The organism is Streptomyces sp. NPDC054765 (assembly GCF_053612065.1).
This window is the reverse complement of the sequence record NZ_JBSHBP010000019.1, coordinates 45,718-102,574: the sequence shown is the minus strand read 5'-3', so window position 1 is coordinate 102,574 and position 56,857 is coordinate 45,718. Positions and strand designations below refer to the sequence as shown.

Annotated in this window: 48 protein-coding genes, 2 pseudogenes and 1 riboswitch; of the genes and pseudogenes, 17 read left to right on the top strand and 33 right to left on the bottom strand. The window is 71.4% G+C overall.

Annotated elements, in window-relative coordinates:
* The first annotated feature begins 245 nt into the window (after positions 1-245).
* Entirely contained in the window at positions 246-455 is a 210-nt protein-coding gene (locus ACWGJY_RS15220) for a DUF5988 family protein (RefSeq protein WP_167538033.1), read from the top strand.
* 54 nt (positions 456-509) lie between these two features.
* Here the strand turns inward: ACWGJY_RS15220 and ACWGJY_RS15215 are convergent, their stop codons facing one another.
* From ACWGJY_RS15215 to ACWGJY_RS15195, 5 genes and pseudogenes are all read right to left on the bottom strand, one after another.
* Complete coding sequence (locus tag ACWGJY_RS15215; protein WP_453261254.1) at positions 510-1,418, bottom strand: hypothetical protein; 909 nt, start codon at positions 1,416-1,418, stop codon at positions 510-512.
* 2 nt (positions 1,419-1,420) lie between these two features.
* The gene (locus tag ACWGJY_RS15210) at positions 1,421-1,795 is read right to left on the bottom strand and encodes a hypothetical protein (protein ID WP_453261253.1); all 375 of its coding nucleotides are present in this window, start codon (positions 1,793-1,795) and stop codon (positions 1,421-1,423) included.
* Between the two features lie 16 nt (positions 1,796-1,811).
* Positions 1,812-3,626: a hypothetical protein gene (locus ACWGJY_RS15205; RefSeq protein WP_453261276.1), complete on the bottom strand. Its 1,815-nt coding sequence runs from the start codon at positions 3,624-3,626 to the stop codon at positions 1,812-1,814.
* A gap of 173 nt (positions 3,627-3,799) precedes the next feature.
* Positions 3,800-4,075 carry a DUF397 domain-containing protein gene (locus tag ACWGJY_RS15200; RefSeq protein WP_453261252.1) on the bottom strand — a complete coding sequence of 92 codons (276 nt, stop codon included), beginning with the start codon at positions 4,073-4,075 and terminating at the stop codon, positions 3,800-3,802.
* 40 nt (positions 4,076-4,115) lie between these two features.
* Positions 4,116-4,844: pseudogene (locus tag ACWGJY_RS15195) on the bottom strand (helix-turn-helix domain-containing protein); the annotation flags it as partial.
* A gap of 217 nt (positions 4,845-5,061) precedes the next feature.
* On the opposite strand from ACWGJY_RS15195, the gene ACWGJY_RS15190 reads away from it, so the two are divergent.
* Together ACWGJY_RS15190 and murG are read left to right on the top strand one after the other, a co-directional pair.
* On the top strand, positions 5,062-5,421 hold the full coding sequence (locus ACWGJY_RS15190; protein WP_453261251.1) for a hypothetical protein: 360 nt from the start codon (positions 5,062-5,064) through the stop codon (positions 5,419-5,421).
* Between the two features lie 101 nt (positions 5,422-5,522).
* On the top strand, positions 5,523-6,692 hold the full coding sequence (gene murG, locus ACWGJY_RS15185) for an undecaprenyldiphospho-muramoylpentapeptide beta-N-acetylglucosaminyltransferase (RefSeq protein WP_453261250.1): 1,170 nt from the start codon (positions 5,523-5,525) through the stop codon (positions 6,690-6,692).
* A 16-nt stretch (positions 6,693-6,708) separates the two neighbouring features.
* On the opposite strand, the gene ACWGJY_RS15180 is transcribed toward murG, so the two are convergent.
* The 3 genes from ACWGJY_RS15180 to ACWGJY_RS15170 form a co-directional block, all read right to left on the bottom strand.
* On the bottom strand, positions 6,709-6,957 hold the full coding sequence (locus tag ACWGJY_RS15180) for a hypothetical protein (protein ID WP_453261249.1): 249 nt from the start codon (positions 6,955-6,957) through the stop codon (positions 6,709-6,711).
* A gap of 152 nt (positions 6,958-7,109) precedes the next feature.
* Positions 7,110-8,102, bottom strand: coding sequence for a malate dehydrogenase (locus ACWGJY_RS15175; protein WP_453261248.1), 993 nt, complete (start codon positions 8,100-8,102; stop codon positions 7,110-7,112).
* A gap of 606 nt (positions 8,103-8,708) precedes the next feature.
* Positions 8,709-9,260 carry a TetR/AcrR family transcriptional regulator gene (locus ACWGJY_RS15170; protein WP_453261247.1) on the bottom strand — a complete coding sequence of 184 codons (552 nt, stop codon included), beginning with the start codon at positions 9,258-9,260 and terminating at the stop codon, positions 8,709-8,711.
* A 117-nt stretch (positions 9,261-9,377) separates the two neighbouring features.
* Here ACWGJY_RS15170 and ACWGJY_RS15165 point away from each other — a divergent pair, with 117 nt between their 5' ends.
* Positions 9,378-9,836 carry a nuclear transport factor 2 family protein gene (locus tag ACWGJY_RS15165; protein ID WP_453261246.1) on the top strand — a complete coding sequence of 153 codons (459 nt, stop codon included), beginning with the start codon at positions 9,378-9,380 and terminating at the stop codon, positions 9,834-9,836.
* Between the two features lie 55 nt (positions 9,837-9,891).
* Here ACWGJY_RS15165 and ACWGJY_RS15160 read toward each other — a convergent pair whose 3' ends face one another.
* Entirely contained in the window at positions 9,892-12,033 is a 2,142-nt protein-coding gene (locus ACWGJY_RS15160) for a tetratricopeptide repeat protein (RefSeq protein WP_453261245.1), read from the bottom strand.
* 8 nt (positions 12,034-12,041) lie between these two features.
* The gene (locus ACWGJY_RS15155) at positions 12,042-12,455 is read right to left on the bottom strand and encodes a hypothetical protein (protein ID WP_453261244.1); all 414 of its coding nucleotides are present in this window, start codon (positions 12,453-12,455) and stop codon (positions 12,042-12,044) included.
* Between the two features lie 265 nt (positions 12,456-12,720).
* Here ACWGJY_RS15155 and ACWGJY_RS15150 point away from each other — a divergent pair, with 265 nt between their 5' ends.
* Both ACWGJY_RS15150 and ACWGJY_RS15145 read left to right on the top strand, forming a co-directional pair.
* A complete protein-coding gene (locus tag ACWGJY_RS15150; RefSeq protein WP_078953297.1) occupies positions 12,721-12,990 on the top strand; it encodes a hypothetical protein in 270 nt (89 codons plus the stop codon).
* Positions 12,983-13,594: a DUF6879 family protein gene (locus ACWGJY_RS15145; RefSeq protein ID WP_453261243.1), complete on the top strand. Its 612-nt coding sequence runs from the start codon at positions 12,983-12,985 to the stop codon at positions 13,592-13,594. The genes ACWGJY_RS15150 and ACWGJY_RS15145 overlap by 8 nt, the downstream gene beginning before the upstream one ends.
* A 256-nt stretch (positions 13,595-13,850) precedes the next feature.
* Here ACWGJY_RS15145 and ACWGJY_RS15140 read toward each other — a convergent pair whose 3' ends face one another.
* From ACWGJY_RS15140 to ACWGJY_RS15120, 5 genes are all read right to left on the bottom strand, one after another.
* Positions 13,851-14,993, bottom strand: coding sequence for a helix-turn-helix domain-containing protein (locus ACWGJY_RS15140; RefSeq protein WP_453261242.1), 1,143 nt, complete (start codon positions 14,991-14,993; stop codon positions 13,851-13,853).
* Positions 14,994-15,234: 241 nt separating this feature from the next.
* Positions 15,235-16,224, bottom strand: a complete 990-nt coding sequence (locus tag ACWGJY_RS15135) for a DUF2690 domain-containing protein (protein WP_453261275.1) — start codon at positions 16,222-16,224, stop codon at positions 15,235-15,237.
* Positions 16,225-16,280: 56 nt separating this feature from the next.
* Positions 16,281-17,183, bottom strand: coding sequence for a peptidoglycan-binding protein (locus tag ACWGJY_RS15130; RefSeq protein WP_453261241.1), 903 nt, complete (start codon positions 17,181-17,183; stop codon positions 16,281-16,283).
* A 507-nt stretch (positions 17,184-17,690) separates the two neighbouring features.
* A complete protein-coding gene (locus tag ACWGJY_RS15125; protein ID WP_453261240.1) occupies positions 17,691-18,119 on the bottom strand; it encodes a DUF3017 domain-containing protein in 429 nt (142 codons plus the stop codon).
* A gap of 127 nt (positions 18,120-18,246) precedes the next feature.
* Entirely contained in the window at positions 18,247-19,101 is an 855-nt protein-coding gene (locus ACWGJY_RS15120; RefSeq protein ID WP_350253237.1) for a bifunctional methylenetetrahydrofolate dehydrogenase/methenyltetrahydrofolate cyclohydrolase, read from the bottom strand.
* 243 nt (positions 19,102-19,344) lie between these two features.
* Here ACWGJY_RS15120 and ACWGJY_RS15115 point away from each other — a divergent pair, with 243 nt between their 5' ends.
* A complete protein-coding gene (locus ACWGJY_RS15115) occupies positions 19,345-20,124 on the top strand; it encodes an RDD family protein (protein WP_453261239.1) in 780 nt (259 codons plus the stop codon).
* 196 nt (positions 20,125-20,320) lie between these two features.
* On the top strand, positions 20,321-20,896 hold the full coding sequence (locus ACWGJY_RS15110) for a hypothetical protein (RefSeq protein ID WP_453261238.1): 576 nt from the start codon (positions 20,321-20,323) through the stop codon (positions 20,894-20,896).
* A gap of 124 nt (positions 20,897-21,020) precedes the next feature.
* Here the strand turns inward: ACWGJY_RS15110 and purH are convergent, their stop codons facing one another.
* Positions 21,021-22,592 (bottom strand): bifunctional phosphoribosylaminoimidazolecarboxamide formyltransferase/IMP cyclohydrolase, encoded by a 1,572-nt coding sequence (gene purH, locus ACWGJY_RS15105; RefSeq protein ID WP_453261237.1) that lies wholly within the window; start codon positions 22,590-22,592, stop codon positions 21,021-21,023.
* On the bottom strand, positions 22,589-23,191 hold the full coding sequence (purN, locus tag ACWGJY_RS15100; protein ID WP_453261274.1) for a phosphoribosylglycinamide formyltransferase: 603 nt from the start codon (positions 23,189-23,191) through the stop codon (positions 22,589-22,591). The genes purH and purN overlap by 4 nt, the downstream gene beginning before the upstream one ends.
* Positions 23,192-23,567: 376 nt before the next feature.
* Here purN and ACWGJY_RS15095 point away from each other — a divergent pair, with 376 nt between their 5' ends.
* Positions 23,568-24,473 carry a hypothetical protein gene (locus ACWGJY_RS15095; protein WP_453261236.1) on the top strand — a complete coding sequence of 302 codons (906 nt, stop codon included), beginning with the start codon at positions 23,568-23,570 and terminating at the stop codon, positions 24,471-24,473.
* 108 nt (positions 24,474-24,581) lie between these two features.
* Here ACWGJY_RS15095 and ACWGJY_RS15090 read toward each other — a convergent pair whose 3' ends face one another.
* Positions 24,582-26,333, bottom strand: a complete 1,752-nt coding sequence (locus ACWGJY_RS15090; protein WP_453261235.1) for a cell division protein PerM — start codon at positions 26,331-26,333, stop codon at positions 24,582-24,584.
* 100 nt (positions 26,334-26,433) lie between these two features.
* Between ACWGJY_RS15090 and ACWGJY_RS15085 the strand changes: the two genes are divergently transcribed.
* Positions 26,434-27,321 carry an RNA polymerase sigma factor gene (locus ACWGJY_RS15085; protein WP_453261234.1) on the top strand — a complete coding sequence of 296 codons (888 nt, stop codon included), beginning with the start codon at positions 26,434-26,436 and terminating at the stop codon, positions 27,319-27,321.
* Between the two features lie 244 nt (positions 27,322-27,565).
* On the opposite strand, the gene sucD is transcribed toward ACWGJY_RS15085, so the two are convergent.
* A complete protein-coding gene (gene sucD, locus ACWGJY_RS15080; protein WP_453261233.1) occupies positions 27,566-28,450 on the bottom strand; it encodes a succinate--CoA ligase subunit alpha in 885 nt (294 codons plus the stop codon).
* Positions 28,451-28,470: 20 nt separating this feature from the next.
* Complete coding sequence (gene sucC / locus ACWGJY_RS15075) at positions 28,471-29,646, bottom strand: ADP-forming succinate--CoA ligase subunit beta (protein WP_453261232.1); 1,176 nt, start codon at positions 29,644-29,646, stop codon at positions 28,471-28,473.
* Positions 29,647-30,384: 738 nt separating this feature from the next.
* Between sucC and ACWGJY_RS15070 the strand changes: the two genes are divergently transcribed.
* A complete protein-coding gene (locus tag ACWGJY_RS15070; protein ID WP_453261231.1) occupies positions 30,385-30,510 on the top strand; it encodes a hypothetical protein in 126 nt (41 codons plus the stop codon).
* 125 nt (positions 30,511-30,635) lie between these two features.
* Here ACWGJY_RS15070 and ACWGJY_RS15065 read toward each other — a convergent pair whose 3' ends face one another.
* The 5 genes from ACWGJY_RS15065 to ACWGJY_RS15045 form a co-directional block, all read right to left on the bottom strand.
* Positions 30,636-32,099 (bottom strand): hypothetical protein, encoded by a 1,464-nt coding sequence (locus tag ACWGJY_RS15065; RefSeq protein WP_453261230.1) that lies wholly within the window; start codon positions 32,097-32,099, stop codon positions 30,636-30,638.
* A gap of 93 nt (positions 32,100-32,192) precedes the next feature.
* Positions 32,193-33,083 carry a hypothetical protein gene (locus ACWGJY_RS15060; RefSeq protein ID WP_453261229.1) on the bottom strand — a complete coding sequence of 297 codons (891 nt, stop codon included), beginning with the start codon at positions 33,081-33,083 and terminating at the stop codon, positions 32,193-32,195.
* A gap of 133 nt (positions 33,084-33,216) precedes the next feature.
* Positions 33,217-34,542 carry a VWA domain-containing protein gene (locus ACWGJY_RS15055; protein ID WP_453261228.1) on the bottom strand — a complete coding sequence of 442 codons (1,326 nt, stop codon included), beginning with the start codon at positions 34,540-34,542 and terminating at the stop codon, positions 33,217-33,219.
* A 20-nt stretch (positions 34,543-34,562) separates the two neighbouring features.
* Positions 34,563-37,181: a DUF5682 family protein gene (locus ACWGJY_RS15050; protein ID WP_453261227.1), complete on the bottom strand. Its 2,619-nt coding sequence runs from the start codon at positions 37,179-37,181 to the stop codon at positions 34,563-34,565.
* Positions 37,178-38,311: an ATP-binding protein gene (locus ACWGJY_RS15045; RefSeq protein WP_453261273.1), complete on the bottom strand. Its 1,134-nt coding sequence runs from the start codon at positions 38,309-38,311 to the stop codon at positions 37,178-37,180. The genes ACWGJY_RS15050 and ACWGJY_RS15045 overlap by 4 nt, the downstream gene beginning before the upstream one ends.
* 188 nt (positions 38,312-38,499) lie before the next feature.
* On the opposite strand from ACWGJY_RS15045, the gene ACWGJY_RS15040 reads away from it, so the two are divergent.
* Entirely contained in the window at positions 38,500-39,885 is a 1,386-nt protein-coding gene (locus ACWGJY_RS15040) for an SWIM zinc finger family protein (protein ID WP_453261226.1), read from the top strand.
* 92 nt (positions 39,886-39,977) lie between these two features.
* Here ACWGJY_RS15040 and ACWGJY_RS15035 read toward each other — a convergent pair whose 3' ends face one another.
* Positions 39,978-40,112 carry a hypothetical protein gene (locus ACWGJY_RS15035; RefSeq protein ID WP_453261225.1) on the bottom strand — a complete coding sequence of 45 codons (135 nt, stop codon included), beginning with the start codon at positions 40,110-40,112 and terminating at the stop codon, positions 39,978-39,980.
* 53 nt (positions 40,113-40,165) lie between these two features.
* Between ACWGJY_RS15035 and ACWGJY_RS15030 the strand changes: the two genes are divergently transcribed.
* Positions 40,166-42,010 carry a DUF5691 domain-containing protein gene (locus ACWGJY_RS15030; protein WP_453261224.1) on the top strand — a complete coding sequence of 615 codons (1,845 nt, stop codon included), beginning with the start codon at positions 40,166-40,168 and terminating at the stop codon, positions 42,008-42,010.
* Positions 42,011-42,093: 83 nt separating this feature from the next.
* On the opposite strand, the gene ACWGJY_RS15025 is transcribed toward ACWGJY_RS15030, so the two are convergent.
* Positions 42,094-42,552 carry a cobalamin B12-binding domain-containing protein gene (locus ACWGJY_RS15025; protein WP_453261223.1) on the bottom strand — a complete coding sequence of 153 codons (459 nt, stop codon included), beginning with the start codon at positions 42,550-42,552 and terminating at the stop codon, positions 42,094-42,096.
* 375 nt (positions 42,553-42,927) lie between these two features.
* Between ACWGJY_RS15025 and ACWGJY_RS15020 the strand changes: the two genes are divergently transcribed.
* Both ACWGJY_RS15020 and ACWGJY_RS15015 read left to right on the top strand, forming a co-directional pair.
* Positions 42,928-43,872, top strand: coding sequence for an esterase/lipase family protein (locus ACWGJY_RS15020; RefSeq protein WP_453261222.1), 945 nt, complete (start codon positions 42,928-42,930; stop codon positions 43,870-43,872).
* A gap of 250 nt (positions 43,873-44,122) precedes the next feature.
* Complete coding sequence (locus ACWGJY_RS15015; protein WP_453261221.1) at positions 44,123-46,138, top strand: peptidoglycan DD-metalloendopeptidase family protein; 2,016 nt, start codon at positions 44,123-44,125, stop codon at positions 46,136-46,138.
* A gap of 93 nt (positions 46,139-46,231) precedes the next feature.
* Here the strand turns inward: ACWGJY_RS15015 and pcrA are convergent, their stop codons facing one another.
* The gene (gene pcrA / locus ACWGJY_RS15010) at positions 46,232-48,742 is read right to left on the bottom strand and encodes a DNA helicase PcrA (RefSeq protein WP_453261220.1); all 2,511 of its coding nucleotides are present in this window, start codon (positions 48,740-48,742) and stop codon (positions 46,232-46,234) included.
* A gap of 289 nt (positions 48,743-49,031) precedes the next feature.
* A riboswitch (cyclic di-AMP (ydaO/yuaA leader) is annotated at positions 49,032-49,215 on the top strand.
* An 8-nt stretch (positions 49,216-49,223) separates the two neighbouring features.
* On the opposite strand from pcrA, the gene ACWGJY_RS15005 reads away from it, so the two are divergent.
* Positions 49,224-50,354 carry an NlpC/P60 family protein gene (locus tag ACWGJY_RS15005; protein ID WP_453261219.1) on the top strand — a complete coding sequence of 377 codons (1,131 nt, stop codon included), beginning with the start codon at positions 49,224-49,226 and terminating at the stop codon, positions 50,352-50,354.
* Between the two features lie 233 nt (positions 50,355-50,587).
* Here ACWGJY_RS15005 and ACWGJY_RS15000 read toward each other — a convergent pair whose 3' ends face one another.
* Entirely contained in the window at positions 50,588-50,941 is a 354-nt protein-coding gene (locus ACWGJY_RS15000) for a hypothetical protein (RefSeq protein ID WP_453261218.1), read from the bottom strand.
* Between the two features lie 336 nt (positions 50,942-51,277).
* Here ACWGJY_RS15000 and ACWGJY_RS14995 point away from each other — a divergent pair, with 336 nt between their 5' ends.
* Positions 51,278-52,456: an NlpC/P60 family protein gene (locus ACWGJY_RS14995; protein ID WP_453261217.1), complete on the top strand. Its 1,179-nt coding sequence runs from the start codon at positions 51,278-51,280 to the stop codon at positions 52,454-52,456.
* A 30-nt stretch (positions 52,457-52,486) separates the two neighbouring features.
* Here the strand turns inward: ACWGJY_RS14995 and ACWGJY_RS14990 are convergent, their stop codons facing one another.
* The 4 genes and pseudogenes from ACWGJY_RS14990 to ACWGJY_RS14975 all read right to left on the bottom strand — a co-directional run.
* Complete coding sequence (locus ACWGJY_RS14990) at positions 52,487-53,611, bottom strand: alpha/beta hydrolase (protein ID WP_453261216.1); 1,125 nt, start codon at positions 53,609-53,611, stop codon at positions 52,487-52,489.
* Between the two features lie 184 nt (positions 53,612-53,795).
* Complete coding sequence (locus tag ACWGJY_RS14985) at positions 53,796-54,506, bottom strand: LuxR C-terminal-related transcriptional regulator (RefSeq protein ID WP_453261272.1); 711 nt, start codon at positions 54,504-54,506, stop codon at positions 53,796-53,798.
* Positions 54,507-54,595: 89 nt separating this feature from the next.
* Entirely contained in the window at positions 54,596-55,894 is a 1,299-nt protein-coding gene (locus ACWGJY_RS14980) for a PspC domain-containing protein (RefSeq protein ID WP_453261215.1), read from the bottom strand.
* A gap of 178 nt (positions 55,895-56,072) precedes the next feature.
* A pseudogene (locus tag ACWGJY_RS14975) lies at positions 56,073-56,857 on the bottom strand (serine/threonine protein kinase); the annotation flags it as partial.

Below are 56,857 nucleotides of genomic sequence, written 5' to 3'. Positions count from 1 at the left end.
CTCGGACACTTGACAACCCATCACTCGGACGTCCGCCAATTCAAGGGCTCAAGTTCCCTTGTTACATGGGCATTACACGCAATGCGTGGTGATTTCCTGAGGGAGCCCGGTGACCGGCGCTCACTGGTTGCCGCTCCTGGCGTCATGCACGGTCACGCCGCCCCGTCGTGCGTGGCCCCGGCAGCCGTCACCCGCGCTGCCGAACCGGAGAGGCCGTGGGTGGCGGGCCGGACGACAATGCAGGCATGGCTGACACAGCGGCGAAAGCGGTGCTCGAAGGCGGCCCCGAGGAACTCCCCGAGCGGATCGTGCCGGTCGATCCGCCCGGGGCCGAGCTGAAGATCCCGTTCCGGAACGGCTACGAACACTTCCGGGCCACCAGCCGACAACAGCACACCGCCGAGGGGGCCCTGCCCGTCTACGAGTGGTGGGAGCGCACGGAGCTGCCCGGGTAGTACGCCCCACGGGCCCTGCGCAGAGGTCAGCGCACAGCGGTCAGCGCACAGCACTCAGCTGCCGGGAACGAAAGTCCGCAGGATGTTCTGCTGGGTCCATTCCTGATCCGGCCAGTCGGCCTCGGGGCCCAGGACGAGTACGGCGAACTGGCGGCCGTCGGCGACGGTGAAGGCACAGTCCACGACCTTGACCCGCACACCGAGGCGCTCGCTGTCATAGGCGTAGACCAGTTGGGTGGCGTCGGTGCCAGGTCCCGGGTACCCCAGTGCTTCGAGGCTTATTTCCTTGTAGCCGGGGTTGCCCGACAGCCCCCGCGACGCCGTCGCCAACGCCTCGTACGGGGTGGTGTCCGGTTCACTGATCTCGAAGACCTGGAGCAGCCAGTGGTCGTCCGGGGCGGTGTAGAACACCCCGGTTTTGCGTTCGCTGCGCTTCCAGGTGCCGGGCACCGCGAGGGTGAAGCCCTTCTTGTCGTGGACGAGGCGGTAGCCGTCGGGAAGGCCGGTGGAGACGGGAGTGGGGGTCCTGGTGCCGGCCGTGGCGCTGGTGGGTGCGGCAGTGGCCATGCTTTCCGGGGCGGATGCCTCGGTGCGGGCCGCCGGGCGGGCGGCGGCCGGGGCGTCGCCGGGGTGGCCCCAGAGCAGATAGCCGCCGCCGATGGCCGCTGCGATCACTGCCACCGCCGCACCGGCGACCAGGGCCGCGGTGCGGTGCCGGACACCGGGCGCAGGGGCCAGGAACGGGTCGGTGTCAGGGCTGGGGGCAAAGAACGGCTCGGCAGATGTGGGGGCAAAGAGCGGGTCGGTGGCAGGGCGAGGGACCGCACCCGAAGGAGTCCCGCCCGCCGACGGCGCGAAGGACGGCCGGGGCGGCATCGGGCCCGTATAGGGCGCGGGCGGCGGGGTGCCGTCCTCCCAGCGCTGCGTCTCGTTGTTCCAGCGGGCCTGGCCGCCGCGCTTCATCGTCAGCCTCCCACCAGGGCCGCGACCGCCTGGACGACCGCCGCGCCGGAGGCCAGCAGGCCCACCACGCCCCCGGCGTCGGCCAGTGCCGTACGCAGCCGCGCCACCCGCCCGGGACCGGCCGCACCGGTGTCCGCGATCTCCGTCTCGGTCTCGGCGAGTTCGCCGCTCAGCGCCGTGACCTGCGGGCTGGGCACCGCCCGGGTCAGGTCGTCGCGCAGCGCCCGCACCGCGCGCAGCAGTTCCTCCTGCGCCGGGTCCACCGCGGGGGCGGAGCCGCCCTCGTGATGGGTCACGGTGTTGTGGTTCCCGATGGCCAAGGCACCCCGGACGCTCCCGATGTGGATGCCGTTGCCGCGCTCATCAGCCGTTGCCACGGTGGGTACTTCCCTTCTAATCGGAGCTGCGATGGGGCGTGTTGTGGGTGATCGTGTTGTGGTCGCCGACGCCGACGGCGCCCTGTGCGGACTCGATGTAGACGCCGCCCTCGGCGACATGCACCACCCGCTGCTCGAACTCGGCGGTCTGATAGCCCGCCTCGCGCAGCGCCGTGGTCACCCCGGCCACCACCCGCTGCTGAACGGTCCCCAGATAGCGGGCGACGTCCATGTCCTGGAAGAGCGACGACTCACCGAACGAACCTAGCTCGCGTACGGAGGCACCGGGGCCTTCGGGGAGTGCCGCGCCATGTCCCGCGGTGCCCAGCTGCCAGCTCGGCAGCAGGCCGCGCAGCAGCGTGAGGGGGGCATTTCCAGCGGAGCGCGGGGTGTGGGACAGCGCCCACACCGCCTTGCCGAAGCGGTCGTGGTGCCGGTACTGGTGGGCGAGCCGGTCGGCGTCCTGGAAGAGCTGCCGCAGCGGCAACAGCACATGCGGTGCCACCTCCAGCATCAGCATCCCGCCCTGCGTGTGCACCCGTACGAAGAGCGTGGTGACGATGCCTTCGTCCCAGCCGCCGATCCGGATGCGCAGGAAGTGCCGGCGGGTCTCCCCGCCCTCCTCCACCGCCGCCGCGCGGTGTCCCTCGAACTCCGCCGGTTCGTACGGCGCCGCAGCGCGGGTCGGCAGCCCCTCGGCCGGCAGGAAGACGCACTCGTCGATCTCCAGCGCGCGCAGCCGGTCGCGCACCGCTGCCGCCCCCGGCGAACCGTGCGGTGACGGCACCCGCAGCGCCGCCACCAGCGGGATGATCCGGGCCAGGATGGCGCCGTTGTCCAACGGTTCGGGATCGCAGTCCGCCCTGGGGTTCAGCTCCACCGCCAGTGACCAGGTCTTGTACGGGTATCCGGCGCCGCAGAACGGGTGGGCGGCCCGGTACATCACCAGCGGCCCGTGCTGCTCGACCCGCACCCGCTCCCGCAGCCGCCGGGAGCGGTGACTCTGGGACCGTTCGGCAGGGTCGGACATGACATCGGGGAAGCGCTCCCTGGACAGTTCGCGCGCCAGCGCGCGGGCAAACTGGCCGCGTTGCAGCGCGACCACGACGGCCAGCGCCAGCGGCAGCAGCAGCGCGATCCACACCGGCAGCAGGGTGTTGACCCCAATGCCGCCCCCCAGCGCGGAGACACCCATTCCCTGGCTGAGGGCGCCCTCCGACGACGGGTTGCCGTACGGGTCGTAGCTGTCCGGGGCGCCGCTCGTCAGGGGGTTGAGGGCGTCCGGGAGGGGCAAGAACATCCAGTCCACGCGCACGTTGGCCCCGCCGCACGCCACCACCAGCAGCGACAAGCAGTAGAGCGTCAGCGACAGCCGTCCGTACCAGCGCAGCACGAAGGCGCACAGCACGGCCAGCCAGCGCGGGATCGGTGCCCGGTGGACGGCGCGGCCGAGTGCCATCAGGACGATGGGGAACAGGTAGAGCACCACGAGGCCCGCGGACAACGGGATGGCCGCGATCCATAACAGCACGATCGCTGCCGCCCAGCTCAGTTCCAGCCGCCGGGCACGCAACGCATGGGCCAGGACCCGGGCGGCGTCGATGCCCAGGGAGGGCGCGGCGAACCGCTCCTCGTGGACGTACAGCTCGTCGATGACGGCGTCGCGGAAGGTGTCGTCCAGGTAGGTGCCGGCGCACAGCAGCCGAGTGGCTTCGCTGGCGCCCGGCGGGGTCGGGGGGAGCGGTGGGGGCCCGGCGCCCTCCGGTGTCCGGCCCGACCGCCGGGGGCCGTCGGGCTCTCCTTGCTGCTGAGGCACATCCGTACGAGCCATCATCCTCCCCCGCAACACCAACTGGCCGCCCCGGCAGCCTGGTTGGCGGGCGAGCTGCCGGTGGCCGGGCGCGGGGCAGTGTGGAAGCCGCAGCATAAGGGAGCGGAGCACTCCGTGTCAGCGCGATGACGCAAGGTTGTCGCGCGGCCTGCGGGGCACCTTCCCTGCGCGGGTCAGACGCCCGCGGGGAACTCCCCGTTCTTGAGGGCGCCGACGAACGACGACCAGCCGCCCGTCGGGAAGACCAGCACGGGGCCGTGCGGGTCCTTGCTGTCACGGACGGGGACGGCGTCGGGGATACCGGGGGCTACTTCGATGCAGTCGCCGCCGTTGTTGTCGCTGTAGCTGCTCTTCATCCAGGTGAGCGCCACTTCGATGCAGTTGCCGCCATCGCGGTCGCTGTAGCTGCTCTTGATCCATATCGCTGTGCTCAGCTGGTGCTTGTCCATGGTCCCCGTACCTTTCCATGAAGTCGCCGATCAGAGCGGCGGATTCGGGGGCTGACAGAGCATCCGCCCGGAGCACATCATAGGTTTGACTGTGATGGGAGAAGATGGCTGGGTCGTCGTTGAAATGCCCACGGTCCAGCGACTCCGAGTAGACCCACTGCTCCCCCTTCGGCAGGGTGATCAGCGTCATCGAGGTTTTGGGCCGGATGAGTCCAGGACGATGGGCCGGGGCGACCTGGATACGGATGTTGGGACGTCGGCCCACGGCCAACAGGTGTGCGCACTGACCGCGCATGACGGCCGCGCTTCCCACCACGTTGCGTAGGCAGCTTTCGTCCAGAACCGCGACATACAAGGGTCCGCCTTCATCAAGGAAGCGCCCCTGTCGGCTGAGTCGAGCCCTGACGCGCTCTTCCGCCCTCTCACTGCTCGCGAGGTCGGAGAACAGTCCCCACGCATACTCTTCCGACTGCAACAGCCCTGGCATCACTTGGGCTTGGTACTCCCGCAGCGCCACCGCCACCGCGTCCATCTCCGCCCGACGCTCGAACCAGTCCGGATGCTGCACCTCCGGATACCAGTCGATCCGCCCCCACAACCGCAGCAGCACTCCACCCGTACCGAGCAAGTCGTCGCACTGCTTGGCGAACGTGTCCTGCGGTACGCGCGTGCCCGCCTCCACGCGGGCCACCTGCGAGCGGTCGCACGGGATCTTGTTCGAGAGCTCCTCCTGGGTGAACCCCGCCGCCTCCCGGAAGTGCCGCAACACCTCCCCGAACACGGCGGCATTGGTGGCTGCCGGTCCACTCTCTGCATTGCGTCGTCGTCGGCTCACCGCATCCCCCTTGGTGCCAGATGGCGAGTGTCACGCGTCGGACGTTGCGGTCCCGAACTACGGGGCGCAACGCTGAACACACCCAACGTAACGGGTCATTCGGCCGACTGTGCCGCGTTCTTGCGCAACCAACTTCTGGGAGTCATCGAGCATGAGTTACGACCGGGATGCCGCCCCCGTGTGGCCAGGGCTGCGCCTGCTGCCGTGGGAGGGCGAAGGCGGGAGGCCGTGCTTCTTGTCGGCGGACGGCGCCGGGGGCGTGCTGTCCCGGCTGGCCGATGAGATCGAGGCGGAACAGCTCTGCGATGGTGCCGATGTCCTCAGGGGCGCGGTGGCCGTACTGGACGACGGCAAGGCGGGGGAACACGCGCTGCGGCTTGCGCTGCGGGCAACTACACAGGCCTTCGGCAACGTGCTGCGCGTCGCCGACAGCCGGGGCGCGCGCCTGCCCGTGGCGGCGGACGGTGGCCACGAGGCCGGTGGCAGGGAGCTGCGGCCCAGGCTCGCATGACCGAGCCCGCACGGCTGTTGGGGCCGTACGGGCTCGTCGGTGCTGCGGTGCCGCCCGGGTGGGGCGGCCGCGGCGGCGGGCTGCCGGTAGCGTGCCGTGGCGTGACTACTGACGCTCCTCGCACCTTTCGCCTGATCGTCACTGGCGGAGGCACTGGCGGCCACACCTATCCCGCCCTGACGGCGATCCGCACTCTGCAAGCCCGACTGGCGACCAGCGGCGGCACTCTCGACGTTCTCTGGATCGGCACCCCGGATGGTCTTGAGGCTCGTATCGCTCCAGCTGAGGGCATCCACTTCACCACGGTCGCTACCGGCAAGATCCGGCGCTCCAACAACCCTCTGAAAATGGCCAGCCCGGCGAACATCAGGGACATGGCACGCGTGCCGCTGGGAGTCGCCCAGGCACGCAAGATCGTGGCCGGCTTCCGGCCGGACGTCGTCCTCGCGACAGGTGGGTATGTTGCAGTCCCGGCCGGGATCGCCGCGCGCATGTGCAAGCGACCGCTGGTGCTGCACGAGCAGACCGTGCGGCTCGGGTTGGCGAATCGCAAGCTCGCCGGATCCGCTACGCGTATCGCGGTGTCGTCGGAGTCGACGCTGCGGCTGCTGCCGGAGGCGGTGCGCGGTGCCGCGGTCGTGACGGGGAACCCGGTGCGCCCCGAGGTGCTGACCGGGCATGGCGACAAGGCGGTGACGGCGCTGGGGCTCGGCGGGTTCGACCGGCAGCTCCCGACCCTCTATGTCACGGGCGGCGCCCAAGGCGCCCAGCAGATCAACCAGGTCGTGGCGGGCGCGCTGTCGTGGCTGCTGGAGCGTGCCAACATCATTCACCAGTGCGGGCCGGCGAACCTTGATGCTCTGCGGCAACATGCGGCGGGCCTGCCCGCTGAACTCGCGGCCCGGTACTACCTCACGGGGTTCGTGGACGCGGAGCTGCCTGACGTCTTGGCTCTCGCTGACGTCGTGGTCTCTCGCAGCGGAGCCGGCACCCTCGCGGAGCTCACCGCCCTCGGAAAGCCAGCCGTGTTCATCCCGCTGGCCTCGTCGGCGGGGAATGAGCAGGCGCACAACGCACGGCACTTGGAGGAGGCCGGCGCCGCCGTTGCTCTGCTCGATGACGTCACTGCCGGTGCGCTGAGGGATACGGTCGGGTCGCTCCTCACGGATCCCGCGCGGCGCGAGGCGATGGCGGAGGCGGCTCGGGCGCATGGGCGGCCCGACGCGGCGGACAGGCTGGTGGATGTGCTCCTGTCCGCCGCCTCCGGTTGAGCGGCGCACCGGTGCGTTACGGGAGGTGCCGGACGGTGCCTTCCTCGACGAGGGCGACGACGGCGGCGAAGTCCTCCGGCGCTTTGCCCCAGGGATCGGGGACGTCCCGGTCCCCGAGGTAGAGGGCGAGCTTCGGCGCCGTCGCCTCGTCGGCGAGGGCGGAGCGCGGTGAGGTTACCGGTGCGGCGTGCTCACCGCGCTCGGCACTCCGGACGAGGGGGTGGAGTTCGCGGCCCGCACAGGGGCGTTGACCGCCTGAAGCCAAAGAGACACAGCTTGGCAACGCGGCGGTGACCCGCTGCCGGCGGGCACGGCCTTCCCGATATGACCGAGCCCGCACGGCCGTTGCGGACCGTGCGGGCTCGTCGGTGCTGCAGTGCTGCGGTGCCGCCCGGGTGGGGCGGCTGCGGCGGTGGGTCAGCCGAGGAGGCCGAGACCGCGAACCGCCTCGCGCTCCTCCGCCAGCTCCTTCACCGACGCGTCGATGCGCTCGCGGGAGAAGTCGTTGATCTCCAGGCCCTGGACGATCTCGTACTTGCCGTCCTTGGTGGTGACGGGGAAGGAGGAGATCAGGCCCTCCGGGACGCCGTAGGAGCCGTCCGAGGGGATACCCATCGAGGTCCAGTCGCCGGCGGCGGTGCCGTTGACCCAGGTGTGGACGTGGTCGATGGCGGCGTTGGCGGCGGAGGCGGCGGAGGACGCGCCACGGGCCTCGATGATCGCCGCACCGCGCTTGGCGACGGTCGGGATGAAGTCGTCGGCCAGCCACTTCTGGTCGGCCACGGCCTCGGCGGCGTTCTTGCCGGCGACCTCGGCGTGGAAGATGTCCGGGTACTGGGTGGCGGAGTGGTTGCCCCAGATCGTCAGCTTGCGGATCTCGGAGACCGGGGTGCCGGTCTTCTTCGAGAGCTGCGACAGCGCGCGGTTGTGGTCCAGGCGGGTCATCGCGGTGAAGCGCTCGCGCGGTACGTCCGGCGCGGCGGCCTGGGCGATCAGGGCGTTGGTGTTGGCGGGGTTGCCGACGACCAGGACCTTGATGTCGTCCGCGGCGTGGTCGTTGATGGCCTTGCCCTGCGGCTTGAAGATGCCGCCGTTGGCCTCCAGGAGGTCGCCGCGCTCCATGCCCTTCGTACGGGGGCGGGCGCCGACGAGCAGCGCGACGTTCGCGCCGTCGAAGGCCACGTTCGGGTCGTCCGAGATGTCGATGCCCTGCAGCAGCGGGAAGGCGCAGTCGTCCAGCTCCATGGCGGTGCCCTCGGCGGCCTTCAGACCCTGCGGGATCTCCAGGAGGCGCAGCTTGACCGGCACGTCCGCGCCGAGCAGATGTCCGGAAGCGATGCGGAAGAGGAGTGCGTAACCGATCTGGCCGGCGGCGCCGGTGACGGTGACATTGACGGGAGTGCGGGTCATGGCGATCTCCTGCGCGGTGTTTTTCCGGGGGCAAGCCCCTGGACCACCATGGGTGGCGGTGGGTGTCCCTGCCCAGCTAGCGAGGTCTCTTGGTATCGAGAGACCCGGCCGTCAGGCTATCGGACCCCCGCCCACCGCAGGCGCCGGGCCGGTGTGGAACACCTCACCGGGTGCCTCGGGTCGCGGGTCCGTACGGGGGGCCGTACGGGGGTCCGTAGGCGGGCGGCAGTCCGTAGGCGGGCCGCGGTCCGTACGGCGGCGGTCCGTACGGGCTTCCCGGGTCCGGCACGCGCGCCGCGCGGGACCTCGTGAGCAGAGGGGGCGGCCACCCGCTCAAGGAGGGGGGAGCGCGGGTGGCCGCCGAGTTGTGCCACACCCGTGGGGGGATATCTTTCGCATGCCCGGGATCCCGACGTGCATGCCCCCTGAATTTCGGCCAACCTCCGGGAGGGGCCCCGGGCGGGCAGCGGGCCCGGCGCCCGGCCGGTCGGCGCCCCGCGCCAGCGATTGACGCCCGTCGCCGTTCGACGCCCTCTCCGCCGGCTACGGCCTCGCCCAACCGGACCGGCCGCAGGGCCAGGAAGGTGCGCAGACTGCGCGGGTTGGCTACTCGGAACGCCGCGGGGACAGGCCGTCCAGCACTATGTCGACCGCTCTGTCCACGACGGTCCCGTCGCCCCGGGCGTTGGCCAGCACTCTGATCAGCATGTAGACCTCGTCTACTGTTGCGTCCGCGCGCACCTCACCGGCTTGCTGGCCGCGGGACAGCAACTCCTCGACGGCTCCGCGCACCATGGTGGCCGCAGCCTCCACGTCATCAGCGGAGCCTGTCGAGGCGGCGGACTCCTCCAGCAACGCGACGAGCGCGAGCTTCGCCGGAGCGCCCGAGACCATCTCCCGGAACGTCTCCCGGAACGCCGCCCCGGCCTCGCCGCCCTCGCCCCGCGCCCGCGCTGTTTCCGCGAGCAGGGTGAGGTGTCGAACGATCGTGGCCTTGATCAGCACCCGCTTGGTCGGGAAGTGCCGGAAGACGGTGCCGATTCCGACACCGGCCCGGCGCGCGACCTCCTCGGTCGAGCCGGCGTTGCCGGACTCGCCGAAGACCTCTTCGGCCGCGGCCAGCACCCGGTCCCGATTCACTTGCGCGTCGCTCCGCATCCCACCATCTTCCCTCCCCGGCAACTTTGCTCCCGCAGGCCCCGGTGACCAACTCTTGCTATTCGGAGTGCAGACTCCGTATGATCCGGAGTGAAGACTCCGGTTAGAAGGGCAACCATGATGCGAACCCCCGAAGAGACGTTCCGTGCCATGCTCGACGGCGCCTGCCGGCTGCAGAACGGTGATCGCGACCAGGTCGACAAGCTGGCCGAGTTCTACGCCGAAGAAACCGACGTGCGACACCCGATGGCCCCGCTCGGCGACACCCCGCTGCTCAGCCGCGAAGCACTCCGACAGCACTTCGCCACGGCCTTCGCCGCGGCGGGGCCGGCTGGCCTGGCAGGCTTTCGCGTTGAGGATGTACGCGTCCATCACACTGCCGACCCCGAGGTGGTCATCGGCGAGTTCACTTACCGCGGCGACGCCGGCTGGGCCACGCCGGGCATCATCGTCTTCCGGATCCGCGACGGGCTGATCGTCGAGTCGCGGGACTACATCGACCATCTCGGGCTCGCTCGTGCCACAAACACACTCGACGCCCTCTGCGCCCAGCTGACAAGCGCCCAGCCCGCATAGAAGACCGCGCCGGCGGGCGCTTCGACCTCAAACCTCGCCGACAGCACCCACCGAATCAGGGTGCAGTTCGCCGATTCTCCTTGAGCTCAGCCAGCACCTTCCTGCTGGCAGCTGTAAAAGGATGGTCAGCTCCGAGGCTGTTGGTCCGTCTTTCCACGACGTCATTCATAAGGCCTACCGCTGCCTCGAAGTGTCCGAGGCCATCTTGAATTCGAGCGTATAGCTGTTGCGCCGAAAGTGCGATGGGGTAATCGGACCCAAATCGACGTTCATACGTGTCCGCGACCAGCCGAATCTCCTCATTGGCCTCGTCAAAGTGCCCGAGTACGTATAGCGCCCAGGCATGGTTGTGTCTTGCTCCCAGCGTGACGGTGTGCTCCGGGCCGAGATGCCGCTCACATTCCGAGGGCAAGGAAAGCAATGCAGAGTTGTCTGCCCTTTCGAGTTCGGCCGTCGACAGCATCGTCAGCAGGCTGGCCTGGGAACGCAGCGTCAATGGATGTGCAGGCCCGAGTGACGACTGTCGGCCTGCGATCGTGGCGCGGAGCAGGGACAGAGCTTCCGCCTTCTTGCCACGGTTTCCCAGCACTAGTTGAAGTCCGTGGCTACTGTCCAGAGTGTCCGGGTCGCAGGCTCCGAACAGCCGCTCCTGATCGCTTCGGACCTGGCGCAGCAGCGGCTCCGCCTCCGCATACTTTCCCAGCCGGAACAGCGCTCGGCCAGACCTGGAACGCGCGGCCAAAACCAAGCGGTGCTCCGAACCGAGGATGTGCTCCGAAAGCGATACCGCATTATGGGCAGTCTCCCAGGCGGACAGGTAGTCCCCGGTACGGTGCAGGGCAGCGGCCAAGCGAGTTGCGATACCCACCAAATCAGCCATTGCTGCGGAAGTCGCAGCACGCTGCAACAAGGCGAGGGCGTGGGGGCTGAGTAGCCGCAGATGCGGGTCTTCCGGGCCGGCATCGGGGAGTTGGGGAATCGCGGCGTCCAGCAGCCGGCAAGCTGTCGAGTGGAGAGGGGTAAGAGAGTCCGATGGTGTGGCGGAAGCGACGCTGTCGAGCAGTACACCGTGGCTTTGAACACACCGCACGCCAACGTTGACCAGTTCAGTAAGCGATTGGTCGAGCAACGCTCGCAGTGCCGTTTCGGTGCGAGCCCGAGGGAGGACACCGCTGATTTCAGGGCGATTCAGCAGGGTCAGTGGCAGTGGCTCCGAAGCGAAACGGGCAAGCAGGCGAAGCAGTGTCACTGCCTCGGGTAGACCGCGAGCTTCGAATGCGTCGAGCGTGAGTTGCCAAGTACGCCCTACCAGGTGACGTGGATCTACATCCGACAAGAGGTCCGCTCCTTGGTCGATGAGGTCGACACGCTCTCCTTCCTCGTCGAGGTGTCGGCCATAGGCGTCCATCGTCCAGGGGTCGAGGACTTGGTGGGACAGAAAGCCCCCGGCCAGCGTCAGCGCGAGCGGCAGTCGACCGAGTCTGTCCGCGATTGCCGAAGCCTGCTGCAACGTGCCGCTCTGCGGCGCCAGGTCGCACAGCACCCGTGCAGCGTCTTCCCGCGGAAGTACCCCAATATGCTGCAACTCCGCTCCTGGCCACCAGCGAGCAGCCGCACGCCGTGTCGTGACCACCACGATGCCGCCAGGGCTGGTACGCAGCCAGCTTCCATCCGCCAAAATCTCAGGATCATCTGCGTTGTCCAGTACCAGCAGCCACGGCTCAGCGGACCGGTCGAGGTGTTCCCACACGAGGTCGGCTCCAGGCCGCAGGCCGTTGCGAGCAGCCAATAGCTCGCCGTCTGTGGCACCACGGTCAGCGGCAACGGCGAGCATGCCGGAGCGCAGGCTCGCACGGTCGGAGGCGTTCACCCACAGACCGACACGACCGCCGGCCTCCGTAGCGAATTGAAAGAAGGCGTGCGCGACAGCGGTCTTGCCGCAGCCTCCCATGCCGTGAAGAACGAAGGCCTGACCGCCATTTCCTTCCGCTTCTGCTTCCGCGACACTCGCCCGTAAGCGATCGAGCACTTCGGCGCGGTCGCGCAGAACCACGGGTGCTCGGCCCACTGCCGGGCGTCGAACCGAGTCCGGGCCGGTCAAGCCAGGGTCATCGCTGCCGTGATAGTGGTACTCGCTGATGTGTTGGTCACGCGATGATTGGTAGACGCGACCGGCATCTTCGGCATGGCCGTCCATCGGACCTCTCATCGTTCATTGATGTGGACGTCTCGACCGGCTTGATAGACCCGTGCTCGCCCGGATGCAGTTCCGTGCTGAGTGATCCGTGAAGCGTGCGTAGCGGCTTCCGAACCGACCTCGTCAAACAACCTGCGAAGCTCCTCGACGGCCTCTGGCTGGGCGAGCAACAGCCGGCGGAGATACCCCTGCCATTGCAAGCACAATTCACTCAGCATCTCTTGGTCAGCTGCCGAGTGGGCGCGCAGCACTTCTTCGCGACTTGCGTCCAATTCATCGGAAACGATGTGCGCCCTGTCAGGCTGCAGACGCTGCCACAGGCGAGTTAATCCGTCGCGGGTGTGTTGCCAGGCCTCAGTTGCCATCAGAGTGACCAAGGTGGTTCCAGCGGTCTGTGTGAACGATGTGAGTTCTGGATCCATAGCTCCCCCAGTTGAATAACTACTGCTCTAGATTTCTGCTATAAGTTCACAGATCGGACCATCAAGGCCGTGCGGACCATGCGGCAACTCAAGGTCAGCATCGTTGCACCACCAAACTGAACAGACAAGCGACCCTCGATGGGATTTTCCCATGGCATATGCCATGGTCCATTTTCCCTGCGTAGCCCAGTGTTTGCTCTGGCTACATCGAGCTTCAGACGTTAAGCTCAAAACGCTCTGGAACGTCCGAAGGAGAGGGGTGGTTGTGGCCAGGCCTTGGGAAGCTGACCCTACAACGCGGTTCAAAAGGCGGCTGGGGAAATCCCCGCAGGAGTTAGGGCATACGACAGATAATCCCGACTGCCCCGATATCTGGGAGCTGGAAAATGGTGATGTCGCCATCATCGGCAGAGATCTGACAGGCTCGCTCGGGAAGAATCTTCCGGCAGGTGTATCGGTAGGCGACGACGAACGACTCGTGGTCATCCCGAGGAGCATGATGGTCGCGGCGAAGCCGGATATCCCAAGTGTTTGAGTCGTTCCAGCGCGCTACCTCAGAGCATTTGGATCGGCCAAGCTACCACAAGGACTTTCGTCGCCATCATGAGAGCGGCATCCGCTTCTTGAAAAAGCTTGAGCGTGGGCAGAACTTCAAGGAGCGAGGTTTTCCTAGCTGGGAAGCCTTCGCCGTCGGCGAGTGGAATAAAGCGCTCTCCTTGATTGAGGAGAAGCGTGAAGTCTACGCTGCTCAGTTCCAGAAGGCTGCTGAGCTCGGGATTCTGGAGCGCCGGCTTCGCGTAGTGCAGTTCCCTGTCACTCCGTACGTACAGTGGGAACTGTTCGTACTTCGCCTACGGGTGGAACTGGGCGATAATATCCGAGTGATGGATGCCCGCAAAATCTCAGATATCGAAGTCGATCACCTTGTGCCAGAAGTCGTGATCCTTGGCGACGAGGTCATGTACGAGGTGGTTTACGACGACGATGGGAACGCGGCGGGAGCCAACCGGATCGCGGATCAGGTGGCGATTGAAGAAACTTCCGCCGGCTTCGATGCGCTTTACGGTCGAGGGGAAGATTTCACAGAGTTCTTCAATCGGGAAATTGCGTCACTCGATCCTCCGATGGTCGTTCATTGAGTGATTCCTCCGAGGCGGAGATCCGCTTGCGCGAGGACGCTCGCCCAGTTGGGGAAGCCGAACGCCTCCCGCCGCATGAGCGCCGCCGCTTGCTACGCAGCGGCGGCCACGCGCCGCGTCGGCAGTCCCACGGCGACGAAGGAGACGGGCCGGGCGCCCCGCAGAGTGTGCGGGGCGCCCGGCCGGTTTTGGTGGGTCGGCTACGTGGTGTCGTCCCCGGCGGACTTGGCGAGCCGGAACGTGCGCAGCAGGTCGCTCACCTGCGCGGCGATTCCCTGGCCGAGCCGGCGGGCGTGGCCGGAACCGGACGGGCGCAGCTCTTCACACCCGCCACGGTCGTCTCACAGGCCGCGATGTTCGCCGGGTCCCCGGAGACCTCGACCATCGGGGTGTAGGCGTCGCCGTCCCGCTCGGCCCGAGCCGTGGCGCTGTGGCCGCCGGCGCTGATGGTGGCCTGGTCGCCCTGTGCCGCATGGCTGATCCGCGCCCAGGCGGTATGGCAGACCGCGCTGTAGCGGACCTCGATCAGCGCGCGGCCCGCCAGGCCGCGGGACGGGGTGATGGCATGCTGCCCACCGCAGCCCATCTTCTCCGGGTCCTTGCCCACGCAGTCAGCTCCGGTGCAGTGCACCCCGGCCGGAAGTACCGGCTTCGCGCTCGGTACGGCCGTGGGCGCGGCCGCCGCCTGCGGGGCCTTCTCGTCGGCCGGCTGCAACAGCAGGACGGCAGCGACGGCCACCAGCACCGCGCCGGCCGCACCGGCGAGGAACATGACCGTCCGGCCCCGTCGGCCGCTCCGGTCCCCGGCCGCGGCGGCGGGTGCCGCGGCCGGGGCCCCCTGCACTGCCGCCGCGAATTCGGGAAAGTCCGCGCTCGACGGGACCTCGGTGCCCCGCTGTTGCGGCAGCTGCGCCGTCCGCGGCGGCTCCGCGACCTGCAACGGATTTGCGTCCTTGGTGACTTTCGCGGCTTTCACGGCATTCACAGGTTTCGCGGGTTTCACGGGTTTCGCGGCCTTGGCTGCCTTTGCCGACGGCCCGGCCTCCGCCGGCTCCGTGCCCAACTCCCCCAGCGCGGCCCGTGCCTGCGCCACCCGTATCGCTTCCATGGTGACGTCCTGGCGCATCTCGGCCCGGCTCCAGGCCCGCTCGGCCAGCTCCCACAGCGTGGTCAGATGCGCGGGATGCGCGTCGGTCACCTCGGCGAGCGCGACCACCGCGCGCAGTGGCGGCAGCAGCCGTCCGTTGAGGTAGCGCTCCCAGGACGTCTTGCTGTAGCCCGTACGGTCCGCGACGGTGGCCACACTCAGCCCACTGCGGTCCACGAGCCTGCGCAGCTGACCGGTGAACTCCGCGACCTGCGGGTCGAGTTCCTCCGGCAGCGCCTTCCAGCGAGGCATTGCCTCCCCCTATCCCCCCGCCGACGTGCGAGAGCGCGGTTCCCCGGCGCGCTCTCCTTGCTTCCCGCAGGGATGCCCCCGGTCAGGACGGCAATTCCCCGTTCACGGGCGCACGGGAGCATGCGGGCACACTTCACCCACCCGTGCGCCCCGCGCCCCTGCAGTGTGGCATTTCGACCGCACTCTTTACGACTTCTGCACGTTTCCTGACAACAACCGGCCGCGTACCGCCCTCAGGGGCCTACTGTGAGAAGCACTCCCCTGCCCCGCCGCCCGCCTGATAGAGACACAGCCGGATGCCCTCGGATCCACGCGCCGGCGCCATCGGCGTGACGAGATACCCCTCGGCGTCGAAGCGGTCTCTCACCCGTACCGACCGCTGCCCCGCTCCCGGCACCGACACTTCGAGGCGGTCCCCGATCCGGCCGTTGCGAAGCCGCCCCCAGGCCGCGCCGCACGCCGTGCCGTAGCGGATCTGAACATGCTCCCCGCGGGCGGCAGTTCGCTCCACGGGGGTCTGCACCAGGTCCGGCAGCTCGCAGTACATCGCCTCCGGGTCCTTGCCGTCGCACGCCCGCGCCCGGCAGCCGGTCGCCTCGGAGGGCCGGGGCACGGCGCCTTCCGCCGGGCCGCCGCCGATGGCTCCCGTCCCCGGCCGGAAGGCCGGCACCGCCACGACCGCCACGACACCGGCACAGACCCCGGTGGCAACAGCGGCAAGGGCAGCAACAGCGGCGAACCACCGAAGCCGCCGCGGTGCCCGCCGCAGCGGCCGGGCCGGGGCCGCACGGTCACCGCCGTCCACCCGGGACGACGACACCCCCTCAACCACCGTCGTGTCCGGGGCACTTACCTCCTGCGGCGCACCGGCTGTGGCACGGTCCGCACGCCGGGCCTGCGCCCCGTTGTGGCCCTGCGCCCCGTCCCCGTCCCGCGCCCCGTCCCCGTCCCGCGCCGCGCTCCCGTCCCGCGCCGCCTCCCCGCTGTGGGTCCCGCCCCCGCTCCGGCCGCCGCCCGACCGGGCCCGTCCGCTCCAGGCCGCGTCCGCCAGCTCCCACAGCGCCAAGAGCCGGCCGGACGGCTCCCCCGCCAGCAGGCACAGCGCCTCGACCGCGCCCCGCGGCGGCAGCTTCTTCGCGTTGAGATAGCGCTCCCAGGAGGACTTGCTGTACGGCGTCCGCTCGGCGAGCGCGGCCAGGGTCAGCCCCGTGCGCCCCCTCAACTCCCGCATTCTTTCCGCCAGCCGGGAGTTCTCGACCCCGTTCCGCGGCTCGCTGCCGGGCCCGCTCACCGGCGCAGCACCTTCCAGGTGTCGGGGCCCATGATCCCATCCGTGGGCAGCCCGGACCTGGCTTGCAGACGCTTGACGGCGCGCATGGTCCGCCCGCCGACGATGCCGTCCACGATTCCCGGGTCATAGCCCCGGCGGTACAGCAGGCACTGTGCCTCGACGACGTCCCAGCCCGTCGCGCCACTGCCCAGGATCGCCGTATCCGTGCGGCTGTGCCCGGCGTACAGGGCGCCTCCCCGGCGCTGGACCCGGCAGTCGAAGGCCTCCCCCGGCCGGTGGGTGAACGTCGGTACGGCACTGGGGGCGCCGACGGCCATCGCGTCGCCCGCACCGCGCCCGATGCCGTTGGCGTCCTGCCACAGCCGCAGCACCAGCAGCGCCGCACCGGCCACGACGACGAGCACGGCCAGCGCGCCCACGACGAGCGGCCCCAGCGCCACTTGGCGCCCGGCCGTGGAGGCCGTATCCGCCGGGGCGGGTAGGGCCTTCTCGTCCCGCCCGGCCGACTCGCCCCGCTCGTCCTGGGCATCCCGCCCGTCCCGCTCAGCCCGCTCGGCCTGCCCTTCCCGGGCGTCCCGCTGCCCGGCCGGCCGCTGCGTCCGCGGCAGGGCCGCCGCCGGTCCCGGCCGTTCCGCGTTCCAGGCCTGCGCGGCGACCTCGTGCAGCGCCAGCAGCCGGGTCGTATCGCCCTCGCAGACCCGCGCCAGCGCCGCCACGGCATCGCGCGGCGGCAGCTTCTTGCCGTTGAGATAGCGTTCCCAGGACGATTTGCTGTACGAGGTCTTGGCGGCGAGCGCGGCCAGGCTCAGCCCGCTGTGGTCCTTCAACCTCCGTAGCTGGACGACCAGGTGACGCACCCGGTGGTCCAGGGATTCGGGCAGCCCTTTCCAACGCGACATGTTCCACCCCATACGCGTTCGTTCTCCCCCGAGGCCATGGGCCCCCTGTGCCGCCGATGATGGCGCGGACGCCACCTCCGTTTCGCCCTTTTCCGCATTCCCCGCGGCCTCCGGACATCCCTCGCGCCTTCTTCACCGTCCCACCGAAGCGTCCACGCCGGCGATGTCCCCGCAGGTCACAGCCGGGACGTCCCACGGGGACGGCATTCGGCGGCCGGCCGGGGCGGACACCGGCGGGTGGAAGCACGGCCGGTGGCGCGGCCCGGGGCCGCACGACCCGCTCCGCGCCGCCTCCGCCGTGCCGCGTGCGCCGCTGTAGCCGCGTGCGCCGCCGTAGCCGCTGCGCCGCCCGCCCTCGTACGGCAGCCCCGGCACAACGCAGCGGCGGCCCGCCTTCTCCCGGAGGAGAGGACGGGCCGCCGTCATCGCCGGAGCGGCTGCCGCGCAACCGGGCCGGCGCGCAACCGGGCCGGCAGGTCGCCGGGCAGCCGGGTAGCCGGGGCGCCCCTAGCGCACGGTGAAGTGGACGATGTCGTCCAGGAACGGGACATGGATCCACGGCTTGGGCTGCACCATCAGCGCCAGCATCACGATCACAAAGCCGAGCACCCCGTACGTCGCCATATCGGTGAAGCGGGAGCGCACGGCCAGCATCCCCACCAACGGCAGCGCCCACCGCAGCACCGCCCCGGCCAGCAGCGAGAGGCCGATCACGATCGCTCCGATACGGAACGCGTCGAGCGCCACGAGCAGCAGCCCGGCCGCGACCCCGCCCATGACGGTGAGCAGCGGCCACTGCCGGGCGGGCGCGGGAAAGCCGCCCGCAACGGCCCGCCCGCCGCCTTCCGGCCGGGCGGTGTCGCGGGTCAGCGTCGGAAAGCGGCGCGAGGAGCGCTGCGGCTCACTGGCCCCGTCCGAATGCGCTTCGGCACCCATGGCTGGCCGTCCCTTCGGTGTCCGTGTCTGTGGCCGTGTCTGTGGGCCGTGTCTGTGGCCCTGGCCATGGCCGTGTCTGTGGCCCTGGCGCGTCTGCCTCGTAGCCAGGCTCTCAGATCCGGCGTGGTCAGCCGGCCGCGCGCTCGGCGGCCTCGACGACATTGACCAGCAGCTGGGCGCGGGTCATCGGCCCGACGCCACCCGGGTTGGGGGCGACCCAGCCGGCCACCTCCGCGACGCCCGGGTGCACATCGCCGACGATCTTGCCCGCCTCGTCCCGGCTGACGCCGACGTCCAGGACGGCCGCGCCTGGCTTGATGTCCTCGGGCTTGATGATGTGCGGCACCCCGGCCGCGGCGACGATGATGTCGGCCTGCTTGAGGTGCGCGGACAGATCGCGGGTGCCGGTGTGGCACTGGGTCACCGTGGCGTTCTCGGACTTACGGGTCAGCACCAGTGGCATCGGGCGGCCGATGGTGATCCCGCGGCCGACGACGACCACATGCGCACCCTTGATCTCGACGTCGTGCCGCCGCAGCAGCTGGACGATGCCGTACGGGGTGCAGGGCAGCGGGCCCTCGATGCCGAGCACCAGCCGGCCCAGGCTCATCGGGTGCAGTCCGTCGGCGTCCTTGGCCGGATCCATCAGCTCCAGGACCCGGTTCGCGTCGATGCCCTTGGGGAGCGGGAGTTGGACGATGTAGCCGGTGCAGGCGGGGTCCTCGTTCAGCTCCCGTACGACCGCCTCGATCTCCTCCTGGGTGGCGGTTTCGGGCAGTTCGCGCTGGATCGAGGCGATGCCGACCTGGGCACAGTCACGGTGCTTGCCGTTGACGTACCAGCGGCTGCCCGGGTCGTCGCCCACCAGGAGGGTGCCCAGACCGGGCTGTACGCCCTTGGCCTTCAGCGCCTCGACGCGGGTGGTGAGCTCGGACTTGATAGCGGCTGCGGTGGCCTTGCCATCCAGGATCTGGGCAGTCATACCCCCCATCTTCGCGGATGAGGGCGGCGACGTTCCAGTCAGGGCGTGCGGGGATGCCCATGGCCGGAATTGATCATTGCACTTGGACAACGGCCGAGGGCCTTGACTGGACAGAGTGAATGCGCAACTAGAAGGATTGACATACAGTGCCGCAGGCTTCGTCGGGGGGTGGCCAGTGAATCCTGTTTTTCCTCCCAGTCACGCCGTGTCGTGCGCCAGTCACCCAACGGAGGAAAACAGCAGATGAGTTTCGGCGACCCGAACAACCCCTACGGCCAGCAGCCGCAGGCGCCGCAGGGCCCGTACGGCCAGCAGCCGCAGGCACCCCAGGGCCCGTACGGCCAGCAGCCGCCGGTCCCGCCGCAGGGTCAGCCCGGCTACGGCTACCCTCAGCAGGCCCCGCAGCAGCAGCCGTACGGCTACCCGCAGCAGCAGGTCCCGCAGCAGCAGGCGTACGGCTACCCGCAGCAGGCGGCGCCCTACGGCCAGCCGGGCATGCCGGGCATGGGCATGCCGATGGGGTACGCGAGCTGGGGTGCGCGGGTGGGCGCCTTCCTGCTCGACGGCCTGATCATCGCCGGAGTGCCGGTCATCCTGTACATCATCGCCGCCATCATGACGGCCAGCTCGGTCTCCTCGGCCCACCCGGACTACTCCAACTGCCCGACGGGCGACTACACCTGCATCCAGAACGCGGCCAACAACGCCGCGACGAGCGCCACACCGGCCGGCGTCATCGTCATGATCGGGCTCGCGTTGCTGATCCTGGTGGGCGGGACTTTCTTCCTCATAGCCAAGGAAGGCAGCAGCGGCCAGACCCCGGGCAAGAAGGCGGTGGGCATCAAGGTGCTCAAGGAGACCACCGGCCGGCCCCTCGGCTTCGGCATGACCTTCGTGCGTTACCTCTGCCGCTGCCTGAACGGCCTGCTGTGCGGCATCGGCTGGCTGTGGCCGCTGTGGGACGAGAAGTCCCAGACGCTCGCGGACAAGATGGTCGGCACGGTGGTCGTCAAGACCCAGTAAGCCGGTCACGGACCCGCCGGCCTGGACCGGGACCCCGCATTCCTCCTCGAAGGCCCCCTCGCAACAGCGCGACCGGGGCCTTCGCGGCGCTGTACGGACAGCGGGTCCCCGCCCCACGGATCACGGCGGAAGCCTCGTGGCCTACCGTCCCCTTACACCGCTGATATCCGCTCAAGAAGCTTGAAGGACGCCGCTCGTGAGCTACCCCAACCAGAACCCTTACGGTCCGCCGCCGGGTCAGCAGCCCGGATACGGCTACCCCCAGCAGGCCCCGCAGCAGCCGCAGCAGCCGTCACCGTACGGCCCTTACCCGGGCGGCGGTGGGATGCCCGGTATGCAGATGCCCTACCCGGTGGCGATGCCCGGCGGGGCCAAGGCCGCCCGGGTGATGCTGTTCGTGCTCTCCGGCCTGAACCTCATCGGCCTGGTCCTCGCCGTGATGGGGCTGGGCGGTGTCAGCAAGGCCTCGCACCATGTCTCGCCGTACGCCGCCGCGGACGACGTGACGGCGATCAACGTCGGCAAGGGCCTGCTGATAGCGGTGATCGTGCTCATCGTGATCTTCACGGTGGTCGCGATCACGTTGGCCCTGCAGTTCGCCAACGGCGGCAACGGCGTCCGGGTCGGCACCGTCGTCTTCGGTGTCGCCAACATCATCATGAGCCTGTTCACCTTCCCGATCGGCCTGGTCCACACGGTCCTGGGCATCCTCGTGGTCACCTTCGTCTCGAAGGACGAGAGCAACGCCTGGTTCAACCGGCCGCGTTACTGACCGCTCCGGCCCCGGAACGGCCGAAGGGCCGCACCCCGCGCTCGGGTTCCAGGAGCGGGGGTGCGGCCCTTCGGCGTGCGGCTGCTCAGCGGAAGAAGTGCCGGGTCAGCGGAGAAGTGCCGGGTCAGTGGAAGAAGTGCCGGGTACCGGTGAAGTACATCGTCACGCCGGCCTTCTCGGCGGCCTCCACGACGAGTTCATCGCGGACCGAACCGCCGGGCTGCACCACGGCCTTGATTCCCGCGGCCGTCAGGATCTCCAGCCCGTCCGGGAAGGGGAAGAACGCGTCGGACGCGGCGTACGCGCCCTGCGCCCGCTCGGCGCCGGCCCGCTCGACCGCGAGCTTCGCCGAGTCGACGCGGTTGACCTGTCCCATGCCGACGCCGACCGAGGCGCCGTCCTTGGCGAGCAGGATCGCGTTGGACTTGACGGCCCGGCAGGCCCGCCAGGCGAACGCCAGCTCCGCGAGCTGGCCTTCGGGCAGGGCCTCGCCGGTGGCCAGCGTCCAGTTCGCCGGGTCGTCGCCCGCCGCCTGGAACACATCGGTGTGCTGGATGACCGCGCCGCCGGAGAGGAACTTGACGTCGCTCGGCCGGGTCGGCAGGCCCTCGACCTTCAGGACGCGGATGTTCTTCTTCTTGGCGAGGATCTCGACCGCGCCGGCCTCGTACGCCGGGGCCGCGATGACCTCGGTGAAGATCTCCGCGACCTGCTCGGCCAGCTCGACGGTCACCGGGCGGTTGACGGCGATCACGCCGCCGTACGCCGAGAGCGGGTCGCAGGCGTGCGCCTTGCGGTGGGCCTCGGCGATGTCCTTGCCGATCGCGATGCCGCAGGGGTTCGCGTGCTTGATGATCGCGACACAGGGGCCTTCGTGGTCGAAGGCGGCGCGGCGCGCGGCCTCGGTGTCCACGTAGTTGTTGAAGGACATCTCCTTGCCGTGCAGCTGCTCGGCGTTGGCGATACCGCCCGGCTCGCCGTCCGTATAGAGGGCGGCGGCCTGGTGCGGGTTCTCGCCGTAGCGCAGGCTGCCCTTGCGGTCCAGGGTCGTGCCGACGAACTCGGGGAGCCCGTTGTAGCCGTCCTCGGGGGCGTACAGGTCGGTGAACCAGGACGCGACCGCGGTGTCGTACGCCGCCGTGTGCTGGAAGGCCTCCGCCGCCAGCCGCCGGCGCTCGGCGAGGCCGAAGCCGCCGGCCCCGACGGCTTCGAGGACATCCCCGTAACGGGCCGGGTTGACGACCACGGCGACCGACGGGTGGTTCTTGGCGGCGGCACGGACCATCGACGGCCCGCCGATGTCGATCTGCTCCACACACTCGTCGGGGGTGGCGCCGGAGGCGACGGTCTCCCGGAACGGGTAGAGGTTGACGATCACCAGGTCGAACGGCTCGACACCCAGCTCGTCCAGCTGTCGCTGGTGGTCCTCCAGGCGCAGGTCGGCCAGGATGCCGGCGTGCACCTTCGGGTGCAGGGTCTTGACCCGGCCGTCGAGGCACTCGGGGAAGCCCGTCAGCTCCTCGACCTTGGTGACCGGCACCCCGGCCGCGGCGATCTTCCCGGCCGTCGACCCGGTCGACACGAGCTGGACGCCCGCCGCGTGCAGCCCCTGCGCCAGCTCCTCCAGCCCGGACTTGTCATAGACGCTGACCAGTGCGCGGCGGATGGGCCGCTTCGTACCTTCGGTGGCGGTCACGAGATACGTACCTTTCGTCCCTCAATGCGGTAGCCGTGCCGGGCCAGACGCCCCACGACCTCGACGAGCAGCGATCGCTCGACTTCCTTGATGCGCTCATGCAGCGCGGATTCGTCGTCCTCATCCCGGACCTGGACCACGCCCTGGGCGATGATCGGGCCGGTGTCGACACCGTCGTCGACGAAGTGGACGGTGCATCCGGTGACCTTTGCGCCGTACGCGAGTGCATCGCGCACGCCATGGGCACCGGGAAAGCTCGGCAGCAGTGCCGGATGGGTATTGACGGTCCGGCCGCCGAAGCGGGCCAGGAACTCCTTGCCCAGGATCTTCATGAAGCCGGCCGAGACCACCAGGTCGGGCTCGTACACGGCGGTCGCCGCGGTCAGCGCCGCGTCCCAGTCCTGGCGGCTGTCGTAGTCCTTGACCCGGCAGACGAACGTGTCGAGCCCCGCGTCCCCGGCGCGCTCCAGGCCCACGATGCCGCCCCGGTCGGCGCCGACGGCCACGATCTCCGCGCCGTACGCCTCCGGGCCCTCGTCGGCAATCGCGTCCAGCAGCGCCTGCAGGTTCGTACCGGAACCGGAGACGAGGACGACGATGCGGGCCGGGCGGCCAACCGGGGGCTCTCCTGCGCGGGGGGCTCCCTCCTGCGCGAGGGGAGCCGGGAGCCCGGGGGAGGAGTCGGCACCCCGGGGAACGGGCGGCGGGGCGGGGGCTGGGGAGGAAGCCACGGCGGGGCTCTTTTCCGATCTCGCGTGCTTTGTGTGGTCGTACAAGACTGCGGGTACCGCAGATCCGGGGAACCCTACGAAGGCGCCGACCGTCAGCAACGATACCGGCACACCGAGCGGCCCCCGCGGGACGGGGGCGGGGACGGGAGGTAGCGTCAGGCGTAAGACTGCATGCAGTTCGTGGTAACCGGGCGCCGGTCGCACAGGCCGCGTACGGACGAGACAAGGGGAAGACGCACTCCAGATGACGGACCGACGCCGCCGCGCGGCCCTCCTGCCCCCTCTCCCGGCTACCGCTGGGAGGTACCCCCAGCCCGCCGCCGCCCCCGGGGTGGTGCTGCTGCCGCGTGAGCGCAAGTCGTCGTCCTCGTCCTCGGAACCCGCCGCTCCGGATTCCCCGGACCCCGGCCGGGACAACCCCTTCGCCCCGCCGCCGGCCGACGCCCCCGACCAGGAGTGGCGCCCGCGCCACCGCGCCCACACACCGGGCCACGGGGACAACGGCGAGGAGGAGCAGGGGCAGGGGCAGGGCGAGCAGACGCCGAGCTGGGGCAGCCAGTGGAGCCCCCGTCAGCCGGGCCGGCAAAGCGGCGGATTCGGCAGCCGGCCGGGCGGCCGCAACAGCCAGCAAGGGGGCGGTTCCGGCGGCCCCGGCGGCCCCGGCGGACTGCGCTGGGACCCCACCGACCCGTCCCAGCGACGGGCGCGCTATGCGCTGCTCGCCGGTCTCTGGGGGTTCTTCTGCGTGCTGTTCAGCCTGCCGGAGGTCGCTCTCCTGCTGGGCGCGCTGGCCATCTACTGGGGCATCAGCTCACTGCGCGCCAAGCCGAACCCCGCGAAGGCCGCCGCCGCGGCCACCACCGCCGCCATGGAGGGCCGCCCCGCCCCCGCCGCCCGGCCCGCCCCGGAAGCCCGGCCCGGTGCCCCGTCCGCACCGGGCACCACCCGGCCGCAGGTCACCGCGGCGGTCGCGGGCCTGGTGACCGCTTCGCTGACGCTGATGATGGTGGCCGCGACCTTCACCGTGCAGATCGTCTACCGCGACTACTTCACCTGCGTGAACGACGCCCTGACCCAGTCGTCCGGCAAGTCCTGCGAACAGCTGCTGCCGAAGGAACTGCGACCGCTGCTGAGCAGCACGCAGCAGTAGATGGTGGGGTGGCGGCGCGCTGCGGCGGCGCTGTGGGGGCCGTCGCAGTGGTGACCAGTGACCGGTGACCGGTGACCGTGTGGTGCTGACGGTGCCGCGGTGGCGGTGTCAGCTGTCCGGGGTGGTGGTGCCGGCCGGGTTCACAGCCGCGAGGTGCACGGGGGCAGGGGCCGGGGCCGGGGCTTCCGCTGCGCCCTCGCTCTTGGCGCCGGCGGGTTTCGTGCCGTCACCGGCCGGTGCGCCACCGGAATTCGTGCCGCCGCCGGCCGTTGCGCCACCCGGGCTCTTCGTACGGCTCTCCCCCTCTGCTTCCCTCTCCCCCTCCGCTCCGCCGTCCCCCTTCACACCGCCGTCCCCGTTCGCACCGCCCGGGTGTCCCTGATCCTGCCGGCCGGTGGTCGTGTCCGCCCGCCGCCCCGTGTGGAGGTGCCAGGACCGTAGGCCGATCGCGCCCGGGATGCCGGTGAGGGCGGTCCAGGCCGCTGCCGCGAGGCCCGTACGCCACCAGCTGGGGCCGAATACGTCGAGCGCGCCGGTGCCCAGTGGGCCACCGGAGAGACCCGCGAGCACCGCCATGACGAGGCCGCAGAGGGCGGCCCCCAGGGCTGCCACGCAGGCCGTCGTCCACCATGACCAGGGGCCTCCCGGGCCGTCGGGCGCCGTCGCGGTACGGGCCGCGGAACGGGCCACCGAGCGCGCCATCAGCGCCCCCGCGACCACGGGCACCACGGCCACCGCCCAGGTCAGCGGGTTTCCCGGGCCGGCGTCCGGCAGCCCGCTGAGCAGCGGCAGCTGTGGCAGCGCCGGATGTGCCGAGGTGCCCAGCGGGCCGACCCCATTGCCCGCGCCGACCGTGAAGCCGGGCCCCAGGCCGTACGCGGCACCCCAGACGGCCGCGTTCGGGAGCAGGACCAGGCACAGCAGCAGCACCGTGGCGCGGCTCGCCCAGTCGGGCGCCAGCTGCAGCAGGTCATGGCTGACCCGGCCCGCGTGCAGGGCCAGGGAGAGCAGGGTGAGCAGCGCACCGGCGGTGAGCAGGGCACCGAGGGCCCTGGCAGCGGCGCGGTGCGCGGCGGCGGACCGGGAGCCACTGAGGAGGGTCCGCAGGCCATCGGGCACTTTGGCCACGGCCCGCAGGACCCGGGCGGGCAGCAGATCGGCGCCCGGATGCCGGAGCAGGCACCAGGCCGTGCCGACGAGGGTGGCGACGGCGGTGGCCGGCACGGCCGCCAGCACGCTGAACGGCTCGGCGCTCATGCCTCCGGTGCAGGCGTAGACCAGCACACCGGCCGCGATCAGCAGATAGCCGCTGAGCAGCGCGCCGAGCAGGGTGCGCGGCGCAACCGTCGGGACGGCGGCCGCAACGCTCGCAACGCTGCCGGGGTCCGCACCACTGACGCCTACCGGACCACCGACGGCGACCGGACCACTGAGGGCGACCGCACCGCCGCCGGAGTCCGCACCGGAGGCGGAGTCCGCACCTGCGGCGGTGTGGCCGCCGGCCGCGGTGGCCAGGGCGTGGCGGCCGGCCCGGTGGAGCAGCCAGACCGGGAGGACGGCGAGCAGCAGCGGGGTCACGGCGACCGGGGCCGCGGCGCCGGAGTGGCCGGTGGTGCGTACGAGGTCGCCGCCGTGTGCCAGCAGCCACAGGTCGGCGGCGAGATGCAGCGCCCGGGACGGGCCGCTGTCGGGGGCCGGGGAGGCGACCCAGAGCAGCAGCACGGCGACCGCCAGCGCGCCGAGGCCGAGACCGGCGGCCGTCACACCGCCGAGGAAGGCCGCGCCGATCGCGGAGGAGCGCTGCGCGGCGGCTCGGCCGTGCGAGGACAACGTAGGGCCACGATCGGTCAACTGGCTCACGCGGCCATGCTGCCAATAAGAGACGTTTCATCCCTGCACTGGCGAAATGCCCGACGTGTCGCGCTGCATCCGGTGAGGAGCGTTTTCCACACTGCTCTGTATGACCCAGCGCGAGATGCCCCGGCGCGAGATGCCCCGGCGCGAGACTCCACGGCGCGAGCACGCCGCCACCGCCTTCGACGACCTCCACACCCGGCACGCGGCGGCGCTGACGCGGCAGACGTATCTGCTCACCGGGCGCCCGTGGCTCGCACGGCGGGCCGTGGAGCAGGGGTTCCGGCTCGCCTGGCAGCGGTGGCCCGAGGTCGCAGTGGACCCCGACCCGGCGGGGTGGGTGCGGGCGGCGGCGTACGAGTACGCGCTGACGCCGTGGCACCGGCTGTGCCCCGGGCTGCGGCCCGCCCGTAAGCCGCGGCAGTTCCAGGAGGGCGGCGAGCCCGCGGACCGTGCGCTGCTGGAGACGCTGCTGAGCCTGCCCGCCCCGTACCGGCGGGCGCTCCTGCTGCACGACGGGGTCGGTCTGGGGCTCCACGAAACCGCGGCGGAGATCGAGGCGAGTACGCGCGCCGCGGCCGGGCGGCTGACGCATGCCCGCGAGCAGGTCGCCGCGCGGCTGCCGGAGCTGGGCCTCGCCGGGCAGCCGCCGGTGCGGCAGGGCGAGATCCTGCGGGTCCGGCTCAGCGGGCTGACGGCCGCACAGCACGGTGCACCCGGCACCGCACCGTGCGTACGGAGCGACAGCGAACGCCGCGATCTGCGGACCACACGGGCGGCATTCGGGCTGACCGGACTGTTCGCGCTGGCGACACTGGTGATGATGACCGTGGCGCCGGACCACTACACACCGCCGCCGGACGAGCACCTGGCGACCGCACCGCACGCCCGCGTCTCACCGGCCGGGCGCCGCGGCGCCGACACCCGGAAGTACGGCAACGCGGTGGTGCGCAAGCGGCTCCGGCAAGCCCGCCTGGCACCCGACGTCCGTTAGTCCGTCAGCTGGTCCGTCAGCCCGGGTGCTGCCGCAGGTCAGCCGGCCGCCCCTGCCGTCCGGGCCCGGATCCCGCCCCGAACGCGGAGTTCGGGCCCGCCCCGAACGCGGATGCCTCCGGACCCCCCGCCCCGAACGCAGACACCGCCGGACCCCCGCCACGGGGGCGGGGGTCCGGCGGCATCCATGACGGCCGTCAGGGACGGCGTACGTCCGGTCCGGCGGAGAGGCCGGGAGGCAGCAGTCAGCCGCCGAGGATCTCGCGGGCCAGGCGCGCGGTCTCCGAGGGGGTCTTGCCGACCTTGACGCCGGCGGCTTCCAGGGCCTCCTTCTTCGCCTGGGCGGTGCCGGAGGAGCCGGAGACGATGGCGCCGGCGTGGCCCATGGTCTTGCCCTCGGGCGCGGTGAAGCCCGCGACGTAGCCGACGACCGGCTTGGAGACGTTGGCCTTGATGAAGTCGGCCGCACGCTCCTCGGCGTCGCCGCCGATCTCGCCGATCATCACGATCAGGTCGGTGTCGGGGTCCGCCTCGAACGCCGCGAGGGCGTCGATGTGCGTGGTGCCGATGACCGGGTCGCCACCGATGCCGACGGCCGAGGAGAAGCCGATGTCACGCAGCTCGTACATCATCTGGTAGGTCAGCGTGCCGGACTTCGACACCAGACCGATGCGGCCGGGCTTGGTGATGTCGCCCGGGATGATGCCGGCGTTGGACTGACCGGGGGTGATCAGGCCGGGGCAGTTCGGGCCGATGATCCGGGTCTTGTTGCCCTTGGACTTCGCGTACGCCCAGAAGGCGGCGGAGTCGTGGACGGCAATGCCCTCGGTGATCACGACGGCGAGCGGGATCTCGGCGTCGATCGCCTCGACGACGGCGGCCTTGGCGAAGGCCGGCGGCACGAAGAGCACGGACACATCGGCGCCGGTCTTCTCCATCGCCTCGGCGACCGAGCCGAAGACGGGTACCTCGGTGCCCTCGAAGTCGACGCTGGTGCCGGCCTTGCGCGGGTTCACACCGCCGACGATGTTGGTGCCGTCACCGAGCATCAGCTTGGTGTGCTTCATGCCAGTGGCACCGGTCATGCCCTGGACGATGACCTTGCTTTCCTTGGTGAGGAAGATAGCCATGGTTGTTGTGTCCTCGTCCTTTACTTAGCAGCCAGCTCGGCGGCCTTGTCGGCCGCGCCGTCCATGGTGTCCACGCGCTGCACCAGCGGGTGGTTGGCCTTCGACAGGATCTCGCGACCGAGCTCCGCGTTGTTGCCGTCGAGGCGCACGACCAGGGGCTTGTTGACGTCCTCGCCCTTGGACTTGAGCAGCTCCAGGGCCTGGACGATGCCGTTGGCGACCTCGTCACAGGCGGTGATGCCACCGAAGACGTTGACGAACACGGACTTGACGTCCGGGTCGCCGAGGATGATCTCCAGGCCGTTCGCCATGACCTCGGCGGAGGCGCCGCCACCGATGTCGAGGAAGTTGGCGGGCTTGACGTTGCTGTGCTTCTCGCCGGCGTAGGCGACGACGTCCAGGGTGCTCATGACGAGACCCGCGCCGTTGCCGATGATGCCGACCTGGCCGTCGAGCTTGACGTAGTTCAGACCCTTGGCCTTGGCCGCAGCCTCGAGCGGGTTGGCTGCGTCCTTGTCCTCCAGCGCCTCGTGCTCCGGCTGGCGGAACTCGGCGTTCTCGTCCAGGGACACCTTGCCGTCGAGGGCGATGACCTCGCCGCTGGCGACCTTGGCGAGGGGGTTGACCTCGACGAGGAGCGCGTCCTCGGCGACGAAGGTCTTCCACAGGGTCACCATGACCTCGGCGACCTGCTCGGCAACCTCGGCCGGGAACTTGGCCTGGGCGACGATCTCGCGGGCCTTCTCGATCGTGACGCCCTCGTTGGCGTCGACCGGGACCTTCGCGAGCTCGTCGGGCCGGGTGGCCGCGACCTCCTCGATGTCCATGCCGCCGGCGACGGAGGCCATGGCCAGGAAGGTGCGGTTGGTGCGGTCGAGGAGGTACGAGACGTAGTACTCCTCGACGATCTCCGGAGCGGTCTCGGCGATCATCACCTTGTGGACCGTGTGGCCCTTGATGTCCATGCCCAGGATCTGACCGGCCTTCTCGACCGCGTCGTCCTCGCTGGTGGCCAGCTTGACGCCGCCGGCCTTGCCGCGGCCACCGACCTTCACCTGCGCCTTGACGACCGACTTGCCGCCCAGCCGCTGGGTCGCCTCGCGCGCCGCCTCAGGCGTGTCGATGACTTCACCGGCCAGCACCGGTACACCGTGCTTGGCGAAGAGGTCCCTCGCCTGGTACTCGAACAGGTCCACGCGCGTCCGTCCCTTGTCTTCTCAGAATCGCCGTAGTGATCGCGGTTCGTTCGTCTGCGATGGGCGTGCCGCGAAGGGCAACGTGACGGCGCTGTCACTGAGGGAGGCGTACACGATGACCGGATACGCGGCATGTCCGTCTCGCAGGTTATCGCCGCAGGACCTGAGGCCCTAAATCGCAGATCACACTCCAGCGGTGATTACCATCACAGATCTTTTGGCCAAGTTACGCGTCCCCGGGATTTCCGCATGTCGTCGGCTGGTTGTCGGCTGGTTGTCGGCTGGTTGCCGACCGGGTTCCACCTGCCCGGGAGAGGCGGAGTCACGGCCGGGACGGGGGGCGGTCGTGACGTCGTCCGCAGCTGCCGTCCCCCGCCCTTTCCCGATTTCTCCGCGTCCTCGTACTCGGTACGGACTCAGTGCGGAGTCAGTGCGGACTCAGTGCGGACTCAGTACGCACTGGGCGCGTACTCGGGCCGTACTCGGCGCGTACTCGGTGCCTGAAATCGGGTGGGAAGAGGCAGCGGAATGACGCATACGACGTATCCGGCGTTTATGTCGCGGGCTTTCCGGCGGCTTCCTCGGCACGGGGATGTCCTGGGTGCGGCTGCGGTGAGAGTTCCGGTGGCGGGTCAGGTGCAGTCCCGGCAGCGGTTCCGGTAGCGGTTCGACGTGGCCGGTCGAGGGCGGTGCCACTACGTCGAAGGCCCCGGTCCGGAGTGGACCGAGGCGGACCGCATGCCGTACGCGACACTGCGGCGCGCACGCGGCTTCTGCGAGTACCAACTCGCGGGTGGTGGCGGCTCGTTGGCCGGCGTGGGCACTGGCGTGGGCGGCGGCGTGGTGGTGAATGCGGTGCGGTGAATGCGGTGCGGTGGATACACCAAGGCCGGGCGGCCCTCCCCCACAGAGGTCCGCCCGGCTGTTCATGGGTGTTCCGGCATCGGCCGCCGCCGCGGCCGATGAGCCGGTGGTGTCGGCCCGAGGCCTCAGACGGTCTGGACCGGGAGGGTGGGCAGCGCCGGGATGTTGGCGGCGTTGGTCAGGTCGGCCAGGTGGGCGGGCACGGCCGGGACGGCCACGGCGTCGGCCAGGTGGGCCGGGACGGCGTCGGTCACCTTGGCGGGCACGGCCGGGACGGCGTCGGTCACGGTGGCCGGGACGGCGTCGGTCAGGTGCGCCGGGACGGCGTCGGTCAGGTGCGCCGGGACGGCGGGCACGGACGGGACAGCCGGGACGGCGGGGACGGCGGGGACGACGTGAGTCACGTTGGCCGGGACGGCGGGCACGGACGGGACGGCCGGCACGGAGGGGACGGCAGGCACGGACGGGACAGCCGGCACGGCGGGGACGCCCGGCACGGCGGGGACGCCCGGGACGGCCGGCACGGACTTCACCGGGGTCAGGCCCTGCACACCGGCGGCGGCCTGACCGGCGGTGCCCCGTGCGTCGGACACCGCAACGGCGGCCAGGCCCTGCGCGAACGGGGTGGCGTCAGTGGCCGCGCCCTGGGCGAACGCCACGGTGCCGGTCACCTTCCCCTGGACGAACGGCGCGGCGTCCGCAGCGGCACCCCGGGCGAACGGCACCGCGTCGGCGGCGGTGCCCTGCGCGAACAGCTGGGCCTGGCCGCCGACCGTGATCACGAACGGGGTCGCCTGGCCGGCCGCGTCACCGGCGAGCTGACCGGCACCGCCGACCGCACCCTGGGCGACCGGCACGACCTTGACGACAACCCGGCGGGCGACGGACGGCAGCGCGTCGGAGGCCGCGTGGTCGACGACCGGACGGGCGGTGGCAAGGCCGCCCTGGGCCTGCTTCGTCAGCTGCTCGGGGCGGATGCCCGCACCGGCGAGACCGGCCAGCAGGTTGTCGACCGAGCCCGGAGCCTTGGGCAGCGCGGGCACCTTCGGCAGCGCCGGGGTGCCGGGCACGCCCTGGGGCAGACCGCCGGGGAGGTGGGCGGACGGGACGCCCGGGGTCGCGGGCAGCGACGGCACGGAGGGCAGCGTGCCGTTCGCGAGGCGGCCGGCCTTGCCGAGGTCCGCGGCCTTGGCGGCCTTGGCGGCCTTCTTGCTGAGGGCCTTCGCGGCCTTCTTGGCCTTGTTCAGGTCGGCGGTCTTCTGCACCGCACCGGTCTTCGGCAGGCCGACACCCTGGGCCGACACGCCGCCGCCGAGGGCGCCGGTCGCCTTGCCGGTCACGTCGCCCACCGTCTTCTTGGCAGTCGTGGTGACGGTCTTGGCGGTCGTGATGACGGTCTTGGCCGTCTTCGTCGCGGTGCCGGCCACGTCACCCGTGGGCAGCTGCTTGGCGGTGTCGGTCACCGAGCCGGTGGCCGGCAGGTCCGAGCCGACGGGCAGCTCGGCGGCGTTGGCGGCGGCGGAGCCCAGGGCCCACAGACCGGTGGCGGCAGCGGCAACGACGATGGAACGGCGGATGTTCGAGCGCATGGAGGTGACGTCCTTCGAATTCAGGAGGGGTGAAAGGGCAGACCTGTCCCGCCCCCGCGCGGCAGGTCAGTTACAGACGCGGAGCGGTCTGCCCTAGCCCGGGAATTCGAGGATTTCTTCGGCACGCCGACGCGTCGGAGCGCCATCGGCCGTGCGGACGCCACCGGGCAGCAGCCGGAAGCGCAGGGGTTCCACCGGGGCGGCGGCGTGCTGGTCCCCGCCACGGGGACCGTGGCCGTCACCGGCGGTGTGCGAGGTGGGTGCCATCGGGGCCTGCGGGAACTGTCCCGGAAGGCCGTGATGGCCGGGTTCCTGCTGCTCGTGGACGGCGGCCGAGGGGTGCTCGGCGGCCGGCTTGCGCAGGTCCTCGACGAGGTGCGACGACTGGGCGGCGGAAGCACCGGCCGCCGTGGCAGCGGTCCGCGGACCGGCCGGCTGCGCCGTGCCCGGCGTACGGCCGTGCGGGTGCGTCGCGCCGTCTCCGGGGCGTCCCGTGTGCTCACCGGACGGGAGGTGGACGGGCAGCGCGGCACCGGCCGAGTCCCCGATCTCCCGTACGACCCGGCTCACCGGCTCGGTGATCCGGCCGGTGACCGGCGTGGCCTGCTCAGCGGCGGGCCGTACGGCCTTGGCCACCGCGTCGGAGGCGGCATGGGTGCGCTCGGCGAGCTTCACGCCGGACGTCTTGCCCTGCCGCGCGAGGGCGGCCCCGGAACCGGAACCGGACAAGCGGTTCGCCTGGTCCGTCGCCCCGTCCCGGGTGGCGGCCCGGTCCGGGACGGACGCTCCGGCCGCGGACTTCGCCGGGGTCTCCACCCCGGGCAGATCCGCTGTCCGCGTGCGGTCGTCGGCATGGGCGCCGGGGCCGAAGGCGAAGCCGAGAGCGACAAAGCCCGCCAGGAAGAGCCCCGCCAGCAGCGCACGCCGCACGGCCACCGTGCGCGGCAGGCGCACGGCGGCAGGCAGGGCGAACACAGCAGACAAGGGGGACCTTCCCATACGGACGGGGACACCCCAGGCACACGGCCCCGGTGTCACGCGCGTCGCGGGCGATCGAGCGATGGCCTGATCCTTGCATGAGGGGCCAGGTGCCACGCAAGTCCCCAGGGGGTTCCTGTCACCGTTGCTCCGCCATGTCCGGTATGGGCAGCGGACGTTTCTCGATCGCGGCCGCCATCACGTCCGGAAACAGATCCGGAGTGCAGGCGAACGCCGGTGCGCCCAGGGCCGCGAGGGCCGCGGCGTGATCACGGTCGTAGGCGGGTGCCCCCTCGTCGGAGAGCGCAAGCAACGTCACGAACTGCACGCCGGACGCCTTCATCGCGGCGACCCGCTTGAGCATCTCGTCCCGGATGCCGCCCTCGTAGAGGTCGCTGATGAGGACGACGACGGTTTCGGTGGGGCGGGTGATGCGGGACTGGCAGTAGGCGAGCGCACGGTTGATGTCCGTGCCGCCGCCGAGCTGGGTGCCGAACAGGACATCGACCGGGTCGTCCAGTTGGTCCGTCAGATCGACCACCGCGGTGTCGAAGACGACCAGCCGGGTGTCGAGAGCCCGCATGGAGGCGAGCACCGCGCCGAACACCGAGGCATAGACGACCGAGGCGGCCATCGAACCGGACTGGTCGATGCAGAGCACCACGTCCTTCTTCACCGACTGCGCCGAGCGGCCGTAGCCGATCAGCCGCTCGGGAACGACCGTGCGGTACTCCGGGAGGTAGTTCTTGAGGTTCGCCCGGATCGTACGGTCCCAGTCGATATCGCGATGGCGCGGCCGGCTGATCCGGGCGGAGCGGTCCAGTGCGCCGGTGAGTGTGGCGCGGGTGCGCTGCGCCAGCTTCTTTTCCAGTTGCCCGACGACCTTGCGGACGACGGCACGGGCGGTCTCCTTGGTCGTTTCCGGCATGACCTTGTTGAGCGAGAGCAGGGTGCCCACCAGATGCACATCCGCCTCGACGGCCTCCAGCATCTCCGGTTCCAGCAGCAGTGTGGAAAGCCCCAGCCGGTCGATGGCGTCGCGCTGCATCACCTGCACCACGGAGGACGGGAAGTACGTACGGATGTCACCCAGCCAACGCGCCACCCCCGGCGCCGAAGCCCCGAGCCCCGCCGAACGCCTGCCGCCGCCGGGCCCCTTGCCGTTCCCCTGCTCCCGGCCGTAGAGCGAGGCCAGTGCCCCGTCCATCGCCGCGTCACGCCCCCGTAGTTCACATCCGGTGCCGTCCGCACCGCCGCCGCCGAGCACCAGCCGCCAACGGCGCAGCCGCTCGGCTTCGGAGGTGGGGGCGGGAGCGGAAGCGGGGATGGAGGGGATGGAGGGGGAGTCAGGGGCGGGGTCCTCGGCCGCGGCCGGCGTCGGGGCGGTGGCCGTTGCCTTCGCTGTCGCCGCTGTCGCCGCTGTCGCCACTCTCGCCGCTGTCACTGCTGTCACTGCCGTTGCCATCGGGGCCGGTGTCGTACTGGTCATGTCCGTGCCCCCGTGAGGTCGTCGGCCGGTCGGGCGGTGTCTGGTTGCTCGTCGGACGGCACATGGTGCGGCCCGGAGTGCGGCACGTGGTGCGGCCCGGAATGCGGCACATGGTGCGGCCCCGGGCCCGGCTCGTCGTCCGGTTCATCGTCCGGTTCGTCGCCGAAGCCGGGGGCGCCGATTCCCAGCAGCATGCGCAGGGTGGGGAGCACGGCCGCGGCGCGGTCGCGGTCCAGGCCGGGGCCGAAACCGGGCGCGCCGGCGTCCGGGGCGTCACCGGCCGGACGGCGGGACGGGGACGTGGGGCCACGGCGGACCAGCTCGCCGAGTGTGCGCCGCACTCCGGTCTCGTACGCCGCGAACGTCCGGCGCAGCAGCGGCAGAACGTCCGTGAACGCGGCGTCCGGCACTCCGGTCAGCCAGCCGTCGACCAGTGCGAGCAGCCGTTCGTCGTGGACCAGCAGCAGACCGCCGTCGCCGCCGCCGCCGACGAACCCCTCGATCCATCCGGCGGCGTCGGTGGGCGGGGTGCCCGGCGAGAGGGCGAGCCCCATCAGCCGTTCCGCTCCCCCGTCGCCCAACTCGCCGTCGTCCAGCAGCAGCCGGGCCGCCCGACCGCGGATCAGACCCGGTACGGCGTCCCGTTCGCTCACCGCCCGCAGCACCCCGGCCCACCGCGCCCGCAGGTCCTGCGGTCCGGGCTGCCGCCCGGCCTCCGGCCGGCCGAGGAGGCCGACGGCCCGGTGGGTGGCGTCGAGATGGCCGCGCATGGCGGCGGCGCCGTCGGCATCCAGGCCCAGGCAGGCCGGCGGCAGTCCGACGAAGACCCGCTCGGCCAGGCCGATTGCCACCTCGCGCAGCACCGCCGTCTCCGTGCCGCGCACATCGCCGTAGCGCACGGACCGTACGAGGGCGGGCAGCGCCTGGGCGAGATGGCCCACGTCCGCGTCCAGCGCCGCACGGTCCGACAGTGCCCGCATCACCACCGGGAGGGCGTCGGGGAGTTCGGCGAGCAGACAGCGCTCGGCGAGCGCCGTCACCTCGGCGAGTGTGGCCGCCGCGGACGCCTCGGACGCGGCCTTGGCGGTGGCGGCCGAGAGCACCGTCGTGCCCCAGATGCCGGCCTCCGCGACCCGCACCGACAGTTCGGGCTCCCAGCACAGCCGCCAGGTCTCCCGGAAGGTGCCGGTGCTGCCACGGGAGCGGGTGGGTTCGCCCCAGGGGATGGCGAGCAGCCGGAGCCGGTGCAGCAGACGGCTGCGGCCGGCGTCGGTCTCCTTGCGCAGGTCCAGCTCCAGTTCCCGTTCCAGCGCCTCCGGTTTGAGCCGCAGCGTCCGCCCGCTGCGAGCGATGTCGCGTTGCAGCGGTACCGCGGGGGCGTCGTCCGGGACCTCGCCCAGCGCATCCCCGACCACCAGCCGGTCGTGGATCAGCGAGGACGGGGCGTCGGAGCCGTCCCCCATGACGGCCCGGACCGCGTCGTCCAGTTCCGTCAGCCCGGCCAGCGGGCGGCCGCGGACCGTGGCCAGCCCCTCGGCGAGCCGCACCGCTTCGATGACATGTGCCGACGAGACGGCGTAGTCCTCCTCGCGGAGCAGCCCGGCGGCCTTGGTCAGCCAGCGTTCGACGGGGCGGTCGGGGGCGCTGAAGAGATGGCCGTACCACCCGGGGGAGGCGATACCGGCGCCGTAGCCGCTGTGGCGGGAGAGCCGTCGGTGCGTCCAGGGCACCCAGGTCACCGCCGCCTTCACCTTCGGCAGGCCCTTGAGCAGCTGCCGGTCGGCGGTCACGGTGGTGCGGTAGGTGAGGGCCGGGACGTGCCAGGCGCCGCACACCACGGCGATGCCGTCGCCGAACTCCCGTCGCGCGGCGCGCAGTCGCAGGCGCATATGGGCCTCGCGCACCGGGTCACGGTCATGGCCGCCGTCCCCGTACGTCTCGCGCAGCGCCGCCATCGCCTCGGCCAGCGCCGCGAACGGGGCGAGTGCATCCGTACCGGGGCCACCTCCGTATCCGGTTCCGGGGCCGCCCCCGCTCCCGGTGCCTCCGCCGCTCCCGCGGTGCTCGACCACGTCCTCCCACCAGCGCTCGGGATCGTCGTACCCGGCCGCCTCGGCCAGCGCCCGGATCGGGTCGACCCGCACCTCGGCCCCGGCCCCGGTCTCTGCCTCTGCCTCTGCCTCTGCCTCTGCCTCTGCCTCTGCCTCTGCGGCACCCTCCTGCGCGCCGGATCCGCTGCCGTCGGCCGGATCCGCGTCGGCCGCCTCCCCACCGGCCGTCTGCCCGTCGTCGCTCATCGCCAGGGAGTGTGCCGCGGGCAGATCGATGAAGCGGACGGGGACGCCGCGCTCCAGGGCCCAGCGCATCGCCACCCACTCCGGCGAGAACTCCGCCAGCGGCCAGAATGCCGCGCGGCCGGGATCGTCCTGTGCATGGGCGAGCAGCGCGACGGGCGGCCGCATCTCCTCCTGGGCGGCCAGCGGTACCAGCGCGTCCGCCTCCGGTGGTCCCTCGATCAGGACCGCATCCGGCCGGCACCGGTCCAGAGCGGCCAGCACCGCCCGCGCCGACCCGGGGCCGTGATGCCGCACCCCGAGCAGCACCGGCCCGGTCATGCGCTCACCTCCCGGCAGGCGCGGTAGAAGTCCTTCCAGCCGTCGCGCTCGCGCACCACGGTCTCCAGGTACTCCTGCCATACGACCCGGTCCGCCGCCGGGTCGCGGACCACGGCGCCCAGGATGCCCGCGGCCACGTCTCCGGAGCGCAGCACCCCGTCCCCGAAGTGGGTGGCCAGCGCCAGCCCGTTCGTCACCACCGAGATGGCCTCGGCCGTGGAGAGGGTGCCGGAGGGCGACTTGAGCTTGGTCCGGCCGTCGGCGGTGAGACCGGCGCGCAGCTCACGGAAGACCGTGACGACCCGGCGGATCTCGTCCAGGCCCTCCGCTCCGCCCGGAAGATCCAGCGAGCGCCCGATCTGTTCGACCCGGCGCGAGACGATGTCCACCTCTTCGTCGGGGGTCGCGGGCAGCGGCAGGACGACGGTGTTGAAGCGGCGGCGCAGCGCGCTGGAGAGTTCGTTCACCCCGCGGTCGCGGTCATTGGCGGTGGCGATCAGATTGAAGCCGCGGACCGCCTGCACTTCCTGCCCCAGCTCCGGGATGGGCAGGGTCTTTTCCGACAGGACCGTGATGAGGGTGTCCTGGACGTCGGCGGGGATCCGGGTCAGCTCCTCGACCCGCGCGGTCATGCCCTGCGCCATCGCGCGCATCACCGGACTGGGCACCAGCGCCTCGCGGCTGGGGCCGTTCGCGAGCAGCTGGGCGTAGTTCCAGCCGTAGCGGATCGCCTCTTCGGGTGTGCCGGCCGTGCCCTGCACGAGCAGGGTGGAGTCGCCGCTGACGGCTGCCGCCAGATGCTCGGACACCCATGTCTTCGCGGTGCCGGGCACGCCGAGCAGGAGCAGTGCGCGGTCCGTCGCGAGGGTCGTCACGGCGACCTCGACGATCCGGCGCGGGCCGACATATTTGGGCGTGATGACCGTGCCGTCCGCGAGGGTGCCGCCGAGAAGGTAGGTGGCGACCGCCCACGGCGAGAGCCGCCAGCGCTCCGGCCGCGGCCGGTCGTCGGCCGCCGCGAGGGCCTTCAGCTCCTGCGCGAAAGTGTCCTCGGCGTGCGGCCGCAGGGCTTCGCCGCCGGCGGCCTGCGGCGCGGTCCCGTCGCTCGGATCGTTCTCGTCGTCCGTCATCCGGAAGCGGTTCTCGGACATGGTTCCCCCTCGTCGCAACGTCTGCGGCCGGGACCTCGAAATCCCTGCGGCCGCTTGCGGGATCAAGCCTGCACCACGCCACTGACAATCCCCCGAAAACCCACCCCGGCCTGCGAGTTCATCGCGGGCCGCGGCGATTGTCAGTGGGGCGTCGTAGCGTCGAGGACATGAATCCGCAGGGGGAACGCTGGACGACGGATCAGGTGCTCGCGCTGGCGCCTGACGAGGCTTCACGCAAGGCGGGCGGCAAGCTCGCGGCGCCGGGACCGTGGTCGGAAACGGGCGCGGACGGAAGCGCGGTGTGGGGGCAGTGCAAGGGCAGCGGAAAGAAGCCGTATCAGACGGTTGTGGACATCGATGGTCCCGCCTTCAAGTGCAGCTGCCCGAGCCGTAAGTTCCCGTGCAAGCACGCGCTGGGGCTGCTGCTGCTCTGGGCGGGCGACGGCCGGGAGGTGGCGGCGGCCGAACCGGCGCAGTGGGCGGGCGAGTGGCTGGCCGGACGCCGGGAGCGCGCCGAGCGGTCCGCGCACCCGCCCGCGGGCGGCGGTGCTCCGTCGCGTGCGCCGGCCGACCCGGAAGCGGCCGGCCGGCGTGCGGAGCGCCGGCTGCAGCGCATCGGCGCGGGTGCCACGGAGCTGGAGCAGCGCCTGGAGGATCTGCTCCGGTCCGGCCTGGCCTCGGCCGAGCGCGCCGAGGGGGGAGGCTCCTGGGACGAGACGGCCGCCCGCATGGTCGACGCCCAGGCCCCCGGTCTCGCGTCGCGGGTGCGGGAGTTGGGCTCGGCGGTGTCTTCCGGACCGGGCTGGCCCGCCAAGCTGCTGGAGGAGTGTGCCCTGCTGCACCTCCTCGACCAGGCGTTCCTCGGTATCGAACGGCTTCCGGCCCCGCTTGCGGCGACGGTCCGTTCACGCGTCGGGCTGACCACGGAGGCGGCGGATCTGCTGACCGGTCCCGGCGCGGCGCCGCTCCGGGACCGCTGGCTGGTTCTCGCCCAACAGGACTGTGACGACGGCAAGTTGAGCACCCGCAGAATCCATCTGCGGGGCGAGCGGACCGGCCGGATGGCACTGCATCTCTCCTTCGGCGGCTCCGTCCGAGGGGGCGGCCATCCCGTGCGCCCCCTGGACCTGGCCCTGCCACCGGGTCTGGTGCTCGATGCGGATCTCGCCTACTACCCGGGCGCCCGCCCGCTGCGCGCCGCCCTGGGTGAGCGGCATGCCCCGGCGGTTCCGGGGTCCGTCCCACCCGGCTGCGGCATCGATGCCGCCCTGGCCGCGTACGGCGATGCGCTGCGTGACGACCCGTGGCTGGATTCCTGGCCGGTGGTGCTCACCGAGGTCCTGCCGATACCGAGCCATGACGGAAAGAGCTGGCAACTGGCCGACGCGGAAGGAGAGTCGGCGCTCCCGCTCGACCCGCGCTGTCCGGGCCGTACGAGCCTGTGGCAGCTGGCCGCCATATCGGGCGGGGCGCCGATCACGGTCTTCGGCGAATGCGGCCACCGCGGCTTTCTGCCGCTGACCGCCTGGGACCCTGCCCCGGTGTCCCTGTGACCCGGGCCCCGGGCCCGACGCCGGCCCCGCCACCCCGCGCACACCGTCCACCACCGATGCCTGGAGGAAGGGCATGACGAGCACCCCCACGCCTACTTCACCGAGCACTCCCGCTCCACCGGCCGTTCCCACTTCACCCACCAGGCCCGCTTCACCAGCCACTGCCGCTTCACCAGCCACTCCCGCTTCATCCGCTTCATCCGCTTCACCCGCTTCACCCGCTTCACCGGCTGTGCCCCCTGCACCCACCCCGTCCGCCCCTGCCCCCTGGGCCGATCTCGTGAGCGCCGCGCTCCTCGGGACCGAACGGCGGACGCCACCGGTGGCGGCACGGTCCGGGCAGGGTGCCGCGGCCGCGCTGCTGGATGCGGCCGCGGTCAGCACAGTGCGCCGGCGCGCCGCACTGCGCCCCGCGCCGGCCGGTGAGCGGCCCGCCCCGGCCCCGGCCGACCCTCGGCCCCCGTTGCCGCCCGCCGCGCACCGCCGGCTGTCCCTGCTGCTCGCCGGCCGCGGCGGCACCGGAGGCGGCAGCCGCCGCGGCACGGCCCCCGACCTCGCCGAACTGCTGCCCCAGTGGCTGGCCACCGCCGGTGAGTTCGGCTACCGCGCCCCGGAGTCACTGCTGCCCGCACTGCTCGACGCCGCCCGTGCCCGTACGGACCTGCGGCCCGCCGCGCTGGCGCTGGCGGGCCCGCGTGCGCTGTGGCTGGCGCGGCTCAACGGCGAATGGAAATTCGCGCTCCGCGGGGAGGGAGGCACCTCCCTCTGGAGCGGAGCCGAGCGTGCGGGCGGCCCGGCCGGGCCCCCCGGGGACGACGATCCCGAGAGCGTACGCCGGCAATGGGAGGAGGGCCTGTTCGCGGAGCGGGTCGCCCTGCTGACCGCACTGCGCCGCCAGGACCCGCAGGCCGCCCTGGCACTGCTGGCCACGACCTGGTCCACGGAGCGGGCCGAGGACCGTCTGATGTTCCTCGATTCGCTGCGCGAGGGCCTCTCGACGGCCGATGAGCCGTTCCTCGAACAGGCACTGTCCGACCGCAGCCGCAACGTCCGGGCGACGGCCGCCGAGCTGCTCTCCGCCCTGCCCGGCTCCGCACTCGCGGCCCGTGTGGGGCAGCGTGCGCACACCTGCATCGGCCTGGACCGTACGGCCACCACCCCGGTGATCGCCGTAGAGGCCCCGCACGAGTGCGATGCGGAGATGCAACGGGACGGCGTGGCACCCAAACCGCCGTCCGGACGGGGCGAACGGTCCTGGTGGCTGGGCCAGTTGGTGGAGGCGGCACCGCTGGACGGCTGGCATGCACGGTTCGGGGGCCGCGACGCGGCGGCGATCGTCGCGCTGCCGGTGGGCGACGACTGGCGGACGGAGCTGCACGACGCCTGGTGCCGCGCCGCCGTGCGCCAGCGGAACACCGGCTGGGCACGGGCACTGCTGGGCGCGCCGGGCGCTCCGTCCCGGGCGGACGACGCCTCACCGGCCGGCTCGTCACGGGATCTGACGAAGCTGCTGACCGTGCTGCCCGACGAGGAACGGGCCTGGTGGGTGGCGGAGTTCATTGCGGCGCACGGCCTGTCGGAAGCCTTCCGGATGCTCGGGGTGTGCGCGGTCCCCTGGGCCGAGCCGCTGGGCGGGGCGGTCGTCGACGCCCTGGACATCGCCCGGGACGCGGGCAGCTATCCCTGGAGCTTCAGCGGGGTGATGGGCCTGGCCGAGCGTTGCCTCGACCCGGCCGCGGCCGACCGTCTCGACATGCTCACCGCCGTCACGGACGAGCCGGAGGGCGCCTCTCCGGGCTCCGGCGGCTACTGGTCCGAGGCCTTCCAGCGCCTGGTCGGCACCCTGCGCCTCCGCGCCACCATGCACGCGGAGTTCACCCCGCCGGCCACCGGCCACCACAGCGCGGACGAGCACGCCCCCGGCACCCGCCCCGACGCCGGCACCGGCACGGGCACGGGCGCGGGCGCGGGCCCCGGCGCGGACTTCGACACCGGCACAGACACCCGCACCGGCACAGACACAGACACCGGCACCGGCACCAGCACCAGTACCGGTGCCGGCATCAGTACCGGTACCCCGACCGACGCCCCGGGCCGGGGCACGCGCCGGCCCTTCGCGCCATGATTTTCCGCGCCGGACGCACCCGCGCCGGACGCACCCGCGTGCCCCGGCCGGTCTCCGTCCTCGTCCCCCGGCTCCCCGGCGCCTCAGGCCGCCGGCGAGCGCACGTTCGCGTTGACCCACTCCACGATCGAGGCAGTCGTCGCACCCGGCGTGAAGATCTCCGCCACGCCCTGTGCCTTGAGCGGGGCGATGTCGGCCTCGGGGATGATGCCGCCGCCGAAGACCTTGATGTCCGCCGCTTCGCGCTCCTCCAACAGGGCGATGACCTTCGCGAAGAGGGTGTTGTGCGCGCCGGAGAGGATGGACAGCCCGATCGCGTCGGCGTCCTCCTGGATCGCGGTGTCGACGATCTGCTCCGGGGTCTGGTGCAGCCCGGTGTAGATCACCTCCATACCGGCGTCGCGCAGCGCCCGCGCGATGACCTTGGCCCCCCGGTCGTGCCCGTCCAGGCCCGGCTTGGCCACGACCACCCGGATCGGCCCCGACCTGCCCGCCGCGCCCTGGCTCTCCGCTTGCGCTCCGTCATGCCGAGCCACACTCATCACTGCCTCCAAGCCATGCACGGCACTGTGGTGCCGCCGAGCCGACAACCGATCGCGCGACCGCGATCCGGCGGCCACGAGCGTGAACGAACGTTATCGCCAGCATCCCGTACCCAGCCGTTTCGTGACATCCGGGGAGGGGGAAATCACACATGGGACACGTTCGCTACGCGCCGTGTTCCGCGTGTCGTGCCGCCATGGCCGGGTGGCTCCGTGCGCGCGGGGCGGGCGCACGGGGAGCCGCAGCCGGGCCACCGCGCCGCCGGGCGCGCATCAGGGCGAGTACGCCGCATCCTCGCCGTCGCTGCTCATGGCTCCCCACGAGGGCACACGGGGGCCGGAGCCGCCTCCCGCGTGCCGTTCGGGAGGTCGGCCATGAAGGCCCTGCCCTTTCTCTCCGCCCCTCTTCTGTTCACGCGCCTGCTCGCCGTGCCGCTCCAGCGCGCCCGTCAGCTCCCCCTCCGCACCCCTTCCCTGCTCCTGCGCAGCACGGTCGTGGAGTTGGCGGTCCTCGCCGGCCATCTCCTCCTCTACCCGACCGGCATCTCCCAGGAACGACCTGTGCCACGACCCGTGCCACGACCCGCACCCCACTCCACCGCCGAGCCGCCGGAGACGCACCCGGCACCGGACGCCCGGCAGCCCGCTCCCGGCGCGCCGTCACTGCTGCCGACCGAGGGCCGGTCCCATCCGCCGGTCCTTCTGCTCCATGGCTTCATCGACAACCGCTCCGTCTTCCTGCTGCTGCGCCGCTCGCTGCACCGGCACGGCTGGCGCCATGTCGAGGCGCTCAACTACTCCCCACTGACCTGCGATCTCCGTAAGGCCGCCGAGTTGCTCAGCCGCCATGTGGAGGAGGTGTGTGCGCGCACCGGTCATCGCCGGGTGGATCTCGTGGGCCACAGCCTGGGCGGGCTCATCGCCCGCTATTACGTGCAGCGGCTCGGCGGCGACACCCGGGTCCGTACGGTGGTCACACTCGGCACCCCGCACTCCGGCACCCGTTTCGCGCCCCTGATGTCGGCGCACCCGATCGTCCGCCAGATGCGCCCCGATTCCGAGGTGATTGCGGAGTTGTCGCTTCCGGCGCCGAATTGCCGGACGCAGTTTGTCGCTTTCTGGAGCGAGGAGGACCAGGTGATGGTTCCCGCCACAACGGCCAGAATCGATCACCCGGATTTGCTCACGCACCACGTTCATGTCGCCGGTGTCGGACATCTCGCACTACCGGTCAACGGCACGGTCGCCGCCGGCATACGCGAGGCACTGGCCTCGGCCGGGACGGCAGATGAAGCCGCGGACGTCATATCGGTGGCCTGACCCCGGCCGGCGCAAACGGCCCGCCGGCCGGTCCCGTGCGAGGCCGAATCCGCGCCGCACAGGCGGCAGGATCTTGACTCGCGGTCGAACAAACATCGAACGGGGCGCCAAGAGCTCGCATGGGGACCGCCGAAAGGCGGCCAAATGCCCGGTCTCGCCGAGCCCAAAACCAGTTGAAGATTGTCGCCGCCGTGTACCGCCGGGTACAGTCGCCGCTAATTCTCCTGCTGCCGAGGCGAAAGAGAAGTTGGTGAACGACCGTCACCCATCGGGGGCTCAGCTCCCGACCGGCTCAGCTTCCGACGCCTCGTATGCGCACTATCCGGCCTACGACTCCTACGGGCAGCAGCAATCCCCGACGGGCAGCGCCGAATACGGCGATGGCGACCCTCTCTTCGGCTCGCTCCCCGACTCGTACGAGACCGGTAGGTACGACACCGGCAGGTACGAGACCGGTATGTACGAGACCGGCGCCCATGACGCCGGGGCGTACGACACCGGTCCGCACCACGCGGGCGCCTACGGCATGAGCGCGTACGGCACGGGCTCCTTTCACACCGGCGCGTACGACACCGGGACTCACCCGGCGGGCGACGGCTATCCGACCGGTGCATACGACGACGGCGCCTACGCCCCGGCGCAGTGGGACACCGGCGCCTACGGGACCGGTGCGTACGAGACCGGTCCGTACGACGGCGGCGCCTACGCCACCGACGCCCCGCACCCGGCCGTCGCGGGCTACGCCCCCTCCGCACCCACCTCGTACGAGACCTCGGCGCACGACGCGACCGCGTACGCGCCTCCCGGGTACGGGACGACGACCGCCTACGACACCGCCGCATACGAGGCCACGGCCTACGGGCACGGCGGGTACGACACCGGGAGCTACCCCACCGGCTCGTACGACAACGGCAGTTACGCCACCGGCGCGTACGAGACCGTCGGCGCGTACGACACTGTCGGCACGTACGACACTGTCGGCACGTACGACACTGTCGGCACGTACGACACTGTCGGCACGTACGACACTGTCGGCACGTACGAAAGCACCGGTGCCTACGAGAGCACGGGTGCCTACGAGACCGCCGGCGCCTTCGACGCGGTCGGCCGGCAGGCCCTCGCGCTCCAGGAGACCGCGAGCTTCGAGGCCACGGCGATCTGGCCGGCCACGGACCGGAACCTGATCGCCGGCATTCCGGCCCAGGCCGGCCCGCCGCCGGACGACACCGTCCAGTGGGACGCCGGCCCTTGGGGCGACACTCCGCACGTCGACACCGGTCAGCTCAATGCCGGTCAGCTCGACACCGACCGGTTCGAGGCCGACGTTTTCGGCGCCGACGTTTTCGAGGCTGGCCGGCCCGGGGCCGAGGGCGGCTCATCCGGTACGGGCGGTTTCGACGACCATGCCGACCTCAGCGACGCCGCCGCCGTGGCGGACGCCATGACGCAGGCCATGCCGGTCACCGCAGCAGCCCCCGCGCCCGCCGGCCGGCGGGTCGTCGGGCCGGATGCCGGGAAGGCCGTCCGTGGCCGGGGCCGGAAGCGCCCGGTCAAGCGGTCGGCGCTGCTGACCGTCGCCGTCCCGTCGGTCGCTGCTATGGGCGTGTGTGCCGTGGCCGCCGCGGCCGTCACCGGTTACGCCGGGGACGACCAGGGCGACACGACCGCTCAGGCCGCCGCCGACCCGGCGGCCGTCAAGCCGTCCGCGGCCAACAACAAGCTCGACACCCAGCTCGCCGGACTCAGCGCCAGCGCCGACGACTTCCGCGACCGGGCCAGCCGCACCCAGGAGCGGATCGATCTCAAGGAGCGCCAGGCGCTGGAGCGTAAGCGCAAGGCGGTGGACGCGGCCCGCAAGGAAGCCGCACGTCCCAAGTTCATGCTGCCGGTCACCCAGCGCGGGCTGAGCGCCACCTTCGGCCAGGCCGGTGTGAACTGGATGTCCGTACACACCGGCATCGACTTCCCGGTCAGCTACGGCACCCCGGTCATGTCCGTGACCGACGGCACCATCCGCACCCAGTGGAACTCCGCCTACGGCAATATGGCGATCGTGACCGCGCCCGACGGCACCGAGACGTGGTACTGCCATCTGAGCAGCACCAAGCTCCGGTCCGGGTCGGTCAAGGCCGGTGAACAGATTGCCTATTCGGGCAACTCCGGCAATACCACGGGGCCGCATCTGCACTTCGAGGTGCGTCCGGGCGGCGGCGCGGCCATCGACCCGCTGCCGTGGCTGCGCGGCCACGGCCTCAACCCGAACTGACCGCCGCCCTCCCCCGGCAGGGGCCCAGCCCCCAGCCCCCAGGGCGCGGCCCCGGGGGCTACCGGCTACCGGCTACCGGCTACCGGCTACCGGCTACAGCTTCTCCACCGGTGCGTACCGCAGCAGCAGTCGCTTCGGCTTCTCGCCGCCGAAGTCGATGGTCGCCTCGGCGTTGTCGCCACTGCCCTTGACGCCGACGACCGTGCCGAGTCCGAAGCTGTCGTGGGTGACGCGGTCGCCGATGGTCAGCGCGACCACCGGACGGTCCGGGGTGCGGCGGGTCGCAAAGCCGCTCGGGCCCTTGGCGCGGGCCGATGACAGCGCGGAGCCGAAGCCGCCGCCTCCGCCGCCCGCCGCCATCCCGCCCATCGACGCGGACGGCGTCGCCGGACCCGTCCGCTTCCACTCCACATAGTCGCCCGGGATCTCCTCCAGGAACCGGGAGGGCGGGTTGTACGAGGGCTGGCCCCAGGCGCTGCGCATCGTCGAGCGGGTGACATAGAGCCGCTCGCGGGCGCGGGTGATACCGACGTAGGCGAGCCGGCGCTCCTCTTCCAGCTCCTTGGTCTGGCCCAGCGAGCGCATGTGCGGGAAGACGCCGTCCTCCAGGCCGGTCAGGAAGACGGTCGGGAATTCCAGGCCCTTGGCGGTGTGCAGCGTCATGAGCGTGATCACGCCGCTGCCGTCCTCGTCCTCGTCCGGGATCTGGTCGGAGTCGGCGACCAGCGCGACCCGCTCCAGGAAGTCGGAGAGCGTGCCGGGACCCGGGGCGGCAGCCTCCGAGGCCGCGGCCTCACCGCGGTCCTGTTCGAACTCCAGGGCCACGGCGGCGAGTTCCTGGAGGTTCTCGATCCGGGTCTCGTCCTGCGGGTCGGTGGAGGCCTGGAGTTCGGCGAGGTAGCCCGTGCGCTCCAGGACCGCTTCCAGGATCGTGGCGGGGCCGGCGCCGGACTCGACGATGGTGCGCAGCTCCTCCATGAGGACGTTGAAGCGCTTGACGGCGTTGGCGGAGCGGGCCGCCATGCCGTACGCCTCGTCGACCCGGCGCAGCGCCTGCGGGAAGGTGATCTTCTCGCGCAGGGACAGCGCGTCGATCATCGCCTCGGCGCGGTCGCCGATGCCGCGCTTGGGGACGTTCAGGATGCGGCGGAGCGGGACGGTGTCCTCGGGGTTGGCGAGCACCCGCAGATACGCGAGGACATCGCGGACCTCCTTGCGCTCGTAGAAGCGCACCCCGCCGACGACCTTGTAGGGCAGTCCGACCCGGATGAAGATCTCTTCGAACACCCGGGACTGGGCGTTGGTGCGGTAGAACACGGCGACATCGCCGGCCTTGGCGTCTCCGGCGTCCGTCAGCCGGTCGATCTCGTCGGCGACGAACTGGGCCTCGTCGTGTTCGGTGTCGGCGACATAGCCGGTGATCTTGGGGCCGGCGCCGGCGTCCGTCCAGAGGTTCTTGGGGCGGCGGTTCTCGTTGCGCTCGATGACGGCGTTGGCAGCGGACAGGATCGTCTGCGAGGAGCGGTAGTTCTGCTCCAGCAGGATCGTGGTCGCGTCCGGGTAGTCCTCCTCGAACTGGAGGATGTTGCGGATCGTGGCACCGCGGAAGGCATAGATGGACTGGTCGGCGTCACCGACGACGCACAGCTCGGCGGCGGATTCGGCGGGGCCGACCAGCTCGCGTACGAGGGTGTACTGGGCGTGGTTGGTGTCCTGGTACTCGTCGACGAGGACGTGGCGGAAGCGGCGGCGGTAGTGCTCGGCGACATCCGGGAAGGCCTGGAGCAGATGGACCGTCGTCATGATGATGTCGTCGAAATCCAGGGCGTTGGCCTCGCGCAGCCTGGACTGGTACATCGCATACGCCTGGGCCAAGGTCTTCTCGAAGCCTCCCCCGGACTCCGTCTGGGAGGTGCCCCCAGCCGCCGTCCCGGCGAAAGTCTCCTCGTCAATGAGCTCGTTCTTGAGGTTGGAGATCTTCGCGCTGAAGGACTTGGGCGGGTGGCGCTTGGGGTCCAGATCCAGATCGCGGCAGACCAGGGCCATCAGCCGCTTCGAATCGGCGGCGTCGTAGATCGAGAAGGAGGACGTGAAGCCCAGCTTCTTGGACTCGCGGCGCAGGATGCGGACACAGGCGCTGTGGAAGGTGGAGACCCACATGGCGTTGGCCCGCGGGCCGACGAGCTCCTCGACGCGCTCCCTCATCTCGCCCGCGGCCTTGTTGGTGAAGGTGATCGCGAGGATCTGGCCGGGGTGGACATGGCGCTCGGCGAGCAGATGCGCGATGCGGTGGGTCAGTACCCGGGTCTTGCCGGAGCCGGCGCCGGCGACGATCAGCAGCGGGCCGCCGGTGTGCACCACGGCGGCCTTCTGCTCGTCGTTGAGCCCCTCCAGGAGCGTCGCCGGGTCGAGGGCGGGACGGGCGGCGCCGTCGCGGTAGTACGCCTCTCTGGGCGGGGGCGCGTCGAACCTCCCGCCGAAGAGATCCGCGGGGATCTCCTCCGGGGCCGGGCCGTGCTCGTCCTCGGGGGGTGGGGGAGGGTGCTCCTCCTCGCCCTTGTGGCCGAGGTCCGCCAGGAAGCTGTCGTCAAAGAGGCTGCTCATCGCCCACCGAGTCTAGGCCGCCGCACTGACAGTCCGCCGCGGAGTGGCCAATTGCGGGCCGTTTACGGAGCGGGCGTGGCGCCGGGGCAGGTCAGGGGCACGGAGCCCGGGACACACCGGGCGCCGCCTCGTCTACCCGAATCCGACATCTGTCACAACAACCCCCGCATCGCGTTCAGGTCACAAAAAGGTTTCGGGCATATCGAACATCAGCCTTCACAGGAGCCACACGAGTTGGCTAACGTCCTCGCTCAGGCAGCCCGCCTCCCCGTGGACGACAGGTCCGCACGGGCCGCCCACGCCGAGTCCGGCCCTGCCCTCAGGCACCCGGAGCCGGGGACCCACCAGCACCACCGGGGTGAATCGATCAGGACTGCCGCCGACAGCGGACGTCCGGACCGTAGGGCACGCCTTCCGTCAGCGACACCGCCCGAACCCGACAGCTAACCCGGTAGGCGGTCCACGGAAGGAGTCGCCGGCCTTGGCGTCGCACCGCAAGCCGCGCACCAGCATTCTCACCTCGCCCGGAGGCCGTCGTACGGCGGTCGGGCTCACCACCGCCGCCCTCGCGTCGGCCACCCTGCTCTCGCAGTCCGCCGATGCCGCCCCCCGGGCGCCCAAGCCCGGCGTCGAGGACGTCAAGCAGCAGGTCGACGGCCTCTACCACCAGGCCGAGGTGGCCACCCAGAAGTACAACGCCGCCAAGGAGCGCACCGACGAACAGCGCCACACCGTCGACGGTCTGCTCGACGCCTCCGCCAAGCGCGCCGAGAAGATGAACGAGTCCCGGCGCAGACTGGGCACCTTGGCCTCGGCGCAGTACCGCACCGGCGGCATGAACCCGACGGCGCAGCTGATGCTCGCCAAGGACCCGCAGCAGTTCTTCGACCGCAGCCACCTCATGGAGCGGCTGACCGGCCGGCAGAAGCAGGCCGTCTCCGACTACCAGGAGCAGCAGGCGGCGGCCACCCGGCAGCGGGCGGAGGCGACCCGCAGCCTGGAGCAGCTGCAGACGTCGCAGACCTCCCTCAAGGAGTCCAAGCGGTCCGTCCAGGAAAAGCTGGCCGAGGCCCGGCAGCTGCTGTCCCGGCTGACCGCCCAGGAGAAGGCCCGGCTGGCGGAACTGGAGCGCCAGAAGGAGGAGGCGGCCAAGCGCAAGGCCGACGAGGAGGCGCGCAAGCAGCAGCAGGACGGGGGCGGCCCGTCCGGCGGGCAGACCGGCGGCGGCGCCGGCGACGGGGGCTCCACCGGAGGTTCGTCCTCCGCCACGGCCGGGAAGGCCCTCGCTTTCGCCCGTTCCCAGGTGGGCAAGCCGTACGTCTGGGGCGCGACCGGGCCCAGCTCCTACGACTGCTCGGGGCTGACCCAGGCGGCGTGGAAGGCGGCCGGCGTCAATCTGCCGCGGACCACCTGGGACCAGGTCAAGGTCGGCCACCGGGTGGCCACCAAGGATCTCCAGCCCGGTGACCTGGTCTTCTTCTTCGACGACATCAGCCACGTAGGCATGTACATAGGCGGCGGCAAGATGATCCACGCGCCGCACCCGGGCGCCAGCGTCCGGGTCGAGTCGATCTACTACATGCCGATCTACGGGAGCGTCCGACCGGGCTGAGACCCGGCCCCCGCTCCCCCGCCAGGCCACCCCCACGGCCACTCCCACCCCCCGCACGCCACCGCACGGCCGTCGCCTCCGGATCCGGAGTGCGATGACCGCGCGGTGTGCCGTGGAAGGGCCGTGGAAGGGCCGTGGAAGGGCCGTTTGGTCCCGGGCCGCGGCGCCGCCGGTCCCGGGGCGCGCCCTGTCCGGGGTACGGGGCCCTGTCCCGGGGCCGTCGGCCGCGGCGCTCAGGTCCAGAGGACCGCAATGAAGATATTGGCCACCGTCAGGGCGCCGACCGTGCCGAACAGCGGCTTGGCGACCTGCTCCTCGTCCCGCTTGACGTAGACCAGCGCCAGGATGACGACCAGAACGGCCATCTTGATGCCGATCTTGATGGTGTTGACGCTGTGCCCCTGGGCCTGGTTGAGGCCGACCAGCACGATGCCGGTGACCAGCATCGTCAGCGCTCCGTGCAGCATCGCCGGGACAAAGCGGGCGGTGCCCGCGCTCATCGCCTTCATCTGGGTCAGAAAGCCGCCCAGCAGGGAGGCGATGCCGATGATGTGCAGGCCGACGAAGATATTGATTACTACGTCCATAGTGCGGGATCGTAGCCGCCGCATAGCACGGCCCTTCAGGCAGGGCGCCCCCAATCGCCGCTTCGGTCAGGCCGCAGCCGGTCCCGGCCGTGCGGCCACGGTGGCACGGTCACCGGCGTACCGATCGCGGTCGAAAGCGAACAATCCCGGGCAAGTGGACTCCTCGCCGTGACATACGGGCTTAGCGTCCTCCTCCAGGCGGCCGACTCCCCGCCCTCGCCGGCCTCCCACCGGCGTCCTGTCGGCCGCCCCGCCGAGAGGTACGGCGGCGGTCCGTTCCCTCGTTACGGACCGCCGCCGGACCCACGGCCCGACGGGAAGGAAGGGAGCGCCACCGTGGCCTCGCACCGCAAGCCGCGGCAGCATCCGCTCGCCGCGCTCACCGGCGGCTCGCGCCGCGCGCGCACCGCCCGTACGGCCGTCACCCTGGCCCTGGCCGGTGCCGCCACCGCCACCGGCTTCGACGGCACCGGCCAGGCCGCGCCCCAGCCCACCCCCGCCCAGGTCAAAGACCGGGCCGACGCGCTGTACCAGGAGGCAGAGGTGGCCACGCAGAGCTACAACGGCGCGAAGGAATCCGCCGGTACCGCACGCAGGGAGCTGAGCAGGCTGCAGGACGAGGCCGCCCGCAGGACCCGGGAACTGAACGCCGCCCGCACCGAACTGGGCGCCATGGCCGCGAGCCAGTACCGCTCCGGCGGCGTCGACCCGGCCGTACGGCTGCTGCTGTCCGCGGACCCGCAGCGCTATCTGGACGGCGCCGCGGTCCTGGAGCGTACGGGCAGCCACCAGGCGACCGCGGTGGCCGGTTACGCGCGCCGGCTCGGCAGCGTACGGCAGATCCAGCAGCGGGCCGAGGACACCGCACAACGGCTGACGGACACCGAGACGGCGCTGAAGAAGCACCGGGTCACCATCGTCCACAAGCTGGACGCCGCCGAGCAGTTGCTCAGCCGGCTGACCGCGGAGCAGCGGCGGCGGATGGCGGGCGGGAGCGGTACGCACGGCGGGAGCGGTACGCACGGCGGGGACGGTGCGCACGGCGGGGACGGTGCGCACGGCGGGGGCCAGGGCCGCGCGGGCCGCGGGACCGGGCACGGGGAGGGTCCTCTCGGCGGGGCCGCCACCGGTGCGGGTGCCGCCGCGGCCGCGGCGCAGGCCCCCGGCTCCCGTGCGGCACGGGCCGTCTCCTTCGCCTACGCCGCACTCGGCAAGCCCTACGTCTGGGGCGCGACGGGACCCTCCGCGTTCGACTGCTCGGGGCTGACCCAGGCCGCCTGGAAGTCCGGCGGGGTCTCGCTGCCCCGTACGACCTACACCCAGATCAGCTCCGGACCCCGGGTCGACAGGTCCCAACTCGCCCCCGGTGACCTGGTGTTCTTCTACTCCGGGATCAGCCATGTGGGGCTCTACGTCGGGGACGGGAAAATGATCCATGCGCCGCATCCGGGGGCGCCGGTACGGATCGCGCCGATCGACGAGATGCCGTTCGCGGCGGCGACCCGGCCGGCGTAGGGCTCCCGCCGCGCGGGCGGTGCCGCGCGCTCACCCCCGCAGCTGCATCCCCAGCCAGTGGAAGATCTCCGGCACCTGGTGCTTCCACACCACCGTGGTGTGGCCGCCCGCGGCCGACGAGATCTGCTGCACGGTCACCGTCGTCGGACGCTTCGCGAGCTGCCGCAGTCCGAGGCCGGCCTGGTAGCCGTCGCCCGCCGCGCCCGACACGTACAGGGCCGTACGCGGCGGCCGCCCGGCCGCGTTGGCGGCCTTCAGGATGTGCAGCGGGTTGGACTCGATGCGCAGCTTGGGGTCCTTGCCGGCCAGGGAGTCGCGTTCGAGCGCCGGATCGTTGTAGCCGGACATGGCGACCGCGGCGCGGTAGCGGTCCGGGTGGGCCAGTGCGAGCTTGGCGGCGCAGTGCGCGCCCGCCGAGTAGCCGGCCAGGGCCCAGGAGTCCGGCCGGGCGCCGGCCCGGAAGTTGTCGATGATCATCTTGCGGACATCGACGGTCAGCCAGCTGTCGGCGTTGACCTTGCCGGGGATGTTGACGCAGCCGGTGTCGGCGCCGGGGAGGATGTTCGTACGCGGTGCCACCAGGATGGCCGGCTTGACCTGGCCGCTCTGCATCAGCGGCTGGAGCTGCTCGGCCACGCGCAGTGACCCCATCCAGGACTTCGCCGAGCCCGGGTAGCCGGGCAGCAGCTCGACCACCGGGAACTTCTTGTTCCGGTAGGCCGGGTCGTTGTACTGCGGCGGCAGCCATACGTACACCTCACCGTCGACGCCCGAGATCCGGCCCGTGAGGTCGGTCATCCGGACGCCGGGGCCGAGCCTGGGGTCGTCGGCCGGGCGGAACCGCTGGAGCTGCTTGGGCTCGTTCTTGATCTGCTGGCCGCCCATGCCGTCGGGGCCGAGGTTCCGGGCCGCCTGGACGTGGCTGCCGGTGCCCAGCAGATCGCCCCAGGTGTCGTAGAGGCTGTTTGCGTTGTTGACCAGGACGAAGACCACGGTGATGGCCGTGACCTGGGCGAACAGCAGCATCAGCAGCCGGGCGAGGCCACGCACCAGGGGCGGGCCGGTTATCCGGCCCCACAGGGCGAGCGGCAGTACAAAGGCGACGATCAACAGCGTGATCGAGGTGAGGAAGAAGGGCGTGCCCGTCAGGCTCATCGGGATCTCGCTTCCAGGACAACTCTGCGAAGGACGTGGGATGGTTCCGGCCCCGCCTTCGGCAGTGAGCCTCTCCTCGTCCTTAGATGGTGATCCGCGTGGTCCTGGTTGCCCGTCTTTGGCGGATCTTTACGTCCCCGTTCCCCGGGGGCCCGCTACCCGGCCCCCGGGACTGCCGTGCAGGTCAGACCAGCCGCCGGGCGGTGGCCCAGCGGGTCAGCTCATGGCGGTTGGAGAGCTGGAGCTTGCGCAGCACCGCGGAGACATGGGATTCGACGGTCTTCACGGAGATGAACAGCTGCTTGGCGATCTCCTTGTACGCATAGCCGCGGGCGATCAGCCGCAGCACCTCGCGCTCGCGCTGGGTGAGGCGGTCCAGGTCCTCATCCACCGGCGGGGCATCCGTCGAGGCGAAGGCGTCCAGGACGAAGCCGGCCAGCCGCGGGGAGAAGACCGCATCGCCGTCGGCCACCCGGAAGACCGCGTTGACCAGGTCCGTGCCGGTGATCGTCTTGGTCACATAGCCGCGGGCACCGCCGCGGATGACGCCGATGACGTCCTCGGCGGCGTCGGAGACGGAGAGCGCGAGAAAGCGGACCGGGCGCTCGGCATCGACCATCATCGCGGCGCTGCGGCGCAGCACTTCGACCCCGCCGCCCCCGGGGAGATGGACATCCAGCAGGACGACCTCGGGGCGGGTGGCCGCGATGACCGTGATCGCCTGGTCGACGTCGGCGGCCTCACCGACCACCTCGACGCCGGTGCGCCCGGTCTCGCCGATCTCGGCCTGGACGCCCGTACGGAACATCCGGTGGTCGTCGACCAGCACGACCCGTACGGTCCGGCCCTCGGCCGTCCCGGCGGTCTCGCCCTGCGGTGCGCCCTCGCTGCTCATCTCTTCCGCCCGTCCCTCGGTGTCTGCCCCGTCATCATCCCGTGCCGCGGCCTGTGGTGTCGCCACCGGCCGCCCCTCGTCCGGTCCGGTCATGTGTCGCGCTCCTTCTCGGGGCGATCCATCTCCAGCTCGACGACCGTGCCGCCCTCGGGGGCGGAACGCAGCCTGGCCGTACCGCCGTTGCGCTCCATCCGGCCGATGATGGATTCCCGTACGCCCATCCGGTCCTCGGGGACCGCGTCCAGGTCGAATCCGGGGCCGCGGTCGCGCACCGAGACGAAGACCGAACGGCCCTCGACCTCGGCGAACACCTGCACCGCGCCGCCCCCGCCACCGTACTTGGCGGCATTGACCATCGCCTCGCGCGCGGCCTGCATCTGGGCGCCCAGCGCCTCGTCCAGCGGGCAGTCGCCGACGACCACGACCTCGATGGGGACGCCGTGGTCGTCCTCCACCTCGGCGGCGGACGTACGGACCGCCTCTGCCAGGGTGGCCGGTTCCTCGTCCTCCTCCTTGCCGCGGCCCTCGGGTTTGTAGAGCCAGGCACGCAGCTCCCGCTCCTGGGCGCGGGCCAGCCGCGCCACCTCCCGGGGGTCCTCGGCGTTGCGCTGGATCAGGGTGAGGGTGTGCAGGACGGAGTCATGGACATGGGCGGCCACTTCGGCGCGTTCCTGGGCGCGGATGCGCATCAGCCGCTCCTCGGAGAGGTCCTGGGTGATCCGCACGAGATAGGGGCCCGCCAGCAGCGCGATACCGACGACGACGGCGAGCGAGGCCTGCAGCACCGAGCCGAGATGGCGCACCGACCCCTGCAGCACGACGATGCCGGTCACCCCGATGCCGACCAGCAGCACCCCGGCCGCACCCCGCAGCACCGGAAGGACGCCCTTGCGGCGGCCGAGTTCGAGCCATTGGGCGCGGCGGGAGTTGTCCGCCTGGCGCCACACCAGGGCGACACCGGCGCCGATCAGCAGCACCGGCCAGATATAGCCCTTGGCCTGGCCCAGCTGAAATCTGGAGGCGACGATCGCGGTGCCGATGAGCAGCGCGATCAGCGCGAAGACCTGGCCTCTGTCGGGCTTGTGCCGTCGCAGCCGCCGCTTCCCGTCGGCCGTGGCGGGATGCCGGTGGTCCACGCCGCCGACGCCCAGCGGGACGAAGAACCAGAAGGCGGCGTACAGCAGGGCGCCCATGCCGTCGGCCATGAACAGGGCCACGAACACGATCCGCACCCAGGAGACCGGCAGCCCGAGATGCCCTGCCAGACCGCGCGCGACACCACCGAGCAACCGCCCGTCGGCGCTGCGGTACAGCTTGCGCACGGGCGGTTCATCGGGGTCCGGCGCCGGGGCGTAGCTCGTCTCGGCGCGGGGTGGAGCGGTGGTCATGTCCCCGATCGTCACACGGCGCCGGGGCCCGGGGCATCAGGGTCGACCCTGAACCCGTCCCTGACGTTTTCGGGGTCCGGCCCGGGGCCGGGGCGGGGCCGGGGCGGAGGCGACCGGTCCAGACGGTCCGCGACGGTCCACGGCGTCCTGTTCCGCCTCGCCGCCCCCGCCCGCCGCCTCAGCTCTTCGGGTCGGTCCGGCGGAAGCCGTTCGTCACCGCCGAGAAGACCTTCCCGAACGTCGTCCAGTTGGCTTCCGGTGCGGACACGAAGATCGCGTAGTCCGTGCCCCCCGCGCGGCCGAACCCGAGATCCGCCGCCCGATACGAACGGGTCTTGCCCCCGAAGGTGTACTCCCAGATCGCGGCGGGTTCGCCCTGGTAGACGGTGCTCTGCAAACGCAGCTGCGTGTAGGGGGGGTAATCCACCTTCTGGCGGTTCTCAAGGCTCTTGAAGTGCTTCACCGGGTCGCCGGAGGAGAGGTCCAGGACGCTGACGGTCAGTCTGGCCAGGTCCTTTTGCGAGTAGTAGGTGATCTCCCGGCCGCTGTCACCGACCTTCCGCGTCCAGCCATCGGGCACCGGGAAGGTCACACCGAGCGCGGACTCCGTTGCCGTCCGGTAGCCGTCGGGGAGCGGGGGCGGCGGTCCGATGCTGTTGTCCGGTTCACTGGGAACGCTCGGTGCGCCCTTGTCGGAGGTGCTCTGGGGCGCAGTGGATTCGCCACTGTGCATCAGGTACCAGGCCGTGCCCGCACCGCCCCCGGTGAACAGCACCACGACGGCGCTCCAGACCACGACCCGGGCGGCACGCTGCTTTCGGGAGGGCTTGCCGCCGGACAGCGCTTCCGTACGGCCCCCGTCGGCCCGCCTGCCGACCGCCCCGTCCTGGAGAGCCATGGGTCCGGTCACGGCACCGCCACCGATGCCCGAACCCGAACCCGTGCCGGTGCCGGTGCCGGTGT

Coding starts and splice junctions, on each gene's coding strand:
- ACWGJY_RS15170 (WP_453261247.1), bottom strand. CDS start 9,260: ATGCGGAGCGACGCGCAAGTGAATCGGGACCGGGTGCTGGCCGCGGCC.
- ACWGJY_RS15115 (WP_453261239.1), top strand. CDS start 19,345: ATGAGTTTCGGCGACCCGAACAACCCCTACGGCCAGCAGCCGCAGGCG.
- sucD (WP_453261233.1), bottom strand. CDS start 28,450: ATGGCTATCTTCCTCACCAAGGAAAGCAAGGTCATCGTCCAGGGCATG.
- ACWGJY_RS15135 (WP_453261275.1), bottom strand. CDS start 16,224: ATGCGGGAGTTGAGGGGGCGCACGGGGCTGACCCTGGCCGCGCTCGCC.
- ACWGJY_RS15070 (WP_453261231.1), top strand. CDS start 30,385: ATGCCGTACGCGACACTGCGGCGCGCACGCGGCTTCTGCGAGTACCAA.
- ACWGJY_RS14985 (WP_453261272.1), bottom strand. CDS start 54,506: ATGAGCAGCGAGGGCGCACCGCAGGGCGAGACCGCCGGGACGGCCGAG.
- ACWGJY_RS15085 (WP_453261234.1), top strand. CDS start 26,434: ATGACCCAGCGCGAGATGCCCCGGCGCGAGATGCCCCGGCGCGAGACT.
- ACWGJY_RS15215 (WP_453261254.1), bottom strand. CDS start 1,418: ATGAAGCGCGGCGGCCAGGCCCGCTGGAACAACGAGACGCAGCGCTGG.
- ACWGJY_RS15055 (WP_453261228.1), bottom strand. CDS start 34,542: ATGGCAACGGCAGTGACAGCAGTGACAGCGGCGAGAGTGGCGACAGCG.
- ACWGJY_RS15140 (WP_453261242.1), bottom strand. CDS start 14,993: ATGCCTCGCTGGAAGGCGCTGCCGGAGGAACTCGACCCGCAGGTCGCG.
- ACWGJY_RS15020 (WP_453261222.1), top strand. CDS start 42,928: ATGAAGGCCCTGCCCTTTCTCTCCGCCCCTCTTCTGTTCACGCGCCTG.
- ACWGJY_RS15205 (WP_453261276.1), bottom strand. CDS start 3,626: ATGGCTCGTACGGATGTGCCTCAGCAGCAAGGAGAGCCCGACGGCCCC.
- ACWGJY_RS14990 (WP_453261216.1), bottom strand. CDS start 53,611: ATGAGCCTGACGGGCACGCCCTTCTTCCTCACCTCGATCACGCTGTTG.
- ACWGJY_RS15095 (WP_453261236.1), top strand. CDS start 23,568: ATGACGGACCGACGCCGCCGCGCGGCCCTCCTGCCCCCTCTCCCGGCT.
- ACWGJY_RS15025 (WP_453261223.1), bottom strand. CDS start 42,552: ATGAGTGTGGCTCGGCATGACGGAGCGCAAGCGGAGAGCCAGGGCGCG.
- ACWGJY_RS15160 (WP_453261245.1), bottom strand. CDS start 12,033: ATGGACGGCCATGCCGAAGATGCCGGTCGCGTCTACCAATCATCGCGT.
- ACWGJY_RS15120 (WP_350253237.1), bottom strand. CDS start 19,101: ATGACTGCCCAGATCCTGGATGGCAAGGCCACCGCAGCCGCTATCAAG.
- ACWGJY_RS15065 (WP_453261230.1), bottom strand. CDS start 32,099: ATGCGCTCGAACATCCGCCGTTCCATCGTCGTTGCCGCTGCCGCCACC.
- ACWGJY_RS15130 (WP_453261241.1), bottom strand. CDS start 17,183: ATGTCGCGTTGGAAAGGGCTGCCCGAATCCCTGGACCACCGGGTGCGT.
- pcrA (WP_453261220.1), bottom strand. CDS start 48,742: ATGAGCAGCCTCTTTGACGACAGCTTCCTGGCGGACCTCGGCCACAAG.
- ACWGJY_RS15190 (WP_453261251.1), top strand. CDS start 5,062: ATGAGTTACGACCGGGATGCCGCCCCCGTGTGGCCAGGGCTGCGCCTG.
- ACWGJY_RS15220 (WP_167538033.1), top strand. CDS start 246: ATGGCTGACACAGCGGCGAAAGCGGTGCTCGAAGGCGGCCCCGAGGAA.
- ACWGJY_RS15175 (WP_453261248.1), bottom strand. CDS start 8,102: ATGACCCGCACTCCCGTCAATGTCACCGTCACCGGCGCCGCCGGCCAG.
- ACWGJY_RS15200 (WP_453261252.1), bottom strand. CDS start 4,075: ATGGACAAGCACCAGCTGAGCACAGCGATATGGATCAAGAGCAGCTAC.
- ACWGJY_RS14980 (WP_453261215.1), bottom strand. CDS start 55,894: ATGACCACCGCTCCACCCCGCGCCGAGACGAGCTACGCCCCGGCGCCG.
- ACWGJY_RS15165 (WP_453261246.1), top strand. CDS start 9,378: ATGATGCGAACCCCCGAAGAGACGTTCCGTGCCATGCTCGACGGCGCC.
- ACWGJY_RS15125 (WP_453261240.1), bottom strand. CDS start 18,119: ATGGGTGCCGAAGCGCATTCGGACGGGGCCAGTGAGCCGCAGCGCTCC.
- ACWGJY_RS15000 (WP_453261218.1), bottom strand. CDS start 50,941: ATGGACGTAGTAATCAATATCTTCGTCGGCCTGCACATCATCGGCATC.
- ACWGJY_RS15040 (WP_453261226.1), top strand. CDS start 38,500: ATGAATCCGCAGGGGGAACGCTGGACGACGGATCAGGTGCTCGCGCTG.
- ACWGJY_RS15045 (WP_453261273.1), bottom strand. CDS start 38,311: ATGACGGACGACGAGAACGATCCGAGCGACGGGACCGCGCCGCAGGCC.
- ACWGJY_RS15155 (WP_453261244.1), bottom strand. CDS start 12,455: ATGGATCCAGAACTCACATCGTTCACACAGACCGCTGGAACCACCTTG.
- ACWGJY_RS15050 (WP_453261227.1), bottom strand. CDS start 37,181: ATGACCGGGCCGGTGCTGCTCGGGGTGCGGCATCACGGCCCCGGGTCG.